The organism is Chloroflexota bacterium (assembly GCA_016875535.1).
Taxonomy (GTDB): Bacteria; Chloroflexota; Dehalococcoidia; order SHYB01; family SHYB01; genus VGPF01.
In genome coordinates, this window is record VGPF01000007.1 from 1 (window position 1) to 54,753 (window position 54,753).

Annotated in this window: 70 protein-coding genes and 1 tRNA gene (1 of these 71 only partly in view); 39 read left to right on the forward strand and 32 right to left on the reverse strand. The window is 63.9% G+C overall.

Annotation, left to right across the window (positions count from 1 at the left end; all coding sequences use genetic code 11):
* From rplE to FJ039_03700, 18 genes are all read right to left on the reverse strand, one after another.
* Positions 1-395, reverse strand: a 395-nt coding sequence (gene rplE / locus FJ039_03615; protein MBM4405257.1) for a 50S ribosomal protein L5, incomplete at its 3' end; no start/stop codon positions are given.
* 254 nt (positions 396-649) lie between these two features.
* On the reverse strand, positions 650-982 hold the full coding sequence (locus tag FJ039_03620; GenBank protein MBM4405258.1) for a 50S ribosomal protein L24: 333 nt from the start codon (positions 980-982) through the stop codon (positions 650-652).
* A gap of 6 nt (positions 983-988) precedes the next feature.
* Positions 989-1,357: a 50S ribosomal protein L14 gene (rplN, locus tag FJ039_03625; protein MBM4405259.1), complete on the reverse strand. Its 369-nt coding sequence runs from the start codon at positions 1,355-1,357 to the stop codon at positions 989-991.
* The gene (rpsQ, locus tag FJ039_03630) at positions 1,354-1,902 is read right to left on the reverse strand and encodes a 30S ribosomal protein S17 (protein ID MBM4405260.1); all 549 of its coding nucleotides are present in this window, start codon (positions 1,900-1,902) and stop codon (positions 1,354-1,356) included. The genes rplN and rpsQ overlap by 4 nt, the downstream gene beginning before the upstream one ends.
* An 8-nt stretch (positions 1,903-1,910) precedes the next feature.
* A complete protein-coding gene (locus FJ039_03635) occupies positions 1,911-2,120 on the reverse strand; it encodes a 50S ribosomal protein L29 (GenBank protein MBM4405261.1) in 210 nt (69 codons plus the stop codon).
* A gap of 9 nt (positions 2,121-2,129) precedes the next feature.
* On the reverse strand, positions 2,130-2,558 hold the full coding sequence (gene rplP / locus FJ039_03640; protein MBM4405262.1) for a 50S ribosomal protein L16: 429 nt from the start codon (positions 2,556-2,558) through the stop codon (positions 2,130-2,132).
* Complete coding sequence (rpsC, locus tag FJ039_03645) at positions 2,536-3,267, reverse strand: 30S ribosomal protein S3 (protein ID MBM4405263.1); 732 nt, start codon at positions 3,265-3,267, stop codon at positions 2,536-2,538. Before rpsC ends, rplP begins: the two co-directional genes overlap by 23 nt.
* Position 3,268: 1 nt before the next feature.
* A complete protein-coding gene (locus tag FJ039_03650; protein ID MBM4405264.1) occupies positions 3,269-3,607 on the reverse strand; it encodes a 50S ribosomal protein L22 in 339 nt (112 codons plus the stop codon).
* 20 nt (positions 3,608-3,627) lie between these two features.
* A complete protein-coding gene (gene rpsS, locus FJ039_03655; protein ID MBM4405265.1) occupies positions 3,628-3,942 on the reverse strand; it encodes a 30S ribosomal protein S19 in 315 nt (104 codons plus the stop codon).
* Positions 3,943-3,954: 12 nt separating this feature from the next.
* Entirely contained in the window at positions 3,955-4,779 is an 825-nt protein-coding gene (gene rplB / locus FJ039_03660; GenBank protein ID MBM4405266.1) for a 50S ribosomal protein L2, read from the reverse strand.
* A gap of 9 nt (positions 4,780-4,788) precedes the next feature.
* On the reverse strand, positions 4,789-5,073 hold the full coding sequence (locus FJ039_03665) for a 50S ribosomal protein L23 (protein ID MBM4405267.1): 285 nt from the start codon (positions 5,071-5,073) through the stop codon (positions 4,789-4,791).
* Positions 5,070-6,044, reverse strand: coding sequence for a 50S ribosomal protein L4 (gene rplD, locus FJ039_03670; protein ID MBM4405268.1), 975 nt, complete (start codon positions 6,042-6,044; stop codon positions 5,070-5,072). The genes FJ039_03665 and rplD overlap by 4 nt, the downstream gene beginning before the upstream one ends.
* 11 nt (positions 6,045-6,055) lie before the next feature.
* Complete coding sequence (locus FJ039_03675; protein ID MBM4405269.1) at positions 6,056-6,727, reverse strand: 50S ribosomal protein L3; 672 nt, start codon at positions 6,725-6,727, stop codon at positions 6,056-6,058.
* A gap of 9 nt (positions 6,728-6,736) precedes the next feature.
* Positions 6,737-7,051: a 30S ribosomal protein S10 gene (gene rpsJ, locus FJ039_03680; GenBank protein ID MBM4405270.1), complete on the reverse strand. Its 315-nt coding sequence runs from the start codon at positions 7,049-7,051 to the stop codon at positions 6,737-6,739.
* 21 nt (positions 7,052-7,072) lie between these two features.
* A complete protein-coding gene (gene fusA, locus FJ039_03685; protein MBM4405271.1) occupies positions 7,073-9,157 on the reverse strand; it encodes an elongation factor G in 2,085 nt (694 codons plus the stop codon).
* A 37-nt stretch (positions 9,158-9,194) separates the two neighbouring features.
* A complete protein-coding gene (rpsG, locus tag FJ039_03690) occupies positions 9,195-9,662 on the reverse strand; it encodes a 30S ribosomal protein S7 (protein MBM4405272.1) in 468 nt (155 codons plus the stop codon).
* Between the two features lie 101 nt (positions 9,663-9,763).
* Positions 9,764-10,240 carry a 30S ribosomal protein S12 gene (locus FJ039_03695; GenBank protein MBM4405273.1) on the reverse strand — a complete coding sequence of 159 codons (477 nt, stop codon included), beginning with the start codon at positions 10,238-10,240 and terminating at the stop codon, positions 9,764-9,766.
* A 137-nt stretch (positions 10,241-10,377) separates the two neighbouring features.
* A complete protein-coding gene (locus FJ039_03700; GenBank protein ID MBM4405274.1) occupies positions 10,378-10,683 on the reverse strand; it encodes a 4a-hydroxytetrahydrobiopterin dehydratase in 306 nt (101 codons plus the stop codon).
* A 158-nt stretch (positions 10,684-10,841) separates the two neighbouring features.
* Here FJ039_03700 and FJ039_03705 point away from each other — a divergent pair, with 158 nt between their 5' ends.
* Positions 10,842-11,735: a PAC2 family protein gene (locus FJ039_03705; protein MBM4405275.1), complete on the forward strand. Its 894-nt coding sequence runs from the start codon at positions 10,842-10,844 to the stop codon at positions 11,733-11,735.
* A gap of 835 nt (positions 11,736-12,570) precedes the next feature.
* Here FJ039_03705 and FJ039_03710 read toward each other — a convergent pair.
* From FJ039_03710 to FJ039_03760, 11 genes are all read right to left on the reverse strand, one after another.
* The gene (locus FJ039_03710; GenBank protein ID MBM4405276.1) at positions 12,571-13,011 is read right to left on the reverse strand and encodes a hypothetical protein; all 441 of its coding nucleotides are present in this window, start codon (positions 13,009-13,011) and stop codon (positions 12,571-12,573) included.
* Positions 13,012-13,509 (reverse strand): hypothetical protein, encoded by a 498-nt coding sequence (locus tag FJ039_03715; GenBank protein MBM4405277.1) that lies wholly within the window; start codon positions 13,507-13,509, stop codon positions 13,012-13,014.
* Positions 13,510-13,517: 8 nt separating this feature from the next.
* A complete protein-coding gene (locus FJ039_03720; protein ID MBM4405278.1) occupies positions 13,518-13,967 on the reverse strand; it encodes an SRPBCC family protein in 450 nt (149 codons plus the stop codon).
* A 118-nt stretch (positions 13,968-14,085) separates the two neighbouring features.
* On the reverse strand, positions 14,086-14,394 hold the full coding sequence (locus FJ039_03725; GenBank protein MBM4405279.1) for a peroxiredoxin family protein: 309 nt from the start codon (positions 14,392-14,394) through the stop codon (positions 14,086-14,088).
* Between the two features lie 27 nt (positions 14,395-14,421).
* Complete coding sequence (locus FJ039_03730) at positions 14,422-14,739, reverse strand: redoxin domain-containing protein (GenBank protein MBM4405280.1); 318 nt, start codon at positions 14,737-14,739, stop codon at positions 14,422-14,424.
* A 67-nt stretch (positions 14,740-14,806) separates the two neighbouring features.
* Positions 14,807-15,589: a hypothetical protein gene (locus FJ039_03735; protein ID MBM4405281.1), complete on the reverse strand. Its 783-nt coding sequence runs from the start codon at positions 15,587-15,589 to the stop codon at positions 14,807-14,809.
* A 5-nt stretch (positions 15,590-15,594) separates the two neighbouring features.
* A complete protein-coding gene (locus FJ039_03740; protein MBM4405282.1) occupies positions 15,595-16,653 on the reverse strand; it encodes a hypothetical protein in 1,059 nt (352 codons plus the stop codon).
* 113 nt (positions 16,654-16,766) lie between these two features.
* Positions 16,767-17,666, reverse strand: coding sequence for an LLM class F420-dependent oxidoreductase (locus FJ039_03745; GenBank protein MBM4405283.1), 900 nt, complete (start codon positions 17,664-17,666; stop codon positions 16,767-16,769).
* 51 nt (positions 17,667-17,717) lie between these two features.
* A tRNA-Glu gene (locus FJ039_03750) sits at positions 17,718-17,793 on the reverse strand.
* Positions 17,794-17,882: 89 nt separating this feature from the next.
* Positions 17,883-18,911 (reverse strand): N-acetyl-gamma-glutamyl-phosphate reductase, encoded by a 1,029-nt coding sequence (locus FJ039_03755; protein MBM4405284.1) that lies wholly within the window; start codon positions 18,909-18,911, stop codon positions 17,883-17,885.
* Positions 18,908-19,678, reverse strand: coding sequence for an endonuclease III (locus FJ039_03760; GenBank protein ID MBM4405285.1), 771 nt, complete (start codon positions 19,676-19,678; stop codon positions 18,908-18,910). The genes FJ039_03755 and FJ039_03760 overlap by 4 nt, the downstream gene beginning before the upstream one ends.
* Positions 19,679-19,794: 116 nt before the next feature.
* On the opposite strand from FJ039_03760, the gene FJ039_03765 reads away from it, so the two are divergent.
* The 7 genes from FJ039_03765 (at position 19,795) to FJ039_03795 (ending at position 27,933) form a co-directional block, all read left to right on the forward strand.
* Positions 19,795-21,159, forward strand: coding sequence for a TldD/PmbA family protein (locus FJ039_03765; protein ID MBM4405286.1), 1,365 nt, complete (start codon positions 19,795-19,797; stop codon positions 21,157-21,159).
* Between the two features lies 1 nt (position 21,160).
* Positions 21,161-22,480, forward strand: coding sequence for a TldD/PmbA family protein (locus FJ039_03770; protein MBM4405287.1), 1,320 nt, complete (start codon positions 21,161-21,163; stop codon positions 22,478-22,480).
* 4 nt (positions 22,481-22,484) lie between these two features.
* Positions 22,485-23,408: a HEAT repeat domain-containing protein gene (locus FJ039_03775; protein ID MBM4405288.1), complete on the forward strand. Its 924-nt coding sequence runs from the start codon at positions 22,485-22,487 to the stop codon at positions 23,406-23,408.
* A 117-nt stretch (positions 23,409-23,525) separates the two neighbouring features.
* Entirely contained in the window at positions 23,526-25,541 is a 2,016-nt protein-coding gene (locus tag FJ039_03780; GenBank protein MBM4405289.1) for a VWA domain-containing protein, read from the forward strand.
* 18 nt (positions 25,542-25,559) lie between these two features.
* On the forward strand, positions 25,560-26,654 hold the full coding sequence (locus FJ039_03785) for an amidohydrolase (protein ID MBM4405290.1): 1,095 nt from the start codon (positions 25,560-25,562) through the stop codon (positions 26,652-26,654).
* A 5-nt stretch (positions 26,655-26,659) separates the two neighbouring features.
* Positions 26,660-27,127 carry an SRPBCC family protein gene (locus FJ039_03790; GenBank protein MBM4405291.1) on the forward strand — a complete coding sequence of 156 codons (468 nt, stop codon included), beginning with the start codon at positions 26,660-26,662 and terminating at the stop codon, positions 27,125-27,127.
* 107 nt (positions 27,128-27,234) lie between these two features.
* The gene (locus FJ039_03795) at positions 27,235-27,933 is read left to right on the forward strand and encodes an acetyl-CoA synthetase (protein MBM4405292.1); all 699 of its coding nucleotides are present in this window, start codon (positions 27,235-27,237) and stop codon (positions 27,931-27,933) included.
* Positions 27,934-27,936: 3 nt separating this feature from the next.
* Here the strand turns inward: FJ039_03795 and FJ039_03800 are convergent, their stop codons facing one another.
* Together FJ039_03800 and FJ039_03805 are read right to left on the reverse strand one after the other, a co-directional pair.
* Complete coding sequence (locus tag FJ039_03800; protein ID MBM4405293.1) at positions 27,937-28,545, reverse strand: hypothetical protein; 609 nt, start codon at positions 28,543-28,545, stop codon at positions 27,937-27,939.
* Positions 28,546-28,692: 147 nt separating this feature from the next.
* Entirely contained in the window at positions 28,693-29,781 is a 1,089-nt protein-coding gene (locus FJ039_03805) for a YvcK family protein (GenBank protein ID MBM4405294.1), read from the reverse strand.
* Positions 29,782-29,788: 7 nt separating this feature from the next.
* Here FJ039_03805 and FJ039_03810 point away from each other — a divergent pair, with 7 nt between their 5' ends.
* The 16 genes from FJ039_03810 (at position 29,789) to FJ039_03885 (ending at position 43,909) form a co-directional block, all read left to right on the forward strand.
* Positions 29,789-31,297 (forward strand): hypothetical protein, encoded by a 1,509-nt coding sequence (locus tag FJ039_03810; protein ID MBM4405295.1) that lies wholly within the window; start codon positions 29,789-29,791, stop codon positions 31,295-31,297.
* Positions 31,298-31,392: 95 nt separating this feature from the next.
* Positions 31,393-32,880 carry a hypothetical protein gene (locus tag FJ039_03815; protein MBM4405296.1) on the forward strand — a complete coding sequence of 496 codons (1,488 nt, stop codon included), beginning with the start codon at positions 31,393-31,395 and terminating at the stop codon, positions 32,878-32,880.
* 110 nt (positions 32,881-32,990) lie between these two features.
* Complete coding sequence (locus FJ039_03820; protein MBM4405297.1) at positions 32,991-33,929, forward strand: NAD-dependent epimerase/dehydratase family protein; 939 nt, start codon at positions 32,991-32,993, stop codon at positions 33,927-33,929.
* Positions 33,930-34,649, forward strand: a complete 720-nt coding sequence (locus FJ039_03825; protein MBM4405298.1) for a 2-phosphosulfolactate phosphatase — start codon at positions 33,930-33,932, stop codon at positions 34,647-34,649.
* Positions 34,650-34,749: 100 nt separating this feature from the next.
* Complete coding sequence (gene crcB / locus FJ039_03830; GenBank protein MBM4405299.1) at positions 34,750-35,127, forward strand: fluoride efflux transporter CrcB; 378 nt, start codon at positions 34,750-34,752, stop codon at positions 35,125-35,127.
* 39 nt (positions 35,128-35,166) lie between these two features.
* On the forward strand, positions 35,167-35,424 hold the full coding sequence (locus FJ039_03835) for a type II toxin-antitoxin system HicB family antitoxin (GenBank protein ID MBM4405300.1): 258 nt from the start codon (positions 35,167-35,169) through the stop codon (positions 35,422-35,424).
* A complete protein-coding gene (locus FJ039_03840; protein ID MBM4405301.1) occupies positions 35,421-35,663 on the forward strand; it encodes a type II toxin-antitoxin system HicA family toxin in 243 nt (80 codons plus the stop codon). The genes FJ039_03835 and FJ039_03840 overlap by 4 nt, the downstream gene beginning before the upstream one ends.
* Before the next feature lie 100 nt (positions 35,664-35,763).
* Entirely contained in the window at positions 35,764-37,014 is a 1,251-nt protein-coding gene (locus FJ039_03845; GenBank protein ID MBM4405302.1) for a serine hydroxymethyltransferase, read from the forward strand.
* Between the two features lie 196 nt (positions 37,015-37,210).
* A complete protein-coding gene (gene rpsF / locus FJ039_03850) occupies positions 37,211-37,495 on the forward strand; it encodes a 30S ribosomal protein S6 (protein ID MBM4405303.1) in 285 nt (94 codons plus the stop codon).
* A 20-nt stretch (positions 37,496-37,515) separates the two neighbouring features.
* Positions 37,516-37,926: a single-stranded DNA-binding protein gene (locus FJ039_03855; GenBank protein MBM4405304.1), complete on the forward strand. Its 411-nt coding sequence runs from the start codon at positions 37,516-37,518 to the stop codon at positions 37,924-37,926.
* Between the two features lie 36 nt (positions 37,927-37,962).
* Entirely contained in the window at positions 37,963-38,307 is a 345-nt protein-coding gene (gene rpsR / locus FJ039_03860; protein ID MBM4405305.1) for a 30S ribosomal protein S18, read from the forward strand.
* 76 nt (positions 38,308-38,383) lie between these two features.
* Complete coding sequence (locus tag FJ039_03865) at positions 38,384-39,796, forward strand: hypothetical protein (GenBank protein ID MBM4405306.1); 1,413 nt, start codon at positions 38,384-38,386, stop codon at positions 39,794-39,796.
* 117 nt (positions 39,797-39,913) lie between these two features.
* A complete protein-coding gene (locus FJ039_03870) occupies positions 39,914-40,990 on the forward strand; it encodes a threonine synthase (GenBank protein MBM4405307.1) in 1,077 nt (358 codons plus the stop codon).
* A 117-nt stretch (positions 40,991-41,107) separates the two neighbouring features.
* The gene (gene folE, locus FJ039_03875; protein MBM4405308.1) at positions 41,108-41,662 is read left to right on the forward strand and encodes a GTP cyclohydrolase I FolE; all 555 of its coding nucleotides are present in this window, start codon (positions 41,108-41,110) and stop codon (positions 41,660-41,662) included.
* Position 41,663: 1 nt separating this feature from the next.
* Positions 41,664-42,644: a GNAT family N-acetyltransferase gene (locus FJ039_03880; protein ID MBM4405309.1), complete on the forward strand. Its 981-nt coding sequence runs from the start codon at positions 41,664-41,666 to the stop codon at positions 42,642-42,644.
* A 59-nt stretch (positions 42,645-42,703) separates the two neighbouring features.
* The gene (locus FJ039_03885) at positions 42,704-43,909 is read left to right on the forward strand and encodes a glycosyltransferase family 1 protein (protein MBM4405310.1); all 1,206 of its coding nucleotides are present in this window, start codon (positions 42,704-42,706) and stop codon (positions 43,907-43,909) included.
* Here the strand turns inward: FJ039_03885 and FJ039_03890 are convergent.
* Complete coding sequence (locus tag FJ039_03890) at positions 43,906-44,808, reverse strand: GNAT family N-acetyltransferase (GenBank protein MBM4405311.1); 903 nt, start codon at positions 44,806-44,808, stop codon at positions 43,906-43,908. The genes FJ039_03885 and FJ039_03890 overlap by 4 nt on opposite strands.
* A 146-nt stretch (positions 44,809-44,954) precedes the next feature.
* Here FJ039_03890 and FJ039_03895 point away from each other — a divergent pair, with 146 nt between their 5' ends.
* The 15 genes in view from FJ039_03895 to FJ039_03965 are tightly spaced (at most 23 nt apart) and all read left to right on the forward strand, a layout consistent with a single transcriptional unit that may run on beyond the window.
* On the forward strand, positions 44,955-45,509 hold the full coding sequence (locus FJ039_03895) for a hypothetical protein (protein ID MBM4405312.1): 555 nt from the start codon (positions 44,955-44,957) through the stop codon (positions 45,507-45,509).
* Positions 45,506-45,979: a cytochrome c maturation protein CcmE gene (locus FJ039_03900; GenBank protein ID MBM4405313.1), complete on the forward strand. Its 474-nt coding sequence runs from the start codon at positions 45,506-45,508 to the stop codon at positions 45,977-45,979. The genes FJ039_03895 and FJ039_03900 overlap by 4 nt, the downstream gene beginning before the upstream one ends.
* A 9-nt stretch (positions 45,980-45,988) precedes the next feature.
* A complete protein-coding gene (locus FJ039_03905) occupies positions 45,989-47,983 on the forward strand; it encodes a heme lyase CcmF/NrfE family subunit (protein MBM4405314.1) in 1,995 nt (664 codons plus the stop codon).
* Positions 47,984-47,987: 4 nt separating this feature from the next.
* Positions 47,988-48,485, forward strand: a complete 498-nt coding sequence (locus FJ039_03910) for a cytochrome c-type biogenesis protein CcmH (GenBank protein MBM4405315.1) — start codon at positions 47,988-47,990, stop codon at positions 48,483-48,485.
* Between the two features lie 2 nt (positions 48,486-48,487).
* Positions 48,488-48,832 carry a hypothetical protein gene (locus FJ039_03915; protein MBM4405316.1) on the forward strand — a complete coding sequence of 115 codons (345 nt, stop codon included), beginning with the start codon at positions 48,488-48,490 and terminating at the stop codon, positions 48,830-48,832.
* Positions 48,829-50,031, forward strand: a complete 1,203-nt coding sequence (locus FJ039_03920) for a hypothetical protein (GenBank protein ID MBM4405317.1) — start codon at positions 48,829-48,831, stop codon at positions 50,029-50,031. Before FJ039_03915 ends, FJ039_03920 begins: the two co-directional genes overlap by 4 nt.
* A complete protein-coding gene (gene ccmA / locus FJ039_03925) occupies positions 50,028-50,744 on the forward strand; it encodes a heme ABC exporter ATP-binding protein CcmA (protein MBM4405318.1) in 717 nt (238 codons plus the stop codon). The genes FJ039_03920 and ccmA overlap by 4 nt, the downstream gene beginning before the upstream one ends.
* The gene (locus FJ039_03930) at positions 50,728-51,447 is read left to right on the forward strand and encodes a hypothetical protein (GenBank protein ID MBM4405319.1); all 720 of its coding nucleotides are present in this window, start codon (positions 50,728-50,730) and stop codon (positions 51,445-51,447) included. The genes ccmA and FJ039_03930 overlap by 17 nt, the downstream gene beginning before the upstream one ends.
* Positions 51,448-51,462: 15 nt before the next feature.
* Positions 51,463-52,194, forward strand: coding sequence for a cytochrome C assembly protein (locus tag FJ039_03935; protein MBM4405320.1), 732 nt, complete (start codon positions 51,463-51,465; stop codon positions 52,192-52,194).
* A gap of 3 nt (positions 52,195-52,197) precedes the next feature.
* Positions 52,198-52,350, forward strand: a complete 153-nt coding sequence (locus tag FJ039_03940; GenBank protein MBM4405321.1) for a CcmD family protein — start codon at positions 52,198-52,200, stop codon at positions 52,348-52,350.
* 17 nt (positions 52,351-52,367) lie between these two features.
* Complete coding sequence (locus FJ039_03945) at positions 52,368-52,637, forward strand: redoxin domain-containing protein (GenBank protein MBM4405322.1); 270 nt, start codon at positions 52,368-52,370, stop codon at positions 52,635-52,637.
* 3 nt (positions 52,638-52,640) lie between these two features.
* The gene (locus FJ039_03950; GenBank protein ID MBM4405323.1) at positions 52,641-52,970 is read left to right on the forward strand and encodes a peroxiredoxin family protein; all 330 of its coding nucleotides are present in this window, start codon (positions 52,641-52,643) and stop codon (positions 52,968-52,970) included.
* Between the two features lie 8 nt (positions 52,971-52,978).
* A complete protein-coding gene (locus tag FJ039_03955) occupies positions 52,979-53,911 on the forward strand; it encodes a cytochrome c oxidase assembly protein (protein MBM4405324.1) in 933 nt (310 codons plus the stop codon).
* A 23-nt stretch (positions 53,912-53,934) separates the two neighbouring features.
* On the forward strand, positions 53,935-54,465 hold the full coding sequence (locus FJ039_03960) for a hypothetical protein (GenBank protein ID MBM4405325.1): 531 nt from the start codon (positions 53,935-53,937) through the stop codon (positions 54,463-54,465).
* An 11-nt stretch (positions 54,466-54,476) separates the two neighbouring features.
* A protein-coding gene (locus FJ039_03965) for an NAD-dependent epimerase/dehydratase family protein (GenBank protein ID MBM4405326.1) crosses the window boundary here: on the forward strand, positions 54,477-54,753 show its beginning. It continues 764 nt past the right edge of the window; 277 of the gene's 1,041 nt are visible here — the first part of the coding sequence; it begins with the start codon at positions 54,477-54,479; its stop codon lies beyond the right edge, outside the window.

Here is a 54,753-nt window from a genome sequence, read left to right on the forward strand (position 1 = left end):
AGGCCGATGGTGTAGTTACCTCGGCCATCGAAACCGCGATTCGGCATGCCGCGGAAGTCCCGCATACGGGGGATGGTCACGTTGATCAGACGGTCCAGAAACTCGTACATGCGGCTACCGCGCAGGGTGACCATAACGCCGATGCCGGATCCCTGGCGCACCTTGAAGTTCGCGATGGACTTCTTCGCGCGGGTGATGACCGGGTGCTGACCTGCGATGGCGCCCAGATCACGAGCGGCATTCTCGAGCGCCTTGGGGTTCTCCAGGGCCTCGCCCATGCCGATGTTGATGATGACCTTGCGCACGGAAGGCACTTCCATGATGTTCTTGAAGGAGAATTCCTTCATGAGGGCAGGCACAATCTCCTTGGCATAGCGCTCCCGGAGGCGCGGCACATAGTTCGGCGGGAGCTGGAAGACGGGTCCCTCAGGAGCCTTGGCAGCATGCTTCTTAGGCTGCTCTTTCTCTTTGCCTGAGGCCTTTTCGCCCTCCGGCTTTTTCGCAGGAGCCTCGGCAACGGGCGTCTCCGCCTTCGGCGGCTGCGCGGCAACCTCCGGCGCCTTCGCCGGCTTTTTCTCCCGGGATTTCTTCTCAGCCGCCGGCTCTTGGCCTTCAGCCTTGGGCTTCTTGTCCGCCCCGGCCTGGCTCTCTACGCCAGTTCTTCTTGGGTCGTTCTGCATATCCGTACCTTTTTGACGCGGGCGGTTCCGCCCTCCTGCGTCTTGACCAGCCTATAGCCGACTCTCGAGGGCTTGTTCGTGCTCGGCGCGATCACCATGACGTTGGAGGCGGAGATCGGCGCCGGGCGCTCGACGATGCCCGATTGCTTGAGATTCGGGTTCTGCTTCAGATGCCGCTTCACGATGTTGACCGATTCGACGGTCAAAGCGTTTCTGTCAGGGAAGACGTGCAGCACTTTGCCACGCTTCCCCTTGTCCTTGCCGCGAATCACCAAAACCTGGTCGTTCTTATGGACCTTCATAGGAGCCTACAGTACCTCGGGTGCGAGGGAGATGATCTTCATGAAATTCCGCTCGCGGAGCTCACGAGCAACGGGGCCGAAGATGCGCGTGCCGACCGGCGTGAGATCTTCCTTGATGAGCACAGCGGCGTTGTCATCGAACCGGATAAAGGAGCCATCCTCCCGCCTGATGGGACGGGTAGTGCGAACAACGACGGCCTTGACCACCTCGCCGTCCTTCACCTGGCCCTGGGACTGGGCCTCCTTGACGGCGCAGACGATGGTATCGCCGATATTGGCATAGCGGCGCTTGCTGGTCCCGGGGATGTTGATGCACATCACCACGCGGGCGCCGGAATTATCCGCCACGGTTAGTCGAGTGTAATTCTGGATCACTTCTCAGACTCCTCGGCCTTCTTCTTCCGGGCGGCGGGCTTTTTAGCAGGGGCCTTCTCTTCAGCGGCTTCCGCCTTTGCCGCCTTTTTCGCCTTGGGCTTCGCTTCGGTCTCGGCCTTTGGGGCCTTCGCCTCGGGCTTTTTCTCCGCCGGAGGCGCGGCAGGAGCGGCGGCGGGAGCCTGAGCCGCGGGAGCTTGCGCCGTAGCCTCAGGCGAAGACTCCTTCAGCTTCGTCGCCAGCAACTCGGAGTCAATCTCCTCCGGGGCCACGTCAACAATTGGAGCCTTGGTGATGATTTCAACGATGCGCCAGCGCTTGTCCTTGGAGAGGGGACGTGTCTCCACGATACGGACGGTGTCGCCGCGACGGGCCTCATTCTTTTCATCGTGCGCCTTAAACTTGCTCAGGCGACGGACGGCACGGCCGTAGATGGGGTGCTTGCGGAACCACTGCACCGCCACCACGCGCGTCTTGTCCATCTTATCGCTGACGACGACAGCGACGCGCTCTTTGCGTTCAGGCTTAGCTTGGAGTTGCTGCTGCATTGCTGGTCCTATCGCTTCGCGGCGCGCTTAGCGGGCTGTCGCTCGCGGAGCACCGTCTTGATTCGTGCGGCCTTCTTGCGCGCCTTCCGGATGGCGTTGGTGTCCGCCAGCTGCTGTGTAGCCTTCTGGAACCGGAGGTTGAACATCTCCTTGCCGATGCCGGCAAGCTCTTGCTGCAGATTTTCGGTTGTCAGAGCACGGATGTCTTTTATACGCATGACGTTCGCCTACCCTGCCGCCGGAGTCGTGTCATGGCGGGCCACGAACTTGGTCTTGATGGGAAGCTTGGCCGCCGCGAGCCTCATGGCTTCCTTGGCGGTGGCCTCATCAACGCCTACGAGCTCGAAGAGGATGCGGCCGCGCTTCACGACCGCAATGTAATGGTCAACAGCGCCTTTGCCGCCGCCCATGCGGGTCTCCAGCGGACGAGCCGTGACCGGGCGGTCAGGGAAGATACGGATGACGATATTGCCGCCGCGCTTGATGTGGTGCGCGATAGTCTTGCGCGCCGCCTCGATCTGGCGGGAGGTGATCCAGTAGGACTCCAAGGACTTCAGCCCGTAATCGCCCTCATGAAGGGTGAAGCCTGCGTGGGCCGCGCCGCGCATCTTGCCGCGGTGGGATTTGCGGAACTTAGTTCTTGTCGGCTGCAGCATTGGTCTGCGTCCCCTCTTCGCGATGCTCCAGGGCACCCAGGCCGCCGGCGGCGAGGTCCGCTTCCGTCTCCTTGCGGGTGTTGGCAACAAGGCCACGGTTGATCCAGACCTTGACGCCGATCTTGCCCATCGTTGTCATCGCTTCCGCGATGCCGAAGTCAATATCGGCGCGAAGGGTGTGGAGCGGCACCTGGCCCTCGTGATCTTTATCTTTGCGGGCGATCTCGGCGCCGCCCAGGCGTCCGGCGATGTTGACCTTGATGCCCTTGGCGCCCGCTTGGAGCGTGCGGCCGACGGCCTGCTTGATGGCGCGGCGGTAGGAGAGGCGGCGTTCAAGCTGGTCGGCGATGTTGCGGGCCACCAGATAGGCGTCCAGCTCGGGCTGGCGCACTTCGACGATATTGATACGGACCTTCTTGCCGCTGCGGGTCTCAAGGTCCTTGCGGATCTCTTCCACGCGCTGGCCGCCGCGGCCGATAACGATGCCGGGGCGAGCGGTGTGGATGGTGACGACGACCTCGTGGGCGCCGCGCTCGATCTCAACGCGGGTGATGCCGGCATCAGGGTACTTGCCCTGGATGTCCCGGCGGAAGATAACGTCCTCTAGAAGAAGCGCTCGAAAGGCAGAGGGCTTCTGGGCATACCACTTCGCCTGCCACTCGCGGACGACGCCCAGGCGAAAGCCGACCGGATGTACTTTGTGACCCAAACTATGCCTCCCGCTCGTCTACGACGACGACGACATGACTATGGCGCTTCAGTTTGCGGCCGGCGCGTCCCCGGGACATGGGATCGAACCGCTTCAGGCGCAAGCCCTCGGTAGCGGTGATGCTCACGACACGGAGCGCATCCGGGTTCATCTTCATATTGTTTTCGGCGTTGGCCGCGGCGGACTTGACCACCTTGGCGATATCTCTGGCAGCCGGGCTGGGAAGGAACTGCAGGATACGCAGCGCCTCAGCAACGGGCTTGCCCCGCACTGCCTGGACGACCGGCTGCAGCTTCTTCTGCGCGACCGAGATATTTTTGCCGAATGCTTTGACTTCCACGTTCGTTCCTTAGGCGAGAGCTATTGTTTTGCGCCTTCGCCGCCCGCCGCCGCTGCCGCCTCGTCCTCCAGCTTCACCCTGGTGGAGTGGCCGCGGAAGACGCGCGTGGGAGCGAATTCACCCAGGCGGTGGCCGATCATGGCCTCCGTAACAAAGACGGGGACATGCTTGCGGCCATCGTGGACGGCAATGGTCAGGCCAACCATCTGGGGCATGATCATGGAGGCCCGGGACCACGTCTTGATGATGATCTTCTGCTGAGAGCGGGCCGCGGCTTCCACTCGCCTCATCAGCTTGGCATCTACAAACGGGCCCTTCTTTGACGACCTGGACATATCCGGCTCCTCTTACTTCCTGCGCTGGACGATCATGATGCTGCTCTTCTTCTTGTTGCGCGTCTTATAGCCAAGGGTCGGCTTGCCCCAGGGAGATTTGGGGCTCGGCATGCCGACGCCGGTGCGGCCTTCGCCGCCGCCGTGCGGGTGATCGCGAGGCGACATGGCAGTGCCGCGAACCATGGGCTTGCGCCCGCGATGGCGCGTGCGGCCCGCCTTGCCAAGGACCAGGTTCTTATGGTCCACGTTGCCCACCTGGCCGATGGTGGCCATGCACTCGGCATCGAATCGGCGCGTCTCGCCTGAAGGGAGGCGGACGAGCACAGAGACGTCTTCCTTGGCCAGAAGCTGGGCGGAAGAGCCTGCGGAGCGGACGATCTGTCCGCCCTTGCCCTTCTGCATCTCGATGTTATGAATCTTGGTGCCGGTTGGGATGCTCTTCATCGGCAGGGCGTTTCCGGGGCGAATCTCGGCGCTGGGGCCTGCCATCACTTCATGGCCGTTGGTCAGGCCGACAGGCGCGAGGATGTAGCGGAGCTCACCATCGGCATATTGGATCAATGCGATATACGAAGTGCGGTTGGGATCGTACTCGATGCCGACGACCTTGCCCGGGACGCCGATCTTATCCCGCCGGAAATCAATAACGCGCAGCATCTGCTTATTGCCGCCGCCGCGATGGCGAACGGTCACCTTGCCGCGGAAGTTGCGTCCGCCCTTCTTGCGCTTGGAGACAAGGAGGGACTTTTCCGGGCTGAACTTGGTCAGCTCTTCAAAGGTGGCCCCGGCCATGTTCCGGAGCGAGGGTGTGAGCGGTCTGTAGACTTTGATAGCCATAGGGTAGCCTTAGGGGTTGCCAAAGAGTTCGATCTTATCGCCGGACTTCAGAGTGACCACGGCCTTCTTCCAGCCGGGGCGCTGGGTGATACGCGCGCCGTAGCGCTTCAGCTTGCCGCGCACATTGATGATGTTGACTTCGCGAACAGTCACGTTGTAGGCCTTCTGCACAGCCTCTTTCACGCTCGCCTTTGATGCGCTATCGCGAACGGCAAAGACATACTGGCCTCGCTCTGCAAGGAGCGTGCTCTTTTCTGTGATAACCGGGCTTTCGATAAGGTCAAAGAGGCTCATTCAGCGGCCTTCTTCCTTGGGGCGCGCTTCGCCTTGGCATCGCCCTCATGAGCCTTATGCTCATCAGCTCTAGCGGGATGGTGAGCGGCCTTGGTCTCATGAGACTTGTGGTCGTCAGCCTTGTGCTCGGCAGGCTTATGCCTCGGCGTCTCATGCCCCTTGTGCTCAGGCGCGTGAGAGACGGCCTTTGGTTTAGCCTCAGCCTTTGCCTTGGCAGGGGCAGCCTTCGCAGCGGGTTTGGTAGAAGCGGGGCTAACCGCCTTGGGAGCGGCAGGAGCCGCAGGCTTCTTGGCGGCGGCGGGCTTGGGCAGGGGCGGCGTGGGGGCCGCACCGCCATCCCTATTCAGCTCGCCGGACCAGAGCTCTTCGGCGCGACGGACGGCATCCACCGTCATAACCACGTGGCGATAGTTCAGGAGGTCCAAGGCGCTCAATTGCGAGGCGGGCACAGTGCGAACGCCTTCGATGTTGCGCGCGGCGCGTACAACCCGCTCGTCAGGGTTGTGCATAACCAGCAGCGTTGAATCGTGGAGGTCCAGCGCCTTGAGGGCGGCGGCGACATCCTTGGTCTTGCCATCGGCAACGGTCATATCCTTGACCACGGTCAGATCACCGGTGGCGCGCTTATCAGAGAGGAGGCAACGGAGGGCCAGGCGGCGCATCTTGCGGGGCATAGCCACGGCAAAGCTGCGCTGATGAGGGCCAAAGACGATGCCGCCATGCCGCCAAACGGGGGAGCGTGTGGTGCCTGCGCGGGCACGGCCCGTGTGCTTCTGCCGCCAGGGCTTGCGCGTGCTGCCGGAGACTTCGCCGCGGGTTTTGGTATCCACAGTGCCCAGGTGCGTGGCGGAACGCTGCCACATCATGGCCTGGTAGACGATGTCTTTGTTCATGGGAACGCCGAAGATCGCATCATTCACATCAATGCGCTCGACTTCAGTCCCTTTAAGATCTTTGACTGGTACTTGCATGGCGGCTTGCCTTACTTGTTCGCGGCTTTCTTTGCAGACTTAGGCTGAAAGGTCTGCTTGGACTTCTTAGCCTTTTTGGCCTTCTGAATAAGAACAAAGCCGCCCTTGTTTCCAGGGACGGCTCCACGGATCAGCAGGAGGTTGCGCTCTTTATCAACGCCGACGACCTTGACATTATGTGTCGTCACACGGTCATCACCCATATGGCCCGCCATGCGGAGGCCGCGGAAGACGCGACCGGGCGTAGTGGTGGAGCCGACGGAGCCGGGAGCGCGATGGCGGTTGGACTGGCCGTGGGTCTTGGGACCGCCCCGGAAGTGGTAGCGCTTCACGCCGCCCGCAAAGCCGAGACCGCGGGACTGGCCGACAACATCAACCGATTCGCCCTCCGCAAAGATGCCGATATCCACCTGCTGGCCCACCTCGGCAGCATCCTTTTCGCCCATGCGGAACTCGCGCAGGATAGCGAAGGGGCCTTTGCCCTTCAGATGGCCCTGTTCGGCCTTATTCGTATGGCGCGCGGAGCCGAAGCCGAGCTGGACGCTCTTATAACCATCGTTCTCCACAGTCTTCACTTGGGTGACGGTGCAGGGTCCGGCCTCCACAACGGAGACGGGAACGAGCGAACCATCGCCCAGGAAGACCTGGGTCATGCCGATTTTCTTGCCGATGAGGCCGTTCATAGCTCTTGCCTACAGTTTGATTTCGATATCAACGCCGGCAGGCAGGTTCAGCCTGGTGAGGGCGTCAATGGTCTTGGAGGTGGGTTCGAGCACATCAATGAGGCGCTTGTGGGTGCGGATCTCGAACTGCTCGCGGGAGTCCTTATCAATATGGGGCGAGCGAACCACGGTGAAGCGCTTGATACCGGTGGGCAGAGGCACAGGGCCGGCCACAGCGGCGCCCGTCTTCTCGGCGGCGTCAACGATCTGGGTCGCCGATTGATCGAGCAGGCGGTGGTCGAACGCCTTCAATTTGATGCGGATGCGTATTCTCTGCTTCGCCATTGCTGGTTCCTATGCGCCGCGTTACCCGGCGACCTTCACTTTCCCCATAAGCTCGTCTGCGATTGATCCGGGCACTTCGGCGTAGTGATCGAACTCCATCGTGTACGTGGCGCGGCCCTGCGTTTGGGAGCGGATGGCGGTCGCGTAGCCGAAGGTGTCCGCCAAGGGGATCTGCGCCTTGACAACCTGCGTATCGCCGATGCCCTCGATGTTCAGGATGCGCCCGCGGCGGCTGTTGATATCGCTCAGGATATCGCCAAGGGCGTTGCCGGGGGTGGTGACTTCCACCGCCATGATGGGCTCGAGGATCCTAGGCTGAGCGCGGCGCACGGCCTCCTTGACGCCGATGGAACCGGCCATCTTAAAGGCCATTTCCGAGGAGTCAACTTCATGGTAGGAACCATCAAAGAGGGTAACCTTGACGTCCACTACCTGGTAGCCGGCGATAACGCCCGAATCCAGAGCCTCGCGGACGCCCTGCTCGATGGGCTTGTGATATTCCTTGGGCACAGAGCCGCCCACGATCTTGTTGATGAACTCAAAGCCTTTGCCGCGCTCATTCGGCTCAACCTCCAGCCAGCAGTGACCATACTGGCCACGGCCGCCGCTCTGGCGCACAAGGCGGCCTTCCGCCTGGGCCTTGGCTGTGATGGACTCGCGATAGGCCACCTGGGGCTTACCGACGCTGACATCCAGCTTATGCTCGCGGCGCATCCGCTCGACGAGGACGTCCAGATGCAGCTCGCCCATGCCGGCGATGACCGTTTGGCCCGTCTCCGGGTCCTGCTTGACCTTGAATGTGGGGTCCTCTTCCGCCAGCTTGCGGAGGACATCGCCCATCTTGTCCTGCTCGGCGCGGCTCTTGGGCTCTACGGCGATGGAGAGGACGGGCTCGGGGAACTTGATGGACTCAAGAAGGATGGGGTTGGCCTGATCGCAGATCGTATCGCCGGTGAAGGCGCTCTTAAGGCCCACGACGGCGATGATGTTGCCTGCGTCCGTCCAGTCAATCTCTTCGCGGGTATTGGCGTGCATGCGCACCAGGCGGCTGACGCGCTCCTTCTCATCGCGGGTGGCGTTATAGACAGCGGTACCGGAGGTGATCTTGCCTGAATAGACGCGCAGGAAGACCAGACGGCCGACGAAGGGGTCGGTCATGACCTTGAAGGCCAGTGCGCAGAATGGCTCCGTTGGGCTGGGCTTGCGCTCGGCAGGCTGCTCCGTCTTGGGGTGGGTACCTTTGATCGCATCAATATCCACAGGAGAGGGCAGATAATCGGTGACGGCGTCAAGCATGAGCTGGACGCCTTTGCTCTTAAGGGCGCTGCCGTTGAGGATCGGGACGAGCTTATTGGCAGCAACGGCCTTGCGGAAGGCCTTCTTGAGGGTATCCTTGGGAATCTCCTTGCCCTCAAGGAAAAGCTCGGTCAGAGAGTCGTCCGTCTCCGCGATGCGCTCAACCAGGGCCTCGCGGTACTTCTTCACATCGGCCATGAGACCTTCGGGGATCGGAATCTCTTTCTGAGTGTGCTTCTCGTCGTCAACGAACTCATAGGCCTTCAGCTCCAGCAGGTCAACCACGCCTTTGTAGGCGGCCTCGGACCCGATGGGAAGCTGGGCGACGGCGATACGCGCCTTGAGACGGTCTACGATGGTGCCGATGGCGCGGAAATAATCGGCGCCGATGCGGTCCATCTTGTTGATGAAGCAGATCCTGGGAACGCGATGCCGCTCGGCCTGGCGCCACACGGTCTCCGACTGAGGCTGAACGCCGGCGACCGCGTCAAAGACGACGACGGCGCCATCGAGGACGCGCAAGCTGCGCTCCACCTCGGCGGTGAAGTCCACGTGGCCCGGGGTGTCAATGATGTTGATCCGATGGCCCTTCCAGTACGCGGTGGTGGCGGCGGCGGTGATGGTGATGCCGCGCTCGCGCTCCTGGTCCATCCAGTCCATCGTGGCAGTGCCTTCATGAACCTCACCGAGCTTGTAGTTGCGCCCGGTGAAATAGAGGACGCGCTCAGAGACGGTGGTCTTGCCGGCATCAATGTGGGCGATGAAGCCGATATTGCGGATCTGTTCTATTGGAAATGGTCGCTCAGCCATGACGTATATCTCTCGTGAGGAAGAAAAGCGCTGCCGTTTACCAGCGATAGTGGACGAAGGCGCGGTTCGCCTCGGCCATCTTGAAGAGGTCCTCCCTGCGTTTCACCGCTGCGCCCTGGCCGCGAGCCGCATCCACCAGCTCCGCCGCCAGCTTCTCCGCCATGGGGCGTCCCTTGCGGGCGCGGGCCGCCTGAACGATCCAGCGCATGGCGAGGGTCGCCCGGATCTCCGGGCGGATCTCCACGGGCACCTGGTAGGTGGCGCCGCCGACACGGCGGGGCTTCACCTGGAGCACTGGGGTTGCATTCTTCAGCGCCTGGTCAAAGACCTCAAGGGCGGGGCGCTTGGCATCCCGTTCGGCCCTGTCCAGGGCGGTATAAACGATCTTCTGAGCCACGGTGTACTTGCCGCGCTCCATCACCTTATGGACAAAGCGAGAGATATCCTCCCGGTTGTACTTCCAATCGGGCGGAATCGTCCGTCGCTCTGCATTTCTCCGTCTCACAGATAGTTCCCCTGTTTTTGTTTCTCTGGTGTATTACAACGAACAAGCCTGGACGCTGGTGGCAAGGAGACTTCCCGAGCCTCACGCCTATCGCTACGAAGCTACTTTGCGGGAGGAGCCGCCGCCTTCTTCTCGCCTCCGCCCGAGGCAGCCGCCGCCCCGCCGCCCTTCCCGCGCTTGGCGCCGTACTTGCTGCGACCCTGCTTCCGATCAGTCACGCCGGCAGAGTCCAGCGTGCCGCGGATGATGTGATAGCGGACGCCGGGCAGGTCAGGAACACGGCCGCCGCGGATAAGGACCACGGAGTGTTCCTGGAGGTTATGCCCTTCGCCGGGGATGTAGGCGGTGACTTCCATGCCGTTGGTGAGGCGCACGCGGGCTACTTTGCGAAGCGCCGAGTTGGGCTTCTTGGGGGTAACAGTGCGCACCTGGGTGCAGACGCCGCGCTTCTGGGGAGCGCCGGGGCCGCGCTTCTGGAGTTTCTCCAGAGAGTTAAAGGTGAAACGAAGCGCAGGGGCCTTAATTCGGCTACCCTTATGCTTCCTTCCCTTACGTATCAGTTGGTTTATCGTAGGCACAGCTATCCTCAAGTTCTGAACGCTGGACAAGAAAATAGGAGGACAATGTATCCGCGCAAGTAGCTATAGTAGCAGTCTCCCCTTTTGCTGTCAACAGAGATGCCGGGGAGGAGCCGGGTCTGTGGCCTCGGGCTGTGCTACCCAGTCTTAACAACGCCGTCAATGCGTTGTGCCAGGTGCAAATCAAGTTCCGTCAGGCCGCCTTTCGCGTGGGTCCACAGGGTCAGCGTCACGCGATTGTAGCGGACATCGATATCCGGGTGGTGATTCTCCTCTTCAGCAAGACGTGCAACCTCATTCACGAAATCCATCGCATCCCGTAAGCTGCCAAGGGAGTAGCTCTTCCGCAGTTTTTTGACGCGTCCGGAAAGAAGCCGCCACCCATGCAGGGTGTGCAAAGAGGACTGCAGACCGGCTGATGAGAGCACTGGGGGAATGCGCATCTGAAGTACGCTCGAAATCGAGGCCTACATTATATATAGGCGTGGGAATGCTCATGATGTTTGCCTGACGGAGAGACCTGGATCGTTATGACAAGTCCGGCCCATGGAGGGCGAAAGCCAGCGCAGGCATCGGGCGTCCAGTAGTATAGGAGACACCTATGAAAGTCGGCGCCTTTGAACTCACCGAACCGTTGCCGGAGCTGCGGGAGCCGCATGCCCTTGCGATGCTGCGCCCGTGGATTGATGTGGGCAGCGTCGGCAGTCTGGCCCTCGCGCGATTGGAGAGTCACCTGCAGGCGCAGGAGTTGGGGAAGCTCGCGAAACCGGGCATGTTCTTCGATTTCACCCGCTACCGGCCCATGCTGACGAACCGGGACGGCAAGCGGGAGGTAACTCTCCCCAATAGCTTCATCCGCTATGCTCGGCGGGCGAACGGCCCGGACTTCATCTTTCTACACTTACTAGAGCCGCACATGTTCGGGGAGGATTACACGGATTCCGTGGTTGAGCTCTTTAAGGTCCTTGGGGTGAAGCGCTACTTCCTGGCCGGGGCGATGTACGATGCCGTGCCCCACACGCGGCCGCTGCTTGTAACAGGCAGCATCTCCGGCATCAACATCCAGCATCTGCTCGGCTCAAGCAAGGTGGAGCAGAGCACGTACGCGGGCCCGACGACGATCAACTACCTTGTGGGACAGAAGGCGAGCGAGATGGGAATCGAAAACTCCAGCCTTATCGCGCATCTGCCGCAATATGCCCAACTGGATGAGGATTTTACCGGCGCGGCGCGCGTACTAGAGATCCTGGCGGCGATCTACAACCTGCCGAAAGGCATCATAGACTACAAGCGCGGCGAGGAGCAGTACCAAGAGCTCGGCCTCGCCGTCGCCAGCGACCCGCGGCTCAAGCCGATGATCCGCCAGCTCGAGCAGACCTATGACGCGCGGGCGAAGGAGCGCGCCGGCCCGTCGCCGGCGCAGCTCTCAGCCGAGTTGGAGAATTTCCTGCGGGAGATGGGGGAGAAGCTGGACGGCGGCGAGACGAAAAGCTAGTGCCCTGGGGCGGATGACAAAAAAACGGCCCGCCGATACGGCGGGCCGTTTTTTCTCCATCGAGTTGGAGCAGTTACTTCTTCTTCTTCTTTGCAGCCTTCTTCTTAGCGGCCATGGTAGATATCACCTCCCTCTCCACTAAGCTATTTTCCATAGTAGCATGCGCGATGGCGTCATCCAAATGCGCTGTGTGAATACGTAATTTGTTTTCATGAATCGTTTGTGCTTGGTTGATGCATATGCGATGCATTGCGTGTGATTTCGCTACGCTATGCTTCGATTTCGCGTGATAGCGATGTTGCAGCGCACACGCGCCGATGATTTGCTCCGCGATACGCGCGCACGCGCTTCGAGGTCCGTCGAAGCTCCTCATCAACAACAGCCCGACACACGCACCCAGGGAAGAAATGCCGCTGCGTGACGGCGCGCTCCATCGGCGCGGCGCGCAGATCAATGCCGACGCCGCCCCAGCGGCAGCACCTCGGCATCTCGCGCCGACATTCGCGGGCAAAATAAAAGCGCCCCGATCTGCACCGGGGCGCTTTTTATCCGCAGAGCGGATACAGTTACTTCTTCTTCTTCTTCTTCACCAGGATCACCACCTTTCGACCTGAGGATTGATTCATGGTATCACGAACATGCTTATGTTCAAGTCCAACATCGGCAATCCACCGTATGAGTGCCTATTTGTGACGTTATCAATCGAGACCATATCGCGCATAGGCATGGATTTCGATGCAGTATGCCTCGATTTCTCCGTGACCTATAGGCGCACCACGGAGATTCATGAAATCGAGAGCGCGCCGGTCTCGCACGTCGGAGCACCACACTGCGTCTACGACGCCGCGCGCGGCTTCTTCCTCGAGAAGTAGCGCTTCATCGGCTGGAAATAGAACTCGTCCCAGCCCTGCTTGTAGCTCTCGCCCTGCCCGGGAGGAATGTCTGTGTGCTTGAACGTGATACGCGTTCCTCCCTGGGCTTTCGCAAAGAGCACTTCCAACCGCGAGTCCCTGGCATCCTTGGGAAACTCTGTGGTCCGCCAGGACTGCAGGATGCGCCTCCCCGGCTCAAGCGCCAGCGTCACGCCGGAGATGTAGCCGTCCCACGCCGTGTGCTTCCCACCCACCTTCGGCTCGATGACGGCCTCTCCCCCGGTGAAATCACTGTGGGCTTTGCTATCGAGCCAGCCTTCGTACAGCCTCTTGGCATCGGCGGGTATCACCGCGGAAACCTCGATGGCGTCAAGCTTCGCGGCGGGCTTCTTCTTTCCAGGCATCTATCGCTCCTTCGCGCCGCTCTTCTTGGCATTGGCGGTCATGAATTCCACGATCTGCCTCTGGCCACGGCGCATCGTCCAATTGTGGTTCGCGCGGAAAAGGGGACGGAGGAGCGGGGAGAAATACTTCACCACGCCCTTCTCCACCCTCGGGTTCCAATCCAGCGTGACTCGAGAGCCGCCGGGCGCAGGCTCCACGATCCATCGGGAGGCGTCCGTCACGAAATCGCCCGTGGCCTTGAACTGGATGAGGCGCGGCCTCTCAAGAGCCGTGCTTTCGATCGTGAAGCGCAGCTTGTAGGGAAGGAAGCCCCGGGCGGTGACATCCACCAGCGCGCCCACACGCGGCTCCTTTTCGCCGTTGCGCGCCTTGGCGGTAAGGTACACGCCGCGCCACCAGAGAGGAAAGTCCTCTGCGCGCGAAAGGACCCTCCAGACTTCGTCGGGAGGAAAGGGGACGAACCAGTGGTCTTCGAAGTGGTAGCTGTTGAGCGGCATAGCCTGCCTTACGGCGCTTTGCGCTGGGCAAGCATCTCGCAGCGCTTCTTGAGATTCGCCACGGTGGCATCCACTTGCCTGTTGAGGCGGCCCTTAATGAAGACGGTGAAGAGCGAGCCGATGAGATTAAGGTTGCTCGTCGTTCTATAGTCCACCGTTGTGACGCCATCGGCATGGCTGAAGCGGTACTGCTCCAGCCCCTTGCCGAAGCGGCTCGCGTTGGCGATCTGCAAGCCTTCCCCCCGATTCGATTCAACGATGGTGAGCCTGAAATCGGTCTTCATAGGCCCCGCGTGATAGCGCCAGACGGCGGTGGAGGCCTTGGCGGGCCACTCCTTGGAGATGAAGGGGTAGTCCTCAAAGCCCGGCGCCCACTCCTTCGCGCTCACCAGGTCTGTGATCACGTCCCAGACAAGTTCAGGAGGCGCGTTAATGGCGACTGTCCGTTGTATCTCCACAGGAAACCTCCCTAGGCAGGGACACGGCTTGCGGGAGCATCCGCAGGCGGCGTCTACACGTCAAGGCGCGGTAAACAGCTTATGCTCCGTATTATCTGCCTGGGGAGACGCGGCAGCGCTACGTCTGAATAGAGCGCAATTGGCGGATGATGAGATCCGGGGAGGGCTCGTCCGCTATGTTCTTGGCGATATAGCTCCATCGCACACGCCCTGCCTTATCCACGATGAACGTGGAGGGCGTGGCGAGGCGATCGTTGAAGAGGTTGTAGACACCCCATTCGCTGATGACCTTGGCCTGTGGGTCGTAGAGCACGGGGAAGCGGATGCCGACCCGTTCGACGAGGTTGCGCGCCCCATCGCGGTCGTCGGTGCTGATGGCGACGACGGTCGTTTCCAGGGCTATCAGGTCTTTCTCACGCTCTTGCAACTCAACGAGGTGCTTGCGGCAGAACGTTCACCAAAAGCCTCGGTGGAAGACGACGACGACGTTCTTGCTGCCCTGGTAGCTCGCCAGGGAGACATTCTTCCCATCGCCGCTGGGAAGCGTAAAGTTCCTGGCGAGTGGCGCGTTCGGCGGCGCAGTGGCAGCACGAGTAGCAGTCGCGGTCACATCTGCAGGCTGGGCAGTCGCCCCTAGGATGACAGAGGCTGTCGCCGTCGGCGCAACCGCCGTTGGCGAAGGCGCGAGTGGCGCGGCGCTTTCTCCGCCGCCAGAGCAGGCGGCGAGGAGGATCGCTATAGCGAGGGCGACGGCGAGGGTGTGTGTTCTCATAGGCTGTTGTTAGTCTAAACGAACGACCGTGCATTTTGGATGCACGATCCGTATGATCTTGTGAAATCTAGGCCTTCGCGCCCCTTTGGCGGGCTAAGATGTCCGCATCATCGGTCACGACGGCCTGGACGCCCATCTTCTTGATGGCGGCGTAGTCCATGCCGGCGTCTACATCCCAGGCCAAGATAGGCCACCCGCGGCGACGGCACTTGGCGATGAGTTTGGGCGAAAGGGCACGCTGCTCCGGCTGGACCCAGGTGGGTTTTACAAGGGGCAGGAACCACTGCGGCGGCAGGCGGTAGGGGCGGAAGCGGCTCCAGGCATAGCCACGGGCCAGGGGCGGCTCCAGGCGGCGCGCCTCGTCCAGGGCGCGCGCGCTGAAGCTGGAGAGCATCGCCGTCTCGAGGCGATCGTGGCGACGGATGACTTCGATAGTGGCGGCGACAAGCTGTGCGTAGGCCAGGCCGAAGACCTTCACTTCCACGTCAATCAGAAAGTCATTCGGCAGGGCTTCAAAAACCTCGTCTAACGTCGGCACCTTCGCGCCTGCAAACTTCGCACTGAACCAGGAGCCCGCGTCAAGCCGCTGAAGCTCGGCCAAGGTCATCGCCCTCACGCTACCCCTGCCGTTGGTGGTGCGGTTGACCGTTGGATCGTGGATGACAACGACCTTCTTGTCTTTGGTCAGTCGCACGTCCAATTCGATGGCGTCGGCCCCAGCCGCATGGGCCAAGCGGAAGCCTTCGATGGTGTTCTCCGGCGCCGCCTTCGGCATGCCGCGATGGGCGACGATCAACGGAACGTGCGGGGCATCGGGTGAGAGACGCCAGGAGGCGGGTCTGTTCCCCATGGCGTCTAATTGAGCCGCAGACGCCACAGATCGCCGAGGTCACCCTGGCCCCCTGCGCCACCGAAGAGGTAAATGGACCTGGCGCGAACGTCTATCGCGCCAGCGTGGCTCTGACGAGGCTCCGGCGCAGGGGCGGCGACTGCCGCGCCCCTCCAGCCTGGCGTCTGACCAAAGGTCCAGACATCATTCGCATTGCCCGCCTGGGTGAAGCCGCCGAAGACGACAAATCGCGAAGCGGCGGGATCGGCTTGCAGCTCAGAGAAGAACCTGGGCGAAGGCTTTGCCGATGAAGCTGGAATCTCCGACCAGACGCGCGCCGCCGGGTTGAAGCGCCAGAGATCGCCGAGGATAGGCGTCTCATTCGATTGACCGCCGAAGAGGACGATGGACTTAGATTCGAGGTCGAAGGCGCAGCGATGGAGACAGCGCTTGATGGGCTTTGCTCCAGCGGCGGTGATATCTCGCCATTGGCTGCTTCCCAGGTCAAATACCCAGGTATCATCAAAACGTCCGGCATTGGTGAAGCCGTGAGAGATGTAGAAGGCGTCCGCCTCGCCGTCATACGCGGCGCAGGAGCCGTAACGCGTGGGCGGCTTAGCGCCGCCGATGCTCACCTCGCGCCACTGGCCTGTTGCAGGGTTGAAGGTCCAGAGATCGTTAAAGAAGCCGCTTGCGCTCTGCCCGCTGAAAACGACCATCTGCGCGCGCTTGGCGTCGTAGACCGCCACATGTCCCCAGCGAGCGGCGGGAGCGTTTCCGCCATCTGAGAGCCTCGTCCATCTGCCTGCAGGGATATCGAACGCCGAGATGTCGTTTAGACCCTGGCCGTTTGCCCTGCCGCCGAAGAGCAGAAGGCGATTGGCCGAGCCATCGAAGACCAGAGTGGCATCGCGACGGGCGCCGGGGCCGCCATCGAAGCGCACCTGCTCCCATCGGAAGGTCTCGGCGGCGGGCGCTGAGGTCGCCGTTGGCGCAGTCGTATCATCCCCAGAGCAAGCGGTGAGTAGTACCGCGAGAGCTAGGAAAGACAGCAGGAGGGACACGAACCATCGCGGTTTCATCATGGCGCTCCATTCTTTGGCGCATCAGTGAAGGGCAGTGCCAGGCCAAAAGGTGTCCCGTTCGAAAGGGAAACGACTACGGAGTGTAGCTGAACCACCGCAATTCCAGTAGCCATCTACAGCTTGCTGAGGAGTGTGTCATACGTGTGCTCGAGGAAAAGGTGGAAGTCTCCCTCCAAATTTCGTGAGTTCCACGAGAGCGGAGGGCGGAGATAGACGCGTGTCGCGCCTGCCTCTTCGTAGCGCCGCATGTTCTCAGGCGTTGGCTCCACAGCGCAAAGGCACGTGATATTGAATGGTCCGGTCTTGCCAAATTCCCGCCTATAGCGACGGATCTCTTCCGAAACCTTTGCCACATCCTCAGGCTCAAAGCGCCCCGCGGAAATCCAACCGTCTCCAAGCTCAGCTGCGCGGCGCAAAGACGCCTTCGTCACACCACCAAACTCGATAGGCGGATGCGGTTTCTGCACAGGCTTGGGCTGAAACTTCACAGCGTCGAACGAGTAGTACTGACCCGTATGCTGAATCGTATCCTCTGTCCAAAGCCGCTTCATCACTTCAACGATCTCTCTGGTCCTCTTAAAGCGATTCTCCCAATTCTCACCAACTGCCTGAAACTCTTCCCTTAGCCAGCCTGCGCCAACGCCGAAAATCACCCGCCCCTCAGAAAGACGGTCTAGTGTGGTGACTGCGCGTGCCGTTACAAACGGGTTGCGCAAGGGAAGGATATAAACGCCGGTGCCCAGTTTTATCTTTTTCGTGGCGGCAGCGGCAAAGCTGAGCACGACGAAAGGGTCGAAGAGGGGCGATTCCGGGTTGACGGGCGGACGGCCGCTGGCGGAATAGGGATAGGTCGCAGGCATTTCAGCCGGAAAGATAAGGTGCTCGCCTACCCAGACGCAGCCAAAGCCAAGCTCTTCAACTCTGGCAGAGACACTCAGTATGGCTGACGATTTCAGGCCGGAGATTGTGAAGCCGATATTGATCACAAAATCATCTCCGCGACCTAAGCAGATTCGAACGACTTTCTCCTAAAGGATGAGGTCGCAAGTATGATGTGACAGAAGTGGTAGCCCCAGGGGAATTCGAATCCCCGTTACCGCCTTGAAAGGGCGATGTCCTAGGCCTCTAGACGATGGGGCCGCGAAAGACGCCGCCCAACAATAGGTCAGAGCGGCATACCTATTGTAGTTGAGGAGATGTTATCCGTTCAATGGGATTTCAGGCCGGCTTTACGGGTAGAGCGCAACCTGCTCAAGGCCCATCGTCTCCGGCAGGCCCAGCATCAGGTTCATGTTCTGCACCGCCGCGCCCGCCGCGCCTTTCACCAGGTTGTCTATGGCGCTCACCACGATGAGCCGTCCCGTGCGCTCGTCCAGGGTGGGATAGACGATGCAATCATTGTTGCCCAGGGTGTACTTGGTATGCGGCGCAGTCGCCAGCACCTTCACAAAGGGCGCATCCCGATAAAAGTCTTTGTAAATCTCCATCAGCGCGCCCTTGCCACCAGCCCCCAGCTTGCCGCTCTTCACAGTGGCGTAGCAGGTGCTGAGGATGCCGCGCGTCATGGGGATCAGGTGCGGGATAAAGGTCACGCTGTATTTCTGGGTCGTATCCACGGTCTGCAGCTCTTGGGTGATCTCCGGCAGATGCCGGTGCCCATCCAGCCCATAGGCTGAGACATCCTCGTTCACTTCCGAAAAGTGGGTTGTCAGCGAAAGGGTGCGTCCTGCCCCTGAAACGCCCGACTTGCTGTCTACGATGACATCACCGCCGATGAGCCCGGCCTTGGCGGCGGGAGCCAGGGCCAGCACCGCGCCTGTGGGGTAACAGCCGGGGTTTGCCACTATCTTCGTCTTCTGCACGTCTTTCTTATGCAGTTCCGGCAGGCCGTAGACGGCGCTTGCCAGTGTGGCAGGCTCCGGGTGCTCCACCTTGTACCACTTGCTGTATTCGGCGGCGCTCTTCAACCGGAAATCGGCGCTCATATCTATGACGGGGATGCCCTTGTGGATGTACGGCAGGCACTTCGCGGCGCTGTCTTTATGGTTCAGCGCGGAGAAGACCACATCCACATCGCCAAGCTCCTCGGTGATGGTCAGGTCAACGCCTGAGAGGTGCGGGAAGAACTCGCCGAGCTTCTGCCCGGCGGCGCTGCGCCCGGTGACGGAGGTGAGCTTGACGCCCGAGTGGCGGCAGAGGATGCGCGCAAGCTCCACACCCGCATATCCGGTGACGTTGATGATGCCGACTCGCTTCATGACCTTCTCCTAACGCCTTTCGCCTTCTGGCTCGTGCGCCTTGCCCCTTGCGCCTTCACCCCAACTTTAGGGCAGCGCGGCTCCAGGACGCACCGGGCGCACAGCGGCTTCCTCGCATCGCAGACGCGGCGGCCATGGGTGATGAGGTACATATGAAATGGTAGCACTTCTTGGGGCTGGAGCATCGCCTCCAAGACATCGTGGGACTCCTCCACGGTGACCTTGGGTTTGTAGAGGCCCAGGCGCTTGGCGACGCGATGGATGTGGGTGTCCACAGGGAGGACCGGCTTCTCCAGGGCGAAGAGCATCACACAGCCGACGGTCTTGGGCCCCACGCCCGGCAGGGCGCGGAGCCAGGCCCGTGCCTCGTCCACCGCCATCTCGCCCAGGAAGGAAAGGTCATAGCCGCCGGTCTTTTCCTTCACCAGGCGCAAGACCTGCTGGATGCGCGGCGCCTTTTGCCGGGCTAGGCCGCCTTGGCGTATCGCCTCCATCACGTCGCTCGTCTTGGCGTGCACCACATCGTCCCAGGTCTTGAAACGCCTTCGCAGCTGCTCATAGGCAGGGACGGAGTTGGCGTCCGATGTGTGCTGGGAGAGGATGGTGTAGACGAGCTCGGACGTGGCATCCCAGCGTCGCGGCGGCGTCGGCGGGCCGTAGGACGGCGCAAGGCGCTCGATGATTTCAGCAGGCGACCACTTCGCGGCTTTCGGTGTACCCATAGGGCGCGCCGGCGCACCGAAATGACACGCCGAGCGAGCAGCCATTCTAGCATCGAGCGCCCCCTTCGGCGAAGCCTTCGATAAGGCGGCCCGCCGTGCTATAGTGATGGCACTTCACGAGGCCTCACCTCAGGTCTTCGTCACCCCTAGAAGAGGCATCCATGCGCGACCAGATTGAATCCGCCCTTTCCGGCCACACAGCCGATTACATCGAAATACGGCTCGAAGAGTCCCAGTCCACGCGCTTGAGCTATCGCTCCCGGGATCTGGAGGAGATCAACAAGAGCACCAGCAAGGGCGGCTGCGTCCGCGCTCTGGTGAGCGGCGGCTGGGGATTCGTCTCCTTCAATGACGCCTCCAACCTGCGGGAGCAGGTGGCCCTGGCCGTGCGGCAGGCCAAGCTGGTGGGCCAAGAGACGAGTCAGCTTGCCCCGGTGAACAAGGTCGTCGCCGACGCGCCCCTTGCGCCCATCAAGCGCGATGCGCGAACCATCTCCCTGGCGGAGAAGAAGCGCCTCCTGGATAGCTACAACGAGGTGATGTGGTCGGCGGCCAAGATCCAGAGCTCCAGCATCGGCTACAGCGATGGGTGGAAGAAGACCATCTTCGCCAACACCAACGGCTCCTACATCGAGCAGGAGCGCGCCGACGTGAACGCCCGCATCGTGGCGATGGCGCGGGCAGACGGCGACCTCCAGCAGGCCGGCATCAGCATAGGCAGTCGCGGCGACTATGCCGTCGTCGAAGGCCTGCACGAACGGGCCAAGGAGCTTGCCGAGCGCGCCGTGGCCTTCCTCAAAGCGCCCACGGTGAAGGGCGGCGACTACACCGTCGTCCTGGACCCCATCCTCGCGGGCGTCTTCGTCCATGAGGCCTTCGGCCATCTTTCGGAGGCCGACCACGTCTATGAGAACCCCAAGATGCGCGAGCTGATGGTGCTGGGCGAAACCTTCGGCGAAAAGCACCTGAACATCGTGGACGGCGCGGCGGTGCCGGGCCTGCGCGGCAGCTACGCCTACGACGATGAAGGCGTCCCCTCCACCAAGACGGACCTGATCCGCGAAGGCGTGCTGGTGGGTCGCCTCCATTCGCGGGAGACGGCGGCGCGCATGGGAGAGAAGCCCACAGGCAACGCCCGGGCCCTTAACTACACCTTCCCGCCCATCGTGCGCATGACCAACACCTACATCGAGCCGCAGAAGGGCGTCACCTTCGATGACATCATCGGCGGGATCAAGGACGGCATCTACGCCAAGAACTGGTACGGCGGCATGACCAGCATGGAGATGTTCACCTTCTCCGCGGGAGAGGCCTACCGCATCCGCAACGGCAAGATCGAAGAGCTGGTGCGCCCTGTGGTCCTCTCCGGCAACCTCTTCGAGACACTGAAGAACATAGACGCCATCGGCAACGACCTGGATATGAACCAGGGAGGCGGCTGCGGCAAGGGCGGCCAGATGCCGCTGCCCGTGACCAACGGCAGTCCCCATATCCGCATCCGCAAGTGCCTGGTGGGAGGCAAGTAAGATGATGGAACGCTTGCTCTCCCTGGCCAAGAAGCGCTGCGAACAGGCGGAGGTGGTGCGCGTCTGGCACCGCAGCACGCCGGCAAACTTTGAGGCGAACCGCCTCAAGATGCTGGAGACCAAGGAGTCCTCCGGCATCGCCCTGCGCATCGTGAGGAACGGGCGCATCGGCCTTTCGGCGACGAACGACCCGAAGGATGTGGACGAGCTGGTGGCGAGGGCCATCGAGCTTTCGGAGTTCGGCGCGGTGGCCAAGTTCGAGCTGCCGGGCCCCGCCAAGTTTCCCGATGTGCCCGTCTTTGACCGGGCTTCGGAGGCCGTGACGGTGGAGCAGATGGCCGATTTCGGCCAGGCGATGATTGACATCCTGCGCCGCGCCAACAGCGACCTGGTCTGCGAGGCGGGCGTCACCAAGTCCATAGACGAAGTTGAGATCATCAACTCCAACGGCTGCCATGCCAGCTATAAGCGCTCCAGCTTCTCCTACGGCGTCCACGGCACCTTGATCCGCGGCACGGACATGCTCTTTGTGGGCGATTGGGGCGCTTCCTGCAGTCCCATGCTGGACCCCAAGCCGGTCACCAAGCGCCCCCTGGAGCAGCTGGAGTTCGCCAAGGAGACCGTCCCGGCGCCCCAGGGCGAAGTGCCCGTCATCTTCACGCCCCACGCCATCGCCTATCTGTTGATGCCCCTCACCAGCGCCGTGAACGGCAGAACGGTGCTCCAGGGGGCCTCTCCCCTGCAGGGCAAGCTGGGCACACAGCTCATGGACCCGCGTTTCTCCCTGTGGGACGATCCCACCGTCCCCCTGAGGCCGGATAGCCGCAACGCCGATGATGAGGGCGTCCCCTCCCGAAAGACGCTGCTCATCGAAAAGGGCGTGCCCCAGGGGTTCCTCTACGATCTGCAGACGGCCGGCCTCGCCGGAGCCAAGAGCACCGGCAGCGCCTCCCGCAGTCTCAGCAGCCTGCCCACGCCGTCCACCAGCGTGCTCTTCATCGAAAAGGGCGATACGCCCTATGAGCGCATGGTGGCCGATGTGCAGGACGGCCTCATCATCGAACAGCTCCTTGGCGCAGGCCAGGGCAACGTGGCGGGCGGCGAGATCGGCGGCAACGTCCTGCTAGGCTACCGCGTCCGGAACGGCAAAGTAGTGGGGCGCGTGAAGGACACCGTCATCGCCGGGAACGTCTATACCGCCCTCAGCGCAGGCAAGCTCATCGCCCTCAGCGATGCGCAGGAATGGGTGAGCGGCAGCTTGCTGGCCCCGGCCATCGCCTGTATGGGCATCACCGTCTCCACCAAACGCGCCGGCGAGTAGGCCCATGGCCGCGATAGATGCGATCCTCCAAGAGCTCGCGGCCGCCAAGGGGCGCATCGCGCCTGCGAAGCTGACGCAGCTTTCCGGCCTCTCCTCGGAGGAATTGCCCGCCTTCCAGAAGGCGTGGGACAAGATGGGCCTGCCGCAAAAGAAGGCCGTCATCGCCACCCTGACGGAGATGGCAGAAGACAACGTCGAGCTGGACTTCTTTCCCATCTTCAAACTGACGCTGAACGACGACGATGAGGATATCCGCATCGAGTCCATCGAAGGCCTGTGGGAATGCGAAGAGCGGGCCCTGCTGACGCCGCTCATCCGGTTGCTCACGGTGGACTCGTCAGCCAATGTGCGCGCCGCAGCGGCGCAGGCCCTGGGCAGGTTCGCCTTCCTGGCGGAGACGGGGAAACTGCTGGAGCGGGACGGCAGGCGTATCGCAGACGCCTTGCTGGAGACGATAGACAGCGAGTTCGAGTCCACGGACGTGCGCCGCCGGGCCATAGAAGCGCTGGCCGCCATGAGCCATGAGCGCGTGCCGGAGCTCATCCAAGAGACCTATGAGAGCGCCGATGTGAAGGTGAAGGCCAGCGCCCTCTACGCCATGGGCCGCACCTGCGACCCAAGGTGGCTGCCCCAGCTCATTGATGAGACGGCCAACAGGCAGGCTGAACTGCGCTACGAGGCCGTCTCCGCCTTAGGCGAGATCGGCGATGATAAGGCCATCACGCACCTCCTGCCGATGATTGACGACCCGGATAGCGAGGTGCAGGCCGCCGCCATCGCCGCACTGGGGAAGATCGGCGGGCCGGTGGCCAAGAAGGCCCTCACGCGCACCATGCAGCGCCCGGAAGCGCACATCCAGGAGCTGGCCCAGTCCGCCTTGGAGACTATGGATGAGTTCGACCCGCCTCTCTTTGAGCGCCGCAACTAGCTACTCTGGCGGCACGTCCAGACGCCCTTGCCACTGGCGGGCGCAGTCCGTATGATGGCCTCCACGCCGCTTCCCTGGTTTGACCGGACGGCACCAGCCTAGGCCACAGGTGATGTGATGCGACGCTACCGCTACTCGTCCTGGGACGGCTCCGCAGAGCCATTCTCCCTGCACCCGGACGAGGTCATGGACGAAATCTCGAACGACCTCTTTGGCGATATGGGCCTGGAGCGCGCCCTCCAGCGCATCATCCAGCGCGGCATGCAGGACAAAGGCGGCCGCCGCACCCAGGGCATGCGCGACCTCCTGGAGCGCCTGCGCAACCGCCGCCGCGAGCAGATGGAGAAGTACGACCTAAGCTCCGTCCTCAACGATATCAAGGAAAAGCTCCAGGACATCGTCCAGACGGAGCGGGAAGGCATCCGCAACCGCCTGGAGCAAGCCCGGAACGACGCGAAGCAGGACCCCGCTAAAAAGCCGGGGCTGGACATGCTGGAGAAGCTGGCGGAGAAGCGGCGCGAGACGCTGAAGAGCCTGACCAACGATCCCGCCGAGCAGATCAAGGCTCTGAGCAACTATGACTTCATGGACCAGGAGGCCCGCCGCAAGTTCCAGGAACTGCTGGACGAGCTGAAGAAGCGGGCCATGGACCAGTATTTCAAGAACATGCAGCAATCGCTCCAGAACATGAGCGGCGACCAGATGCAGGCGATGAAGCAGATGCTGAAGGACCTGAACCAACTCTTCCAGCAGAACCGCCAGGGCAAGCTGAGCCAGGAGCAGTTCGACCAGTTCATGCAGCAGTACGGCCAGATGTTCGGGGACAACCCGCCCCGCAACATGCAGGAGCTGGCGGAACGCCTGCAGGAGCGCATGGCCCAGGCCCAATCGCTGTTAGACAGCATGCCGGAGACCACACGCCAGCAATTACAAGACCTCATGGAATCCATGATGGACGATGAGATGCGCCGGGAGATGTCCCAGCTGGGCCAGATGCTGGACGAGTTGGCGCCGATGGACGACCTGCGCCGCGAATATCCCTTCACCGGCGATGAGGAGCTCTCCATGCAGGAGGCCATGCGCCTCATGGAAGAGTTCCAGAAGATGGACAACCTGGAGCAAACCCTCCGGGATGTGCGCAGCGCCCAGGACCTGGAGCGCGTGGACGCCCAGGCGATGGAAGAGCTCCTGGGAGAAGATGCCCGCCGCTCCCTGGAGGAGCTGAAGGACCTCCTGCGGAAGCTGGAGGAGGCGCGCTACATCCGCCGCAAGGGCGACCGCTTTGAGCTGACGCCGCGCGGCGTGCGCAAGATCGGGCAGAAGGCCATCCGGGAGATCTTCTCCCAGCTGAAGAAGGACCGCGCCGGCAGCCACGAGATCACCAAGCGCGGGGGCGGCGGCGAGCCCAGCGGCGAGACGAAGCCCTGGGAGTTCGGCGACGACTTTCTGGTGGACCTGCGCAAATCGCTCCTCAACAGCGTGAAGCGCGAAGGCGCGGGGACCCCTCTGAAGATGCAGGTGAGCGACTTCGAGGTGGAGCGGATAGACTTCTCCACCCAAGCGGCCACGTGCCTCCTCATAGACCGCAGCCGCTCCATGGGCTATTACGGCAACTTCGCGGCGGCCAAGAAGGTCGCCATCGCCCTCCACACCCTCATCCGCAGCAAGTTCCCGCGCGATGTCCTCTATATCATCGGCTTCTCAGACGTCGCCACCCAGTTCAAGGAATCGGACCTGGCGGACCTCTACTGGGACACCGGCATCTCCGGCACCAACATGCACCACGCCTTCATGATGGCCCGCAAGCTCCTCTCCAAGCACAAGGGCGCCACGCGGCAGGCCATCATGATCACGGATGGCGAGCCCACAGCGCACCTGGAGCAAGGCGTCCCCTATTTCAGCTACCCTCCTTCGCCGCGCACCATCTCGGAGACGCTAAAAGAAGTGCGGCGCTGCACCCAGGAGCACATCGTCATCAACACCTTCATGCTGGAGAACAACTACCAGCTGGTGGACTTCGTGAACCTGCTCACGCGCATCAACCACGGGCGGGCCTTTTACGCCTCCCCCGATAAGCTGGGCGAATACGTGCTGGTGGACTACCTCTCCAACCGACGCCGCAGGGTGGCGTAGCATCCCAGGAGGACGCGCATGACCAACTACCAGGTGATCTCCGCCGATTCCCACGTCATCGAGCCTCCGAACGTCTGGAAGGACTACATGGAGCCGGCCTACAAGGCCCGCGCCCCCCATGTGGTGCGCGAAGGCGAGTTCGACGTGTGGAAATGCGAAGGGACGGTCCTAGGCCCGGTGGCCGCCTACGCAGGCGCCGGGAAACCCAGCGATAAGCTGAAGAGCCACGGCACCTATGAGAAGGACGCCCCCAAAGGCAGCTACGACCCCAAGGCACGCCTGGACGAGATGGCGGTGGACGCCGTGCAGGCGGAGGTTCTCTACCCCTCCGTGGCCTTGCGCATGTTCGGCATCCCGGAGCCGGACTTCCAAGCGGCCTGCTTCCGCGCCTATAACTCCTGGATCGCCGATTTCTGCAAGCCCTACCCCAACATCTTCAAGGGCATCGGCATCCTCTCCACAGACGACATCGAAGCCGCAGCGGGCGAAGTGCGCCGGTCCAAAAAGCTGGGCCTCTCCGGCGTCTCCATCTCGGTGAGCCCCGAAGGGCGGCCTTACAGCGACCCGACCTTCGATCCGCTGTGGAGCGCGGCTGAAGAGTGCGATATGCCTATTAGCCTCCACATCCTCACGGAGCGCAAGCACAAGCAGCGCATGGGCGAAGACTTCCTCTCCGGCCAGGTGACGGAGAGCGTGATGGTCCAGGACGCCTTGGCGCGCATGATCTTCTCCGGCGTCTTCCTCAAGTATCCCAAGCTCAAGATCGTCTCCGCGGAGAACGATATCGGCTGGGCGGGCTATTTCCTGGAGCGGGCCGATTACCTCCACGACCGCCGCCAGGTCTTCCACAAGATGGGCATCCCGCGCGATATGCTGCCGAGCCACTTCTTCCACAAGCACGTCTTCCTCACTTTCATGCGCGATCGCTCCGGCATCATGCTGCGCAGCATCATCGGCGTGGAGAACCTCATGTGGGCCTCCGATTACCCGCACCTGGACAGCACGTGGCCCAACTCCATGAAGTTGATCGAGCGCATCTTCGCCGGCGTGCCCGAAGGCGAGCGGCGCAAGATCATCGCCGAGAACGCCGCGAACCTCTACCGCTACGCCTAGGCCGCATGCGCGTCGCCCGAAGCCGTCTCATCAAAGCGCCGGTGGCGCAGGTCTGGCGCGCCGCCTCCGCGCTCGACGACTTGCCCAAGTGGTTCAGCAGCGTGGAGGCCGTCCAGCATACGGGCGGCCCTGCCGAAGGCGCGGGTCGCAGACAGCTCGTTTCGCGGACGCTCTACGGGCGCGAAAGCAGGCTCACTCAAGAGGTGACGGCCTGGGAGCAGGAAAGACGGATCGCGCTCAAGCACCTGGAGGAGACGGTGGACGGCGCGAAGGCCGGCGGCGTGCGTGATTTCCACACCATCATCGCCATACGCCCCATCGCCGACCGCACGGAGGTGACGCTAGCCTACGAGTGGCGTTCGCCCCTGGGCGTCTCCTGGCTCCTCAGCCTCTTTCTTGCCGGGCGCGTCATGGGCAAGGAGCAGAACGCCTCGCTCAAGCTTTTGGAGAAGCTGGCGCAGGGAACATCGTAGCGCCGCCGCTTGATTCTCTCTCGTCGTCGCGCTACCCTTCGCCTGTCTCCGGATCGCACCGTCTGACCCGTGCTCCATGAGCCTGAACCCCCGCTGAGGTGCTGCATATGCCCATCGCAACCATTGTGGAAGCCGCCCGAAAGGAAGGCCGCACCCTCCTGAACGAGGTGGAGGCCAAGCAGATCCTGAAGGAGGCCGGATTGAGCGTTGTGGAGACTCGCCTGGCCGCGAACAAGGCCGAGGCCCAGCGCATCGCCAGGGAGCTGGGCTTCCCCGTGGTGATGAAGATCCTTTCGCCGGACATCGCGCACAAGAGCGATGTGGGCGGCGTGAAGCTGGGGCTGAAGAACGAGGCCGAGGTGGCCGCCGCGCACGATGAGATGCTGGCGGCGGTGCAGCGCGCCGCGCCCAACGCTCGCATCGCGGGCGTCTCCATCCAGCCCATGGCCAGGCAGGGCACGGAGGTCATCATCGGCATGACCAAGGATGCCGCCTTCGGCCCGGTGCTGATGTTCGGCCTGGGCGGCATCTTCGTCGAGGTGTTGAAGGACGTGGCCTTCCGCGTGGTGCCGCTGACCCAGCGCGATGCGCGGCAGATGGTGCGCGAGATCAAGGGCTACCCTGTGCTGCAGGGCGTTCGCGGGCAGGCCGGCGCAGACGTGACGAAGCTGGAAGAGGCGATCCTGAAGCTCTCCGCCTTTGTGGATGCGCACCCGGAGATCAAAGAGCTGGACATGAACCCGGTCTTCGCCTACCGGGACGGCCTGGCGGCGGTGGATGCGCGGATCGTGCTGGAGGCGGCCTAGCGTCTAAAGCTGGAAGTCCACGTAACCCGGCGGGATGCCGTAGCGCTGCATCACCTTCTGCATCAGCTCGCCGGCGGCGCGGATATCCGGGTTGGACCGATAGGCGATGAGCTGCGTGGCGATGCGCGTGGAAGCGGCAGTATCGCCGCTGGCGAGAGCAGCCTTGAACTCCTTGGAGATCGCCACCACGCGCTCTGCGGAGCGGATCGCCAGGGTGCGCACCTCAACCAGTTCCGAGACCTCTACAGGGGCGGCGACCGCCGTCACATCCCGCAGATAGGTCTCCGAGAGCGCGATACCCCGGTCCACCAGCCGCGCGATGGCCGCCTGGTCCGTGGTGGAAAAGACGGCCGTTCCCGTGCCCTGGTATTCGGCGATGAACTTATTGCCGATCCCATTCAGCGTCTTCATATACTCGTAGGCCTTGAGCGCATCGCCGGTGAAGACGAGGACAGGCGTCGGCGAGGGCGTCGGCGGGCGGGTGGGCGTTGGGGGGACGGGCGTTGGTGTGGGGTCCTTAGCGGCCGAGCTGCACGCAGCGAGCATCGGCAGCAACAGGCATGCCGCCAGCCCTACCAACGAGATCCGCTTGCCTGCAAAGGCCATCGCCATCATGAGCACCTTGCCCGACTGGGCATAGGCGGCCGCCGGCGCGAGGACGAGCCTTCGAGATGACTTACACGATACCTCCTACAACATCGCTGGCGAAGGAGCCCCACCACTATACGGGCTTGTGCGCCATAGCACCACCGCGGGCACCTAAAGGAAACCGATGACGGCGGCGGCCAAGGCCGCTGAATCGTGGCGGAGGTAGTGGTTCGTCGCAAGGAGGGGCCTGGCGACGATGTTGGGCACGAGCCGCTCGCAGGCGGCGCGATCGAAGGCGACGGGTGTCGCGCGCTCGCCGGCGTACTTCTTCGCGAGGCGCGCTGGGACGGGCGCTGTGTTCACGAGGGCGTAGTCCAAGGCCTTCGCGTCGCCGAGGTACTTCAAGACAGTAGCGATGAAGCGGGAGGCGGTATAGCCGTCAGTCTCGCCGTGCTTGGTGACCAGGTTGCAGATGTAGACCTTCTTCGCTTTGGAACGGCGGATAGCCTCCGGCACGCCTGAGACCAAGAGGTTCGGAATCACACTGGTGTAGAGGTCGCCGGGGCCGATGACGATAACGTCCGCCTGGGCGATGGCCCGCGCCGTCTCCGGCAGGACCTGCGCCTTGCGCTGGAGATAGACGCGCTTGATGGGCACGTCCGGGTCTACGGTGCGGATGTCTATATGCGCCTCGCCGACGACGGTGTTGCCGTTGGCCAACTCCGCGCAGAGATTCGTGTCGGTCAGCGTCACCGGGAGGACGCGCCCCTTGATGCCCAGCAGGTGTCCCATCTCCTCCACGGCCTTGTCCGTGCGGCCGGCTACATCCGTCAGCACCGTAAGGAAGAGATTGCCGAAGCTATGGCCGTGGAGGCCGTTCCCCTTGTTGAAGCGGTACTCAAAGAGGCTCTTGAGCGTCGCACGGGCGTGGTCGTCCGGCGTGAGGGCCAGGAGGCACTGGCGCAGGTCGCCCGGCGGCAGGACGCCGAACTCATCGCGCAGGCGGCCGGAGCTGCCGCCGCTATCCGTCATGGTCACCACGGCGGTGAGCTGCGCCGGGTACTGCTTCAACCCCGAAAGGATAGTGAAGCTGCCGGTGCCGCCGCCGATGACGACGATCTTTTTGGAGGCGAGCTCGCGCTGAGAAGGGGGTCTGCGCGCCGCCCGAGCCGTGGACGCTGGAGACATCTGCCCACCTAAGGTGAGGATTAGGCGACCCAACTCAACGAACCCACATGGATTGTAAGAGGGAGATGCCATTTGTTCAATGCTCTCCAGAGGAAAGTTGCCCAAAACCACCCCATGCAGCACAGTGCAAGCCTATAATGGCTGTGGCGGCAGACTCCCACTCGAGGTGACACCCGTGCCACCGCCACGATCGCCGGAAGCCCGCATCGCCCAGCTGCGCCGCATCTTCATGCCCCGCGCCATCGCCGTGGTGGGCGCTTCGCCCACGCCGGGGAAGCTGGGCAGCATCATCGTCGCCAACCTCAAGGGCGCAGGCTATGTGGGCAACATCTACCCGGTGAACCCCAACTTCGCCGAGGTAGGGGGCCTGAAGTGCTACCCCTCGCTGGAGGCGGTGCCGGACGATACGGACGTGGCTGTGGTGGCCATCCCGGCGCCCGCCATCGCGGGGCTGGCGCCCGCCGCGGGCAAGAAGGGCATCGCCGGGCTGGTGGTCATCAGCTCCGGCTTTGCCGAGGTGGGCAACCGCCCCTTGCAGGATGAGCTGGTGCAGGCGGCGCGGGCCCACAACCTGCGCATCCTTGGCCCCAACATCTACGGCTACTTCTACACGCCCCTCAAGCTCTGCGCCACCTTCGCCATGCCCTACACGGAGCCGGGCGGCGTGGCCCTAGTCTCCCAGAGCGGCGGGATCGCCAACGCCATCCTGGGCTATAGCCGCTCCCGGCGCATGGGCGTCTCCGCCATCGTGGGCCTGGGGAATAAGGCCGATATAGACGATAGCGACGCGCTGGAGTTCTTCGGCCAGGACCCGCACACCCAGGTCATCGCCCTGCACATCGAAGGGCTGAAGGACGGTCGAGGCTTCCTGGAGACGGCAAAACGCGTTTCGAAAGTGAAACCTGTGGTGGTTCTAAAGGGCGGGCGAAGCAGCGCGGGCGCAAGGGCCGCCTCATCCCACACCGCCTCGCTGGCCGGCGAAGACCGCGTCTACGATGCCGCCTTCCGCCAGGCGGGGCTGATCCGCGCGCGCACGCTGGAAGACCTGCTGGACTGGTCGCGCGCCGTCCAGCTCCTGCCCGACCCTGCCGGGGAGAACGTCCTTATCGTCTGCGGCGCCGGCGGCCTGGGGGTGCTGATGGCGGACGCCTGCGCCGACCATGGCCTTTCCCTGCCGGCCCTGCCTCCGGACTTGCACCAGGCGATGAAGGCCTGCATCCCGCCCTTCGGCTCAGCCAACAACCCCATAGACGTGACGGGCGGCGAAGGCCCGGAGACCTACCGCAAGGTCATCACCCTTGCGCTCAATGATAGCCGCGTCCACGCCCTCGTCTTCGGCTATTGGCATACGCCGCTTGCGCCGCCGGGGGCCTTCGCCAAGCTCCTCATCGAGCTGGTGCAGGAGGCCAAGGACAAGGGCATCGTGAAGCCGATGGTGGCGGGCCTGGTGGGCGATGTGGAGGTGGAGGAGGCGGTGCGCCACCTGGAGGCGAACGGCATCCCGGCCTACGCCTACGCGGTGGAGCAGGCCATCGGCGCGCTGGCGGCCCGCTACAAGTTCTGGCGGGGGAAGCGGAAAGACGCTTAGCCAAGCCGCCTCTTCTCTCCGCGGTTCCGAACGGGGACTAGACGATCGTCGCTATACTAATAGTAGATAGTGATGAAGAGGTGAAATTGCACGTGATGTATGAGACTGAAGGCGGCGGGTTTCCCTGGGTGGCGCGATGGCCGAAGGTCCCGGCCTATGAGATCGCGAAGCGGATCATGGAGCGGCATGACTTCGCCAAAGACGCGAACGGACGGCTCTACCGCTATCTGAGCGGCGTCTACTTGGACGATGGCGAGGAGTTCGCCAAGCGGATGTGCAAGGAGGTCCTGGCGGAGGCGGAGCTCCTGGAATCGTGGTCGTCCCACAAGGCGGCGGAGGTGGCCGAGTTCATCCGCGTGGACGCCCGGCCGCTCCTCCAGCGCCCGGACCGCAACCGGCTCACTGTTGCCAACGGCATCCTGCACCTGGACACCATGGAGCTGATGCCCCATAGGCCGTCCTACGCCGTCACCGTCCGGCTGCCCATCGTCTACGACCCGAAGGCCAAGTGCCCCAGCTGGCTCCGCTTCGCGCAGGACTGGTTCGGCGAAGAGGGCCCCACTTTTGTGCCGGAGACGGCGGCCTGGCTCATGACGCCCGACCTCTCCCTGCAGAAGGCCCTGCTCCTCTTGGGCGAAGGCGGCGAGGGGAAGAGCCGCTTCCTGGCGGGGCTGCGCGCCTTCCTGGGCGGCAGCAACGTCAGCACCATCGCCCTCCACCAGCTGGAGGAGGACCGCTTCAAGGCGGCGCGGCTCCAGGGCAAGCTCGCCAACTTCTACGCCGACCTGCCCTCCACCTACCTGCAAAGCACGAGCCTCTTCAAGAGCCTTGTAGCCGGCGATGCCATAACCGGAGAGCAGAAGTTCAGGGAGAGCTTCGACTTCCAGCCCTTCGCGCGGCTCGTCTTCTCCGCCAACACGCCGCCGCGCTCGGCGGACGCCTCCTCGGCCTTCTTCTCGCGGTGGATCGTCGTGCGCTTCAAGCGGCGCTTTAGGGACGAGGCGGACCAGGTCTCCCCCCAGGAGATAGACCGCCTGCTGGCCGACCCCACGGAGCGGGCCGGGCTCTTGAACCTGGCGCTGGCGGCCCTGCCGCGCCTGCGGCAGCGGGGCTTCACCATAACGGCGGCGATGCAGGAGGCCTATAACGAGTTCGTGGAGGCCACGGACCCCTTCACCGTCTGGCTCAACGCCCGCACGGTGGAGGACGCGGAGGCATTCACCCCCTGCAGCGAGCTCATGGCCGCCTACCGCGACTACGCGCTGGAGCACAGCCTGGGCGTCAGCGTGACCAGGGTAGCGATCGGCAACGCCTTGCGCAGGGCGCGTCCGCGGGTGCGCTACGCGCAGAAAGCGGTTGCCGGCAAGACGATGTGGAGCTACATAGGTATCATGCTGCGAAAAGAGTCCCACGACTCACGCAACTCACGGACTTCACGGGCTTTCCCCAACTCTAGTCAATCGCGGGAGGAAACAATACGACAAAGAAATGGAGAGGAGTCCGTTAACTCCGTGAGTCCCGTGACTTCCACGCCATCGCCGCTGGTGGCGGAGGCGCTGCAGCAGGGCGGGAGGGTGGTGTGACATCCGCCCCTTGATGGCTCTGTTACCTTGAAGGACAGGGTTCAAGTTTCGTTGTCAGTCATATCTTCGCATCTGCTATCCTGTCTCCCGGCACTTCGCCGGGAGGGCGCATGCAGCGCGTCGCGGTCACGGGCGTCAGCGGCTACATCGGCGCACAGCTCATGGCGCGGCTGGCGGCCCACCCCTCCGTGGAGGCAATCATCGGCGTGGACGCCCGGCCGCCGCGGCAATCGCCTCCCAAGCTCACCTTCGTCCGGCATGACATCACCAAGCCCTTCGATGGGCTCTTCGCCCAGCACCGCGTGGATGCCGCCGTCCACCTTGCCTTCGTCGTCGCGCCCACGCGGCGGGAGGCCTGGGCCGCGCGCATCAATGTAGACGGCACGCGGCACTTCCTCCGGGCCTGCGGCCAGGGCAACCTCGGCTACCTGCTCTACCTGGGCAGCACCTCCGTCTACGGCGCCCATGCCGATAACCCCGTGCCGCTGACGGAGGATGCGCCCCTTCGACCGAACCCGCGCTTCCAGTATGCCCGCGATAAGGCGACGACGGAGCGGCTCTTCGATGAGTACGCCAAGAGCCACCCGAACAGCAAGGTGACGGTCCTGCGCGGCGCGCCCGTCATGGGCCCCGGCGGGGCCAAGGCCATCGGCGCGAAGGTATTCCAGCCGGTGATGGTGCGCATGCTGGGCCGCAACCCGCCGGTGCAGTTCCTGCATGAAGACGATCTCATCGCCATCCTGGTCATGCTGCTGGAGCGCGAAGCGCCCGGCACCTACAACGTCGCCGCCGATGGCACGGTCCCCTACAGCAGAGTGGCGAAGATGGCCAAGCGGCCCATGATCGCCCTGCCCAAGTCGCTCCTCGGCGGCGTCATGGACCTGGCGTGGAAGCTGCGCCTGCAACAGCAGTCGAACTCGGCCGGCCTCGACTACATCGCCTACCCGTGGGTCGCGAGCAATGAGAAGCTGAAGCAGGCCACCGGCTTCCGCTACCGCTACACCACAGAGCAGACCATCGAGTCTTTCCTGCGGCAGGCCAAGCGCTAGATGCGCCTCCACGTTGCGCTGACGCCTGCCGAGCTGAAGAGCCTCGACCTTCCCCAGTGGCGGGCCGTGGTGATAGACGTCACCCGCGCCACCTCCACCATCAGCCAGGCCATCGCCTCCGGCGCGGAGCGCATCATCCCTGTCGCCTCTATCGCAGAGGCGCGGCGCGTGCAGCGCTCCCTGGGCGAAGGAGCGCTCCTCGGCGGAGAACGCGGCGGCCTGCGCATCCCCGGCTTCCACCTCGGCAATTCGCCCCGGGACTACACGGCCAAGGTGGTGAAGGGGAAGACCATCGTCTTCACCACCACCAACGGCACCCGGGCGCTCAAGGCGGCGGCCACGGCCGGGGAGACGCTCATCGGCGCCTTCCTCAACCAGGGGGCGGCGGTGCGCCGCCTGGCAAGGGCCAGGGGCGATATCGTGCTGGTCTGCGCAGGGCGCGAAGGCGAGCCGGTGCCGGACGATACGGCCTGCGCGGGGGCCTTTGTGGAGCGCCTGCTGGAGGCGATCGGCGATGCCGGGCCCACGGAGGAGGCGGCGCAGGCGCTGGCGCTCTCCGAGCGCTATCGCGGGCGCATAGCCGCCGCCCTGCGCGAATCGCCTTCGGGCAAGGCCCTCATCGCCGTGGGCCTCGGCCGCGACTTGGCCGATTGCGCCAAGCTGGACGCGCTGAAGGTCGTCCCAGCCCTTGTGCGAGGCGAAGTGGTCAGGCTAAGGTAGTTGCGAGACGTCCGTGTTCGCTCTCCTCTCCTTCGGTGGAAGGGAGCCTGCGCTGACTCTGCGAAGCAAAGTCGTGAGCGAAGGGAGAAGGCGGTAGGTTATGCTCAACGTCGTGCTGGTCGGCCTCGGTGGAGCCGTCGGCTCCATGCTGCGCTATGGCGTAAGCGCGTGGGTCATGGGCGGCAGCAAATCGTTCCCCTATGGGACGCTGGCCGTCAACGCCATCGGCTGCTTCGCCATCGGTCTCATCCTCGGCCTGGCGGAGACCCACGATTTCATCAACAGCCACACGCGCCTCCTGCTCACCACGGGACTCCTGGGCGGCTTCACCACCTTCTCCGCCTTCGGCTTTGAGACCTTCGCCCTCCTGCGGGACGACCGCCTGCCCGCCGCCTTCGCCAACATCGCCGTGCAGCTCATCGTCGGCCTCCTGGCGGTCTGGGCCGGCCATCAGCTGAGCCGAGCCTTTGGCGGCTAAGGGCAGGCTGGTATCATTGGATAAAGGAAGGCGAGGGCCATGAAATCCTACATCTTTGATGTGGTCATCAAGGAAGACCGGTTTGAATCAGGGGAGAGGGCCTTCAGCGCGTCATGTCCTGCGTTGAAGGGATGCCGCTCTTGGGGCCACACCTATGAAGAGGCGCTCGCCAATATCCGCGAAGCGATCGAGCTCTACATCGAGGACCTGGTGGACGCCGGCAAGCCGGTGCCCACGAGCCAAAAGCGCGGCGTGACGGTTCGCGATAAGCCCGCCGTAGCCGTCAACGTTCGATGAGCCAAACGCCCAGGGGCGTCTCAGCGCGCCAGCTGGTGCGGGCCCTTGAGGCTGACGGCTTTGCCTTGCGGAGGTCGCGCGGAAGCCATCGAATTTTCAGCCACCCGGATGGACGGCGTATCGTTGTGGCCTACCATCATCCGGGCGATACCTTCCCCATCGGCACGCTGAAAGGCATCATCCACGATGCCGGCTGGTCTGATGCCGACCTGCACAGGTTGGGGCTGCTGAAGGGCTAAGCCCCCTTCCCCTTGCCGCCGTTCAGCCCCGGGCGTACACTGGGTAGCCTTCAATCCCACCATGGCTCCCGCGCCTGCCCCCAGGGAGCCGGAGCGACTCATGCACATCTCCACCCTCCTGCAGAAGCACGACCCCCAGATCGCCGAAGCCCTGGCCCACGAGGTGGAGCGCCAGCGCAAGAACATCGTCCTCATCGCCTCGGAGAACTACGCCAGCAAGGCCGTCCTCGAGATGATGGGCTCGCCCCTCACCAACAAGTACGCCGAAGGCTACCCCGGCAAGCGCTACTACGGCGGCTGCCAGTTCGTGGACGTGGCGGAACAGCTCGCCATCGAGCGCGCCAAGCAGCTCTTCGGCGCCGAGCATGCCAACGTCCAGCCCCACAGCGGCGCCCAGGCCAACATGGGCGCCTACTTCGGCCTCCTGGAGGTCGGCGATACGGTGCTGGGCATGCGCCTGGACCAGGGCGGCCACCTCACTCACGGCAGTCCCGTCAACTTCTCCGGCAAGTACTACAAATTCGTCTCCTACGGCGTGGACCGCGAGACGGAGCTGCTGGACTATGACGCCGTCCGCGCCCTGGCCAAGGAGCACCGCCCCAAGCTCATCGTCGCCGGCGCCACCGCCTACCCGCGCATCATCGACTTCAAGAAGTTCCGCGAGATCGCCGATGAGGTGGGCGCGAAGCTCATGGTGGACATGGCGCACCCCGCCGGCATCTTCGCCGCCGGGCTCCATCCCTCGCCCGTGCCCTACGCGGACGTCGTCACCTCCTCCACGCACAAGACGCTGCGCGGCCCCCGCGGCGGCATGATTGTTTCGAAGAAGGCCCTGGCCCCCGCGATAGACAAGGGCGTCTTCCCCATGGCGCAGGGCGGCCCCCTCATGCACATCGTCGCCGCCAAGGCCGTCGCCTTCGGCGAGGCGCTCAAGCCCGAGTTCAAGACCTACCAGCAGAACGTGATAGACAACGCCCGCACCCTAGCCGGCGAGCTGGGGAACCGGGGACTGCGAATCGTCTCCGGCGGCACGGACAACCACCTCATGCTGGTGGACCTGAACCCCATCGCCGTCACAGGCCAGCAGGCGGAGAGCGCCCTTGAGGCGGTGGGCATCGTGGCGAACAAGAACGCCATCCCCTTCGATCCGAAGCCGCCGCGGGTCACCAGCGGCCTGCGCCTGGGGACGCCCGCGGTCACCAGCCGGGGCTTCGGCAAGGGCGAGATGGTGGCCATCGCGCGGCTCATCGCCGCCACCCTGCGCAGCATCGGCAACGAGCAGGAGATGGCGAAGGTGAAGGACGAGGTCCAGACCATCGCCGCCAAGTTCCCCGTGCCGGGCTTGGAGTAGGGGAAAGGTTAGAGGAGCAGGGTTCCGGGAAAGCCCTTCCGTAGTTTTCCCAGGAATCCTCTTTCTCGATCCTGCCCTTGACCTCTAGACCTTGCTCCCTGCTCCCAGAACCTCTGCCTCCTCCTTGCCCCCTCCGGCCCGCCCCGTGCTATAATAGCCGTTGGTTTTCGACCCCCCTTTCCTGAAAGAGGCTTTTGTGCGCAACTACGAACTTGTCATGTTGGTGAGCCCGGAGATCGCGGACGACCAGGTGAACACCGTCGTCGAAAAGGTGACCGGCTATGTCACCACCCACGGCGGCAAGGTGGCCGAAGTCAAGCCCTGGGGCCGCCGCAGGCTTGCCTACCACATCGGCAACTTCCAAGAGGCCAGCTACGTCCAGGCCAACTTCTCCATGGAGCCCAAGCACGCCAAGCAGCTCCAGAGCGACCTCCAAATCTCCGAGCAGGTGATCCGTCACCTCCTCCTCAACGCCGACTAGGCGACCAAAGGGAGCGGCGCGTGGTAGGGCTTAACAAAATCTTGGTCATCGGCAACGTGGGGACGGAGCCGGAGATGCGCTACACCCCCAGCGGCCGGCCCATCACCACCTTCCGCATCGCCGCCACCCGCAACTACACCTCCGGCGGCGAGCGCAAGCAAGAGACCGAATGGTTCACCGTCGTCGCCTGGAACCAGCTGGCGGAGCAGGCCAGCAACTTCCTCAAGAAGGGCCGCCGGGCCTACGTGGAAGGCCGCCTGCGCTCCAACCAGTGGACCGGCCAGGACGGCGCCACCCGCTTCCGCAATGAGATCATCGCCGATCGCATCCTCTTCCTGGATCGCCAGCCCGCCGAGGGCCAGGGCGAAGAGGCCCAGGCTCCCGCCCCAGAAGGCGGCGAGGCCGTGGATGCCGACGATCTTCCCTTCTAGCCCCATAGCCACCATCACAGCACCGGAAGGACAGCAATGAACGAACGATCATCAGGCGGCGGCAGATTCGGCGGACCGCGCGGCGATAAGGGCGACCGCAAAGACGGCGGCAGGGGCGGACGCCCCCGCTTCTTCGCCAGGCGCAAGGTTTGCTCCTTCTGCGTCCAAAAGACCAAGGCCATTGACTACAAGAACGTGGACCTGCTCCAGCGCTTCGTCTCCGAGCGCGGGCGCATAGACCCCCGCCGCAAGACGGGCACATGCGCGCGACACCAGCGCATGCTCACGGAGGCCCTCAAGCGCGCCCGCCACCTGGCCCTCCTGCCCTTCACCTTCGACCACGTCCTGGAATCACGCATCATCCGGGCACCTGGGCGCTAGGGGTTCCCGGGCGCAGGCATCCTTGAACGCCTCGCCTGCGTATACCCTGTAGAACCTGCCATCGCGAGGACGCACCGTGGCACAGCGACGCCGTTCCGAGCGGAGAAAACAGGAAGCCCCCCAGCCGGTCGCGCCGGTTGACACGTCGCGCCGCCGCAAGCCTCCTTCGGGCCCGCGCAAGCTCTCGCCGCTCTTCTTCATCATCAGCGGCCTCCTTGTCGTCGTGATCATCGTCGTCCTCGTCGTCAACTACGTCGTCTCCGTCAAGCGCCCCGGCGATCAGCCGATCCTCCAGGTCAATAACAAGACCTTTACCTGGCGCTATTACGTGGACATCCTCAAGTCCCAAAAGCTCGGCTCGGATGCCCTGGGCGGCCAGTTCAACCCAGGCGTCGCGCCCTACCAGCTCATGCAGACCCTGGCGGAGAACGAGCTGATCCGCCAGGCCGCCCTCCGCGAAGGCCTCAAAGTCACGGATGAAGAGATCAAGCAGGAGATGATGAACCGCCTGCTGGACCCGAAGCCCTCGCCGGACACGCCCAAGTCCCAAGTAGAGCGCGAATTCCAGGTCAAGCTGAGCAACTATCTCAAGATCACTCAACTGCCCCGCGGCACGTATGAGGACATCGTCTACCTGGACCTTCTGCGCGATCAGCTCCGCAACAAGCTCGGCGCGAACCTGCCGAGGGTCCAGCCCCACGCCTTCGTCAACCAGATCGTGGCAGGCGATCAGACTCAGGTGGAGGCCATCCAGAAGCGCCTCAAGACGGAAGAGTTTTCCAAGGTTGCCCGCACCGCCTCCGTGGATGAAGAGACGGCCAAGGAAGGCGGCGCCATCGGCTGGACGCCGCGCCTGGTCATCAATGACCTGGACACCCTCTTCTTCGGCCTTGAGCTCAACCAGCTCAGTGACCCCATCTCCGCCAAGGAAGGCGTCTACATCATCCGCATCACCCAGCGCACCGGAGATAAGGCCCGCATCCAGGCCATCTTGGCCAAGGACTTCGCCTCCGCCCAAGAGGCCAAGCGCCGCGTGGAAAACGGCACGCCTTTTGAGACCGTCGCCGCGGAGGTCGCTACGGATCCTCAGCTGCGCGCCGGCCGCGGCGACCTAGGGCTCATCGGCCCCGGCGATCGCGGCGGCATCTTTGACCTCTACATCGCGGGCATCCCCTTGAATACAATCACCGAACCCGTCAACCGGATCAACCAGACCGTCTTTTACATGATCAGCCAGCGCACCCAAGCCCTTGAGGTCTCCGAGAAGAACCTGGAAGTCTTAAAGACCCGCGCCCTGGAGGCCTGGCTCCGCCGGGAATGGGACTCGGGCCGGATCAACTACTGCCCCAAATCGCCCGACGATTGCTTCAGCAACCTGGACGTGGACAAGGCCCTCGGCGAGATCGGCGATGTCTCCCGCACCAAGTTTGAAGATTCGGCCACGGCCACCGCCCAGGCGCGCCAGCGCGGCAGCCAGTCCCGCTTCTAGCGCGGCTCCGCATCGCGTACAATGATTCCCACGTCTCGCCTGGCCGTCTCGTTGCCGTAAAGGCCGCGCCGGACAGCCGATAGCTGAAGAGAGCCGCGCCCCGTGAGCGATCCCGCCATCTCCGCACCCAGCCAGGGAGCCCACAAGGGCGTCCTGCGGGCCTATGGCGCCTACCTGCCCCTCACCGGCAAGACACCGCTCCTCACCCTGGGCGAAGGCGATACACCCCTGGTGCGCTCCCAGAACCTTGAGCGCGAGCTGCAGATCGGCGCCCTCTACTTCAAGCTGGAGGGCTGCAACCCCACCGGCTCCTTCAAGGACCGCGGCATGGTCATGGCCGTGGCCAAGGCCCTGGAAGAGGGCAGCAAGGCTATCATCTGCGCCTCCACCGGCAACACCAGCGCCTCAGCCGCCGCCTATGCCGCCCGCGCCGGCATCCAGTGCGCCGTTGTCGTCCCCAAGGGCAATATCGCCTTGGGCAAGATGGCGCAGGGCATGGCCTACGGCGCCAAGGTCATTACCGTGGAGGGCAACTTCGATCAGGCCCTCCGCATCGTCCGCGAAGTCTCGCAGACGCGCCCCATCACCCTGGTGAACTCCGTCAACCCCTACCGCATCGAGGGGCAGAAGACCGCCGCCTTTGAGGTGGTTGACGCCCTGGGCGAAGCGCCCGATTTCCTCTGCATCCCTGTGGGCAACGCCGGCAACATCACCGCCTATTGGAAGGGCTTCAGGGAATATCACGAAAAGAAGAAGGCCAAAAAGCGCCCCAAGATGATGGGCTTCCAGGCGGAAGGTGCGGCCCCCATCGTGCGCGGCCACCCGGTGGAAGTGCCCCAGACCATCGCCACCGCCATCCGCATCGGCAATCCCGCCAGCTGGAAGAGCGCCGTGGCCGCCCGCGATGAGTCCGGCGGCGAGATCGGCATGGTGAGCGACGCTGAGATTATTGAGGCCTACGGGCAACTGGCGCGCAAGGAGGGCCTCTTCTGCGAGCCCGCCTCCGCCGCCTCCTTCGCCGGGCTGATCAAGCTTCGCCGTAGCGGCCTCGATCTTTCCAAACAGACCGTCGTCTGCATCCTCACGGGCCACGGACTCAAGGACCCGGACACCACCACAAAAAACGTCAAGGCCGATATCGTCCCCATCATGCCGGACCTCCCCGCGCTTGAGGCTGCGCTAGGCTTTCGATAAGCTCCCTTCTGTCAACTTGTTCTTCCCTCTCCATATCTGGTAGATTGAATAGTCTCCGTCTCTCCCGACCGATCCCGTATCTCTCTGCGTGGCCTTCCCACGCCTAGGAGGCGAATCGTGGACTCCCCACGGATCAAGTCAGCCGTTAGAGACATCATCAAGTCCATCGGCGAAGACCCCAAGCGCGAAGGCCTGACCGATACGCCGCGACGCATCGCCGAGATGTATGAAGAGCTCTTCGCCGGCCTGAAGCTCGACCCCAAAAAGGAGCTTGAGGTCGGCTTCGATGAAGGGCACCAGGAGATGGTCGTGCTCAAGGACATCCCCTTCTATTCCATGTGTGAGCACCACTTCCTCCCCTTCTACGGCATCGCCGCGGTGGGCTATCTGCCCAATGGGCGCGTCGTCGGCCTCAGCAAGCTGGCGCGCGTCGTTGAGATCCTGGCGCGTCGCCCGCAACTCCAGGAGCGCCTCACCTCCCAAATCGCCGATACGATTGATGAGGCCATCAAGCCCACGGGCGTCGGCGTCGTCATTAAGGCGGAGCACCTCTGCATGACCATGCGCGGCATCAAGAAGCCCGGCTCCAACATGGTCACCTCCGCCGTCCGCGGCAGGTTCAAGCAGAGCCAGGTCACCCGCGCCGAGTTCCTCTCCCTCATCCAGGACTGACGTGGCCTTTTCGGTTCACACCGAATCCTTCGAAAGCCTCCAGCGTGAGTGGCGCGACCTCGCCGCCGCTTCGCCCACGCGCTCTGTCTTCACCACACCCGCCTGGCTTCACACCTGGTGGCAGACCCAGCGCACCGGCGAAGAGCCGGCCCTCCTCGCCTTCCGCGATGGCGGGCGATTGCTGGGCCTGGCCCCCATGATGCGCTCCGCCGATGCCGTCCGCCTCCTGGCCGCGACGGACGTCTGCGACTATCACGATGTGCTCTACCGCCCGGAGGCGGAAGAGGCCTTCTACCCCGCGCTGGTGGGGGCCTTCGAGCGGCACGGCTGGCTGCGTGTGGAGCTGGAAGGCATCATCGAGCTTTCGCCCACCCTGCGGAGGCTCACTGGCGCCGCCCTAGGCAAAGGCTGGACGGTGGAACAGCAGGTGGACGGCGTCTCCCCGGAGATCGCGCTCCCCGCATCGTGGGAGGCCTACCTGGAATCCCTGGACGGCAAGGACCGCCACGAGCTGAAGCGCAAGCTGCGCAAGCTCACCGGCGCCGGGCGCGTGGACTGCTTCGACGCCCTGGACCGCCAACCCCTAGCCGAGGTGATGACCACCTTTGCCACGCTCATGCGCTCAAGCCGGGAGGACAAGGCCCAGTTCCTCACCCCCGAGCGCGAGCGCTTCTTCCGCACCCTGGCGGAAGCGATGCAGAAGGAGGGCTGGCTCCGCGTCTACTTCCTCACCCTGGACGGCCACGTCACCGCCGCCTCCATGTTGTTCGATTATGACAACGGCTTCTACCTTTACAACAGCGGCTACGATACGCGCTACGCCCCCCTGAGCGTGGGCCTTTTGGTAAAGGCCCTCTGCATGCAGGAGGCCATCGCCAAGGGACGCAAGCTCTTCAATTTCCTGCGCGGTTCCGAACCCTACAAGTACAGCCTCGGCGCGAAAGATGTCCGGCTCCACAAGCTCACCCTCAAGAAGGGATAGGTTTCCCTTGGCAACTAGGTACGCCTGCCGTATCCTCATCAGCGGAGACTGCTGAATCCATGCGCATCGCCCTTATCAGCGTCCACGGCTGCCCCACGGCGCGCCTGGGCGCAAAAGACACCGGCGGCATGAACGTCCTCCTGCGGGAGACGGCGCGGGAGCTTGGCCGCCTAGGCCACACCGTGGACGTCTACACCCGCACCCACGATGTGCGCGACCCGCAAATCGTTCCCATCGGCCAGGGGGCGCGCGTCATCCACATCAACGCCGGCGACCTCGCCACCGCCAAGCGCGACCTGGCGGCTCACCTGCCCCAGTTCACAGAACACCTCGCTGATTACGCCCAAAGCATGGGCCTCCGCTACGAACTCATCCACGCGCACTACTGGCTCTCCGCGCCCGTCGCCTTCACGCTCAAGGCGCGCTGGGGCCTCCCCGTCGCCGTCAGCTTCCACACCTTGGGCAAGGTCCAGGGCATCGTCCGCGCAGGCGAGCCCGATGCCAAAGACCGTATCCCCGCGGAGGAGATGGCCGTCGCCCAGGCCGATGCGATCGTCGCGGGCAGCCCCCATGAGATCGAGCAGTTGGTGAACCTCTACGGCGCGCGACACGACAGGGTCTCCCTGGTCCCCTGCGGCTTCGATCAATCGCTCTTCAAGCCCATCACCCGGCGTGCGGCCCGCGATAGCCTGGGCCTCAACGGCCATAAGATCGTCCTCTTCGTCGGACGCATGGAGCGCATCAAGGGAGCGGACATCCTCCTGCGCGCCGTCGCCGCCTTAGATAGCAGCCTGGACTCCCAGCTCATCGTCATCGGCGGCAGTGAGGCCGACCCCGAGCGCCGCCGACTCCAGCGCATGGCGCGCGGCCTGGGCATAGAGCACCGCATGCTCTTCGTGGACGCCGTGCCGCAGAAGGACCTGCCCCTTTATTACAGCGCCGCCGATGTCTGTGTTGTCCCCTCGTTCTATGAGACCTTCGGCCTGGTGGCGCTGGAGGCCCTCGCCTGCGGCACGCCCGTCATCGCCGCCAAGGTCGGCGGGCTCCAGCACACCGTGAGCCATGGCAAGACGGGCTACCTGGTCCCCTGGCACTGCCCCGAGCCCTACGCGGAAAAACTGGAAGTTCTCCTCGCCAACGACCACCTGCGCGAAAGCCTGGGCCAAGCGGCGCAGGCGGCGGCAAAGGGCCAGTCCTGGGAGGCGGCGGCAAAGCGCGTGCTGAGCGTCTACGAAGGATTAGTGAAAGAAGCGACGAGGGTTTAAAGCCTCTTCTCCCACCAATCGATATCGTAGATACGCTTGAAGCCGACTGCTTTGTAGAGCTCCACTGCCGGCGCATTATCGGCGTAGACCGTCAGCTCCACCGCAGTCGCGCCCCGGCGCTTCAGGTCCGCGATGCTGGCCTCCAGCATCGCGCGCCCCAAACCCTGGCCCCGGTAGGCCGGGTCCACGCCGATCATCCAGATGATGCCCGTCGCCCCGCCTTTGCCCTTGTTCACGCGCGTCCAGCAATAGGCGGCGGGCGCGCCCTTCACTTCGAGAATCAGCGCATCCTGCACCCTGCTGCCGCGCATCCGCAGGCGGTAGCGCAGCTCCTCCGGAACGTTCGGAGCAAAGCCCCAGCTTCCGCCAAAGGCCCGGTTCTGGATGCCCGTCACCAGCGCCTCTTCGCCGGGCTGGAGCCGCCGCACCGTGATGCCTTCTTTCGCCTTCGCCGGGGCCTTCCACCGCGCCGCGTCAAGGCGCATCTGCCACTGGCGCTTCACCTGGGCAAAGCCGAGCCTCTTGTAGAGCGCCGCCGCCTCGCGGTCGTGCCCCTGAGCAGAGACGTGCGCCAGCTTCGCGCCCAGGCCCCCAGCATGCGCCAGGCATCGCGCCAGCAGCGCCTCCCCCGCCGTCACGCGCGCCTCCGCAGGTGCGGCCCCCCACTCGATGACGGCGCGACCGATGGGAAGCTCCGGCACCACCAACGCGTAGCCGCCAGCCCTGCCGACGTTCATCGCGAGGAAGCAATCACGCCTTGGGCGAAGGTTCGGCTGGCCCAGATAGTCCTTCGCATCTGCCGCCGTGTAGCGCGCGCCAGGCCCCCGAGCCGCCCGCACGATGCGCGCATAGGCGGCGAAGTCGGCCTGGGTGAACTTTCTCAGCGTCAGTCTGCTCATTGAACGCCTTCTTGAACGGCTTGGGAACCGCCCGATATCCTACCACGTAGACTTCTGGAGCGCCCCCTGCGCAAACTGGGGCATTTCCTTGACGTTTCGAATGTGAAAAGAGTAACATAGTTGGGCGCCCAAACCAGGAATCGGCCATGTTCGCGCGCCTTCGAGAGGCTTATGTGGAAGGCATTGATTACTTCCGGGCGATAGTCAGATGGTTGCACGCCATCGCCGCTGTGGTGTGGGTGGGTGGCAGTATCTTTTACCTCTTCGCCCTTCGCCCATCCCTGGCGGAAGCCAACCTCGCCGCCGCCAGAGGCCCCTTCGAGGCGCTCATCAGCAAGCACTTCCGCACCCTAGTGGACGCCGCCATCATCACCCTCATCCTCACCGGTGTCATCATCACCTTCGATCGCCTGCAATCGGCCCCCATCACTGCCCTCTACTACACCGTCCTGGCCCTCAAGCTCCTAGCCGCCCTTTCCATGTTCCTCCTCGCCCGCGATCTCGGCACGCGCCTGGGGCGCTTGGGCCGCCGCGCCGCCGCGCCGCAGGCCGAGCCGACCCTCGCCGAGCCCTCTCCCGCGAAGCAAGGCTGGAGGCGCATGCTCTCCCCATCCCGGCTCATCCTGGCCCTGGGGCTTATCGCCTTTCTCCTCTCTGCGCTCCTGGTCCACATCTATGAAAGCGACGTGACCGGCCTATGACCACCGCAATCACAACGCCTCCCCCCAAAGGCGGCTGGTTCAAGCGCGCCAATAAGAAGCTCATCGCCGTTGTCGTCATCGTCATCGTCGCCATCGGCATCCTCATCGGGACGAGCCTTCGCGGCGCGCTCACGTACTACATCACCGTGGACGAGCTGACGGCCAAGGGCGCCGAAGGCTACAACGACCGGGTGCGCGTCGGCGGGCGCGTCCTCAAGGGCACCATCGTGAAAGACGCCCAGAACAACCTGACCTTCTGCATGTACCACAACGAGCCGTCCAACCTTCTGCCCGTGAGCTATAAGGGCGTGGTGCCGGACATCTTCGGCGATGAGACGGACGTCATCGTGGAGGGCAAGCGCCTCCACGACGGCACCTTCCGCGCCATCAAGCTCCTGAGCCAGCACCCGCCCGAGTTCCGCCTCGCCGAGCCTGGCAAACCCCACGCCCCCGTGGACGAAAGAAAGTAGCATAGGGGCATGCACGCCTCCGATATCGGCTTCGTCGCCCTCATCATCGCCATCGTCGCCGCGACCTACGTCGTCTTCGCCGCGCCTATCGGCCTGCGGCGCAGCATCCCCCAGCTCGTCCATAGCGCCCGCAACGCCGTCTATGTCGTCGCCGCCATGATGCTCGCCGCCATCGCGGTCCTCGCCTACTCCCTCATGAGCCACGATTTCGGCGTCGCCTACGTCTCCCGCACCTCCAACCTCGCCCAGCCCTGGTACTACACCCTCGCCGCCGTCTATGGCGGCCAGGCAGGCTCGCTTCTCCTCTGGGCCGTCGGCCTCGGCCTCTTCTCCGCCCTCGCCGTCTGGGCCAACCGCCGCAAGCTGGAAGCCGTCATGCCCTATGCCATGGCGACCCTTATGCTGGTGCAGGTCTTCTTCCTCATCGTCCTCATCTTCCTCTCCAACCCCTTCGAGCGCCTGCCCTTCACGCCGCCTGACGGCCAGGGCCTCAACTCCCTCCTCCGCGACCCGGGCATGCTGGCGCATCCGCCCTTCCTCCTCTCCGGCTATATGTCCTGGACCATCCCCTTCGCCTTCGCCATGGGAGCGCTGATCTCCGGCAAGCTGGACAGCCAGTGGCTCAAGGCAGCCAGACCCTGGATCATCGTCGCCTGGGCCATCCAGGGCACAGGCCTCATCCTGGGCGCCTGGTGGGCCTACCATGTCCTGGGCTGGGGCGGCTATTGGGGCTGGGACCCGGTGGAGAACGTCGCCCTTCTTCCCTGGCTCTGCGGCACGGCGTTCCTTCACTCCATCATCGTGCAGGAGCGGCGGGGCATGCTCAAAAAGTGGAACATGCTCCTTATCCTCATCACCTTCTGCCTCGCCATCTTCGGCACCTTCGTCGTCCGCGGCGGCCTCCTCGCTTCCGTCCACAACTTCGCCACTTCCGCCCTTGGCCCAACCTTCCTCTCCTTCCTCGCCTTCTCCATCGCCGTCAGCCTCTTCTTCTTCTTCCGCAGGCAGTCCCTCCTCCAATCGGAGAACCGCTTCGACTCCGTCATTTCCAAGGAATCGAGCTTCCTGCTCAACAACGTCCTCCTGGTGGGCGTCGCCTTCGCCACCTTCTGGGGCACCATCTTTCCCCTGCTTACCGAAGCCTTCAACGGCTCCAAGATCACCGTCGGCGCCCCTTTCTATGAGAAGGTCAACGGACCGCTCTTTCTTGGCGTCATCATCCTCATGGGCATCGGGCCGCTCCTCGCCTGGAGGCGGGCCGCCTGGCAGAGCATCAAGCGCAACTTCCGCTGGCCCCTCGCCTTCGCCATCCTGTGGGCTGTCGTCATGCTCGCGGCGCTGGGGATACGCAACGGCTGGACGCTCCTTGGCGTCAGCGGGTGTGCCTTCGTCTTCGGCACCGTGGTCCTCGAGTACTACCGGGGCGTGAAGGTGCGCCGCGCAGGCGCCCGGGAAGGCTATCCCCAAGCCGTGGCTGGCCTGGTGAGCAGCAACCGGCGGCGCTACGGCGGCTACATCGTCCACATCGCTATGCTGTTCATCGCCCTCGGCGTCATCGGCGCGAACCTGCACCAGAAGGAACAGGCCGTCACCTTGGCGAAGGGCGAGTCCACCGCCATCGGCGATTACACCCTCGTCTACACGGCCTTCCGCGAATACCGCTCCGGCGATTCCACCATAGACGAGGCGGAGCTGGACATCTTCAAGGGCGGCAAGAAGATCGGCGTGGCCCACCCGCGGCGGCAGACGATAGACAACCAGGAGAGCCAGCCCACTTCCCGCATCGCCATCCGCAGCACGCCCAAGGAAGACCTCTATGTCCTTCTTGCCGCCTGGGATGACAAGGTCGCCACCTTCACCATCTTTGTGAACCCCCTGGTCATGTGGCTCTGGATCGGCGGCGGCGTCTTCCTCCTCGGCACCGTCATAGCCGTCTGGCCGGAGCGCCAGGTCGCCCGCGCCGCCGCCAGGGAACCTGCCGGGGCCGCTGTGAGCAAGGCCTGACGCCATGATCGCCACCCATAGACGCAGCCTGCTCGTCCTCCTCCTCGCCTCGCTGGTCCTGCTGGGCGCGATCCTCTCGCAGGCGGCCTACGCCCAGGTGAACGAGACGCAGGTGCGCAAGATCGGCGATAAGATCCAGTGCCCCGTCTGCGAGGGCACCTCCGTGGCCGATTCGCCCTCTCCCGTGGCCGCCGGCATGCGCGAGTCCATCCGCGAACAGCTCGCCCAGGGCAAGAGCGAAAAGCAAATCATCGCTTTCTTCGTGGACGTCTATGGCCCCGGCGTCCTCCGCGAGCCGCCCAAGACCGGCTTCTACTCCGCCGTCTGGTGGGTGCCCGGCTTGGCCGTCGTCGCCGCCGCGCTCATCATCCTCGTCGCCCTCCGCCGCCAGCGGGCCGGGAGTGCCGTGCAACCGGCGGCCGCCCCTGCGCCACTCCCAACTCAGGAGAGGGACGCCTACCGCAAACGACTGCGCGATGAGCTGAACGAGAGGAATGACTAGCCGTGGCAGCCGTCATCTCCATCCTCCTCGCCGCAGGCGCCCTCTTTATCATCCTGCGTCCTCTACGCCAAGCCGGCCGCGAACCCGCGCCCATAGCCGAAGAACGCAGCCCCGCCCAAAGCCTCCTGGACCGTCGCGACACCCTCTACCGCTCCATGCGCGACCTGGAGTACGACCGCAAGCTCGGCAACCTGGTGGAAGAAGACTACACCGCCATGCTCGCCGATTATGAGTCCCAGGCCATCTCCGTGCTGAAGGAGATAGATGCTCGGCTCAACGGCGCGGACGAAGCCCTTGAGCGGGAGATCGCCGCCAAGCGCCAGACCCCCGGGAGCGCACAGCCGTGAAACGCCTTGCCATCCTCGCCCTTATCGCCGTTATGCTGGCCATCGCTCTACCGGCCCGCGCTGCCCTTGCTCAGGCCACAGGCGTCATCCAAGGCGCCATCGTCAACGGCACGGCAGGCGGCGGCAGCGTCGCGAACACTCCCCTTTCGCTCAAGACCTTTCGCGGCGATACGGAGACGGCCCAGCGCCTCGCCGCCGCCGATGCCCAGGGGCGATTCCGCTTTGATGGCCTGGACACCTCCGGCGACCTTCGGTACGTCGTCGCCGCGGGCTACCAGAACGTCGCCTATAACTCACAGCCCACGGACCTTTCCAAAGGTCCGGGGACTATCGAGATCAAGGTCTACGAGACGACGACCTCCGACGCGAACATCTCCATCAATCTCGCCCAGTTGGAGATTCTGGACGTAGACGGCGCAAGCGGCGTCATTGCCGTCTTCCAATCCGTCACCTTCCTCAACAGCGGCGACCGCACCTACGTCGGCGATCTCTTCACCAACCTCCAGGGCGGCGGCACCGTGAAGTTCCCGCTCCCCGGCAACGCCTTCGACCCCGTTCCCGGCCACGGCTTCGTGCCGGATGGCGCCGTCGTCACGCCGGGGGGCCTAGCCGCCAAGACGCCCGTCCAGCCAGGCGAACAGCGCTTCGTCCTCGCCTTCGGCATCCCCTACACGGACACCGCCACCGCCTTCGATGCTGCCTTTGCCTATAAGACGCAGACCGTCGGCGTCCTCATGCCGCCCCAGTTCGGCGCCATCGCCAGCGCAGATCTCAGCGACCTAGGGCGCGTGGACCGCGGCGGCAAGGCCTTCAACCTCCTGGCGCGCCTTAACGTGGAGCCGGGAACCCTCCTGCGCATCGAACTCTCCAACCTCCAGCGCTTCGCCCCTGCGCGGAAGAACGATTCGAACCTGGATGCCGTCCTCCGCTACCTCGGCGTGGCGCTCATGGCGGCCCTCGCCGGCGGCATCGCCTACTACGCGATGCTTCGCAGGCGCGAGCCCATCGCGGCAGGCGGCGCGGCGAGCCTCCTCAGAGAGCGCGATGATCTGATCGCCTCCATTGCCGCCCTGGATGATATGCTCGCCGCAGGGGCCATCGCCAAGGAAGACCACGAACGCCGCCGCGCCCCCCAGAAACGCCGCCTCCTGGATGTGACGCTCCTCTTGAACGAGAGCGAGCCGAAGGCGGGACGATGAACACAGCCTCCCCCGCGATAGCGGTGCAGGGCCTAGGCAAGCGCTATGGCCCCCAGGCCGCCCTCAAGTCTCTCGATCTCGCCGTCGCCCCCGGCGAGCGCCTCGCCGTCTTCGGCCCCAACGGCTCCGGCAAGACCACGCTCCTGCGCATCCTCTCCGGCCTCACGCGCCAGACCAAGGGCGAGTTCACCATCGCCGGGATGGACTACCGGCGGGACGGCATGGCTCTGCGGCAAAAGGTCGGCGTCGTCGCCCACCATCCCTATCTCTATGAAGACCTTTCGGCGGAGGAGAACCTGCGCTTCTACGGGCGGATGTTCGGCCTCGCCGATCCCGCCGCCCGCGCCGAAGCCCTCCTGGCCCAGGTGGGCCTGGCCGCGCGCAGGCGGGACAAGGCGCGCACCTTCTCCCGTGGCATGCAGCAGCGCCTCGCCCTCGCCCGCGCACTCCTCCACGACCCGGATATCCTGCTGATGGACGAGCCGGATACCGGCCTGGATCAGGAAGGCTCCCATCTCATCCAGGGCCTCCTGCACCGGGAAGGCGCGCCGCGCACCGTCGTCATGGCCACCCACAACCTGGCCTTGGGGCGCGCCCACTGCCTGCGCTTCCTCATCCTCGCGGCGGGGCGCATCGCCCACCAAAGCTCCCTAGAGAACATCGGGACTGCGGAGCTGCAGGAGACCTACCAGCGCTATGTCACAGCCCGGTAGCCACCCGCCTCAGCCTGCCGCCCGCCCGGGCATCGTGCGCCAGCTTCACGCCATGCTCTGGAAAGACGTCGTCATCGAGCTGCGCACCAAAGACAGCCTGGCGGCGATGCTGATGTTCGGCATCCTGGCCCTCACCATCTTCAACTTCGCCTTCGAGCTTCGCGCCGATAGCCTGCTCCTCGTCGCTCCCGGCGTCCTCTGGGTCGCCATCCTCTTCGCAGGCATCCTGGGCCTAGGGCGCTCCTACAGCCATGAGCGTGAGCGCGGCTCTATGGAAGGCATTCTCTTATGTCCAGTGGATAGGGGGGCCGTCTACCTTTCGAAGTTCCTCGCCAATCTACTCTTCATCGGCCTCTCCGAGGTTTTCCTTGTTCCCGCCTTCTCCGAGTTCTTCGATGTGGACGCCTTGAGGGGCACCGTTATCGCCGTCATAATACTCGGGACGGTGGGATTCGCCGCCGTCGGCGCTCTCTTCGGCGCGATGGCCGTGAACACCAGGGCGCGCGAGGTGATGCTGCCGGTCCTGCTCCTGCCGATTCTCGTCCCGCTCGTCATCGCGAGCGTGAAGGCCACGGGCCTCCTCCTGGACGGCGAGCCTTGGCGGGAGATCAGGGCCTGGGCCACAATCCTGATCGTCTTCGATGTCGTCTCTCTGGTCGTCTCCTACATCGTCTACGAGTACGTCCTTGAAGACTGGGGCTAAACAGCAGTGAAGGCCATGAACACAGCGCAGCCCAAGGGAAGCGGCCCGGGATTCATGGGCCTGCCTCCCGCGCGCCTCATTTCGTATATCTACTTCCACCCCGAGCTCTTGGGGCTCGCTGCCGCCGTCCTCTGGATCGTCGGCCTCTACCTCGCCCTCATCTGGGCGCCGGTAGACCTCCTCCAGGGCGAACCCTACCGCATCTTCTACCTCCATCTGCCCATGGCCCTAGCCGCCTACCTCTCCTTCATCGTCGTCTTCATCGGCGGCATCCTCTACCTCTGGAAACGCAAGCGCCTCTTTGACGTCTGGGCGCGCTCCGCAGCGGAAGTCGGCCTCCTCTTCCTCACCCTTGTCATCGTCTCCGGCGGTATCTGGGGCCAGGCCACCTGGGGCACCTTCTGGGCCTGGGAGCCGCGCCTCACCTTTACCTTCATCCTGTGGCTCATCTTCGTCGCCTATGTCATGCTGCGCCAGACCGTGAAAGACCAGGAGCAGGGCGCGCGCTATGCCGCCGTCCTCGGCATCATCGGATTCCTGGACATGCCCATGGTCTTCCTGTCCGTCTACTTGACGGACCGCGACCTGCACCCGGAGCCGCGGGAGCTTCCTCCCGAAGTTTGGACCGTCACCTGGGTCACCTTCGCCGCCTTCATGGCCCTGTTGGCCTATATACTCATCCAGCGCGTCCGCATCGAACAGAGCCGCGAAGAGCTTGAAGAGCTTCGCGCTTCCCTAGAGGAGTAGCCTATGAGTGGAATCACGGCAGTCTACGTCGCCTTCTCCATCGTCATCGCGGCCATCTTCGGCTACACCTTCCTCCTCGGGTGCCGCCAGCGCGATGTGGAGGCCGAGATCCAAGATCTCAAAGCCGCCATCGCGCAGAAGAAGAGCGGCACGTAAGGCGAGGTGGTACGTCCATGCAGAACAAGGTCGCCGTGCTCCTCGCCGCCCTCGCCGTTGCCGGCATCATCGCCTCCTGCTCCGGCGGCGATTCCGGGAAGGGCAGGCCCACGCTCACACCGGCCTTCCGCACGCCCACCCCCACGGCCCCCATCGCGACGGTGCGCCAGGGGCAACAGGCGCCAGATTTTACCGTCCGCGCCGCCGATGGACGGGAGATAGCCCTCAGCAAACTCCTTCAGGAGAAGCAGGCCGTCATCCTCGTCTTCTATCGTGGCTTCTTCTGAGGCATCTGCAGGAACCAGCTCGTGGAGCTGCAAGAGAACTACCAAGCCTTCAAGGCGCGCAACGTGGAGGTCCTGGCCATCAGCATGGATAGGGAAAGCGATGCCAAGCAGATGGCCGATCTCGCCAAGGCCCAGTACCCCGTCCTGCCGGATCCCACCGGAGCCATCGTCCGCCGCTACGGCGTCTTCAATCTCCTGGGCGATAGCGTCGCAGCGCCCGCCACCTACATCGTCGCCAAGAGCGGCGCCGTCACTTGGGACCACATCCCGCGCGATATCGCAGACCGCCCCACATCGGTCCAGCTCCTCCAGCGGCCTGAACTGCCCAAGTAGGCATTCTGATGCTCCCTGCCATCCTCGCGCACACCGTCGGGCCTGAAGGCGAAGGCGCGGCATCCCTCGCCCGCTGGTCCTTCGACCCCATCATCATCCTCGTCGTCCTCCTCCCGGCGTGGCTCTATGCCCGGGGCCTGCGGAACTGGTACTTCCGCCCCTCCTGGTTCGCCTCCTGGCGTCCCTTCGCCTTCTATGCGGGCCTCTTCTCCCTCGTCATAGCCCTCTGCTCCCCCATAGACGCCATGAGCGACGATCTCTTCTTTATGCACATGGCCCAGCACATGCTGCTCCAGCTCATCGCACCGCCTCTTATCCTCCTCGGCGCGCCTACCACGCCCATCCTGCGCGGCCTTCCCCGCCGCGTGCGCCAGGGCTTCGTGCGGCCCATCGTGCGCAACCAGCTGGCCCGCGCCCTCTTCGGCCTCATCGCCAATCCCATCCTCGTCTGGGCCGCCTTCGCCGCCGCCAATTGGGGCTGGCACCTGGGCGGCGGCCTCTATCAATCGGCCCTGGAGAGCCAAGGCATCCACTACCTTCAGCACGTCAGCTTCATGGCCGTCGCGATGCTTTGGTGGGTCACCGTCATAGATGCCAAGCCCCTCCGGAGCCGCCTCAACTACCCTGCGCGCGCCCTCTTCATCGGCCTGACGATGTTCCAGAACATCTACCTCGGCGCCAGCCTCACCTTCCGCAAGACCCTGCTCTATCCACACTATGCCGACCGAACCCACATCTGGAACTGGACGCCTCTGGAAGACCAGCAGGCCGGCGGCGCGCTTATGTGGGTCGGCGGCGATACCCTCCTCCTTATCGTCGCGGTCTATATCCTCTCCGTCTGGTTCGATGCGCGCGAAAAGCAGAGCCGCGAAGAAGAGCGCCGCGCCGATGAGCGGGCCGCCCGTGCCGCCGCACAGGAGAAACGTACTCCGGTACAATAGGGATACCCTTCAAGGAGCGTTGGATGCCAAAGACAAATCGCAAGAAAGCCGCCGTCAGGCCGGACCGCAAGCCGCGCAGGCTGAGCGGCGGCGCCTGGTGGATCGTGGCCGGGGTTGCCATCATCATCGTCATCGTCGTCGTCGGACTTGTCGCCTCCCGGGGCAGTTCCGGCTACGCCCAGGTGGGCGATCATTGGCACGCCCCCATCACCGTCAGCGTCTGCGGCGAAAACTGGGTGCCCCCCGCCTCGGATATCGGCAGCCACGGCATGCACTCCCACGGCGATGGCCTGGTCCACATCGAGCCTTCGAGTGCGTCCTCTGCCGGAAGCAACGCCAAGCTCAAGCGCTTCTTTGATTCGCTGGAGAGCCTGCGCTTCAAGATCACCAACAACAGCATCCAGCTTCCCGGCGGCAAGTTCTACACCAACGGCGATGCCTGCCCCAACGGCACGCCCGGCACGCTTAAGGCCACCGTGAACGGCGAAGCGGAGAACGACTTCCTGGGCTATCACCCCAAGGACCAAGACCGCATCGTCATCAGCTTCAACTAAGCGCACCGCCTATGGCCCGATACCTCATCACCGGGGGCGCAGGCTTCCTCGGCATCAACCTCACGCGCTACCTCCTCGCCAGGGGCTACAGCGTCGCCTCCCTGGACATCGCCGAATTCACGTACCCGGACGTGAAGGACAAGGTCGCCGTCCACAAAGGCGATATCCGCGATATGGCGGCCGTGGACAAGGCCGTCGAAGGCGCAGACATCGTCGTCCACACGGCGGCGGCGCTCCCCCTCTACAAAAAGCGCGATATCATCAGCACCGATATTGATGGCACCAGGA

Bases quoted from the DNA above. Each gene is read 5' to 3' on its own strand.
- FJ039_03715 (MBM4405277.1), bottom strand. From the start codon at position 13,509: ATGCCGCTCAACAGCTACCACTTCGAAGACCACTGGTTCGTCCCCTTT.
- FJ039_03835 (MBM4405300.1), top strand. From the start codon at position 35,167: ATGAAATCCTACATCTTTGATGTGGTCATCAAGGAAGACCGGTTTGAA.
- FJ039_03890 (MBM4405311.1), bottom strand. From the start codon at position 44,808: ATGAGCAGACTGACGCTGAGAAAGTTCACCCAGGCCGACTTCGCCGCC.
- FJ039_03905 (MBM4405314.1), top strand. From the start codon at position 45,989: ATGCACGCCTCCGATATCGGCTTCGTCGCCCTCATCATCGCCATCGTC.
- rpsQ (MBM4405260.1), bottom strand. From the start codon at position 1,902: ATGCAGCAGCAACTCCAAGCTAAGCCTGAACGCAAAGAGCGCGTCGCT.
- rplB (MBM4405266.1), bottom strand. From the start codon at position 4,779: ATGGCTATCAAAGTCTACAGACCGCTCACACCCTCGCTCCGGAACATG.
- FJ039_03815 (MBM4405296.1), top strand. From the start codon at position 31,393: ATGTATGAGACTGAAGGCGGCGGGTTTCCCTGGGTGGCGCGATGGCCG.
- FJ039_03945 (MBM4405322.1), top strand. From the start codon at position 52,368: ATGCAGAACAAGGTCGCCGTGCTCCTCGCCGCCCTCGCCGTTGCCGGC.
- FJ039_03700 (MBM4405274.1), bottom strand. From the start codon at position 10,683: ATGCGCATTCCCCCAGTGCTCTCATCAGCCGGTCTGCAGTCCTCTTTG.
- FJ039_03740 (MBM4405282.1), bottom strand. From the start codon at position 16,653: ATGATGAAACCGCGATGGTTCGTGTCCCTCCTGCTGTCTTTCCTAGCT.
- FJ039_03755 (MBM4405284.1), bottom strand. From the start codon at position 18,911: ATGAAGCGAGTCGGCATCATCAACGTCACCGGATATGCGGGTGTGGAG.
- rplD (MBM4405268.1), bottom strand. From the start codon at position 6,044: ATGCAAGTACCAGTCAAAGATCTTAAAGGGACTGAAGTCGAGCGCATT.
- ccmA (MBM4405318.1), top strand. From the start codon at position 50,028: ATGAACACAGCCTCCCCCGCGATAGCGGTGCAGGGCCTAGGCAAGCGC.
- FJ039_03665 (MBM4405267.1), bottom strand. From the start codon at position 5,073: ATGAGCCTCTTTGACCTTATCGAAAGCCCGGTTATCACAGAAAAGAGC.
- FJ039_03805 (MBM4405294.1), bottom strand. From the start codon at position 29,781: ATGGCATCTCCCTCTTACAATCCATGTGGGTTCGTTGAGTTGGGTCGC.
- FJ039_03795 (MBM4405292.1), top strand. From the start codon at position 27,235: ATGCCCATCGCAACCATTGTGGAAGCCGCCCGAAAGGAAGGCCGCACC.
- FJ039_03885 (MBM4405310.1), top strand. From the start codon at position 42,704: ATGCGCATCGCCCTTATCAGCGTCCACGGCTGCCCCACGGCGCGCCTG.
- FJ039_03770 (MBM4405287.1), top strand. From the start codon at position 21,161: ATGATGGAACGCTTGCTCTCCCTGGCCAAGAAGCGCTGCGAACAGGCG.
- FJ039_03810 (MBM4405295.1), top strand. From the start codon at position 29,789: ATGCTCTCCAGAGGAAAGTTGCCCAAAACCACCCCATGCAGCACAGTG.
- FJ039_03940 (MBM4405321.1), top strand. From the start codon at position 52,198: ATGAGTGGAATCACGGCAGTCTACGTCGCCTTCTCCATCGTCATCGCG.
- FJ039_03845 (MBM4405302.1), top strand. From the start codon at position 35,764: ATGCACATCTCCACCCTCCTGCAGAAGCACGACCCCCAGATCGCCGAA.
- rpsR (MBM4405305.1), top strand. From the start codon at position 37,963: ATGAACGAACGATCATCAGGCGGCGGCAGATTCGGCGGACCGCGCGGC.
- FJ039_03675 (MBM4405269.1), bottom strand. From the start codon at position 6,727: ATGAACGGCCTCATCGGCAAGAAAATCGGCATGACCCAGGTCTTCCTG.
- rpsJ (MBM4405270.1), bottom strand. From the start codon at position 7,051: ATGGCGAAGCAGAGAATACGCATCCGCATCAAATTGAAGGCGTTCGAC.
- FJ039_03935 (MBM4405320.1), top strand. From the start codon at position 51,463: ATGAACACAGCGCAGCCCAAGGGAAGCGGCCCGGGATTCATGGGCCTG.
- FJ039_03900 (MBM4405313.1), top strand. From the start codon at position 45,506: ATGACCACCGCAATCACAACGCCTCCCCCCAAAGGCGGCTGGTTCAAG.
- FJ039_03730 (MBM4405280.1), bottom strand. From the start codon at position 14,739: ATGAGAACACACACCCTCGCCGTCGCCCTCGCTATAGCGATCCTCCTC.
- rplP (MBM4405262.1), bottom strand. From the start codon at position 2,558: ATGCTGCAGCCGACAAGAACTAAGTTCCGCAAATCCCACCGCGGCAAG.
- FJ039_03960 (MBM4405325.1), top strand. From the start codon at position 53,935: ATGCCAAAGACAAATCGCAAGAAAGCCGCCGTCAGGCCGGACCGCAAG.
- FJ039_03785 (MBM4405290.1), top strand. From the start codon at position 25,560: ATGACCAACTACCAGGTGATCTCCGCCGATTCCCACGTCATCGAGCCT.
- rpsS (MBM4405265.1), bottom strand. From the start codon at position 3,942: ATGTCCAGGTCGTCAAAGAAGGGCCCGTTTGTAGATGCCAAGCTGATG.
- FJ039_03620 (MBM4405258.1), bottom strand. From the start codon at position 982: ATGAAGGTCCATAAGAACGACCAGGTTTTGGTGATTCGCGGCAAGGAC.
- FJ039_03820 (MBM4405297.1), top strand. From the start codon at position 32,991: ATGCAGCGCGTCGCGGTCACGGGCGTCAGCGGCTACATCGGCGCACAG.
- crcB (MBM4405299.1), top strand. From the start codon at position 34,750: ATGCTCAACGTCGTGCTGGTCGGCCTCGGTGGAGCCGTCGGCTCCATG.
- FJ039_03705 (MBM4405275.1), top strand. From the start codon at position 10,842: ATGAAAGTCGGCGCCTTTGAACTCACCGAACCGTTGCCGGAGCTGCGG.
- FJ039_03735 (MBM4405281.1), bottom strand. From the start codon at position 15,589: ATGGGGAACAGACCCGCCTCCTGGCGTCTCTCACCCGATGCCCCGCAC.
- FJ039_03895 (MBM4405312.1), top strand. From the start codon at position 44,955: ATGTTCGCGCGCCTTCGAGAGGCTTATGTGGAAGGCATTGATTACTTC.
- FJ039_03765 (MBM4405286.1), top strand. From the start codon at position 19,795: ATGCGCGACCAGATTGAATCCGCCCTTTCCGGCCACACAGCCGATTAC.
- FJ039_03635 (MBM4405261.1), bottom strand. From the start codon at position 2,120: ATGCGTATAAAAGACATCCGTGCTCTGACAACCGAAAATCTGCAGCAA.
- FJ039_03780 (MBM4405289.1), top strand. From the start codon at position 23,526: ATGCGACGCTACCGCTACTCGTCCTGGGACGGCTCCGCAGAGCCATTC.
- fusA (MBM4405271.1), bottom strand. From the start codon at position 9,157: ATGGCTGAGCGACCATTTCCAATAGAACAGATCCGCAATATCGGCTTC.
- FJ039_03825 (MBM4405298.1), top strand. From the start codon at position 33,930: ATGCGCCTCCACGTTGCGCTGACGCCTGCCGAGCTGAAGAGCCTCGAC.
- FJ039_03800 (MBM4405293.1), bottom strand. From the start codon at position 28,545: ATGGCGATGGCCTTTGCAGGCAAGCGGATCTCGTTGGTAGGGCTGGCG.
- FJ039_03710 (MBM4405276.1), bottom strand. From the start codon at position 13,011: ATGCCTGGAAAGAAGAAGCCCGCCGCGAAGCTTGACGCCATCGAGGTT.
- FJ039_03840 (MBM4405301.1), top strand. From the start codon at position 35,421: ATGAGCCAAACGCCCAGGGGCGTCTCAGCGCGCCAGCTGGTGCGGGCC.
- FJ039_03790 (MBM4405291.1), top strand. From the start codon at position 26,660: ATGCGCGTCGCCCGAAGCCGTCTCATCAAAGCGCCGGTGGCGCAGGTC.
- FJ039_03930 (MBM4405319.1), top strand. From the start codon at position 50,728: ATGTCACAGCCCGGTAGCCACCCGCCTCAGCCTGCCGCCCGCCCGGGC.
- FJ039_03910 (MBM4405315.1), top strand. From the start codon at position 47,988: ATGATCGCCACCCATAGACGCAGCCTGCTCGTCCTCCTCCTCGCCTCG.
- FJ039_03955 (MBM4405324.1), top strand. From the start codon at position 52,979: ATGCTCCCTGCCATCCTCGCGCACACCGTCGGGCCTGAAGGCGAAGGC.
- FJ039_03775 (MBM4405288.1), top strand. From the start codon at position 22,485: ATGGCCGCGATAGATGCGATCCTCCAAGAGCTCGCGGCCGCCAAGGGG.
- FJ039_03760 (MBM4405285.1), bottom strand. From the start codon at position 19,678: ATGGCTGCTCGCTCGGCGTGTCATTTCGGTGCGCCGGCGCGCCCTATG.